This window comes from Eubacterium pyruvativorans, from assembly GCF_900102225.1.
Classification (GTDB): Bacteria; Bacillota; Clostridia; order Peptostreptococcales; family Anaerovoracaceae; genus Aminicella; species Aminicella pyruvativorans.
The window spans coordinates 57672-115342 of sequence record NZ_FNBF01000005.1; the positions used below are offsets into that span (position 1 = coordinate 57672).

The window sequence follows — 57671 nt, forward strand, 5'->3', positions numbered from 1 at the left end:
AGGACCGGTGCACAGATCCACATAATCCTCACCTGTATAGTAGATGGAAATGGTTTCCCCTTCCGGGAGATCCTGAATCAGCTCTGTCTTGAATTTCTGGTCCTTGAAAATCTCCAGTGCTTCTTCTCTGGATACTTCCTTCCGGGTCCAGTCTTCTCTGCGCTTGATGATTTCGCGCATTTTCTCCTCGATTCCCTTGAAATCGCTGTCCTTCACAGTTTCCGGAAGGAGGAAATCATAGTAGAATCCGTCTGCAATCTGCGGTCCGATCGCATACTGTACGTTTTCTTTTCCATAAACTTCGATTACCGCCTTGGCCAGAATGTGGGCCATGGAGTGACGGTATACGTTCAAAAATTCTTCTCTTTCCATACGTATCACCTTATTATATGTATTTTATTCATTGTAACAACTTAAATACTGATTATATAGCACCATATATGAAAAGTAAAGTTATCCGGAGGAATTCGGAAGGAACCGGGGGAGCGGCCTGCGGAAGGACCGGAGAACCAGAATTTGCAGGGCTTTGGAGGAAGAGATTCGTTGACACGAAGTGTGCTTTGTGATACTATACCTATGGTTATTCATTATTGTCTCGTCGAAAGAGTGGGGGTTCCCCACTCTTTCCGTTTTGTATAGGAGGATTCAGATGGCGAAAGCGCAGGAAATCAGACAGTTTACAGAGAATGTTCTGGCTGATTATCTCACGGAGCACGGTCTGGAACTGTACCATGTGGATTTCAGAAAAGAAGGGAAAGACTGGTATCTGAATGTCTTCGTGGATCGGATCCAGAACGACCCGGAAGGGAAGGAACTCTACGTCAGCAGTGATGACTGTGAGATGGTCAGCCGGTATCTGAGCGACCGGCTGGATGAAAGTGATCCGATTCAGCAGGAATACATGCTGATGGTCAGTTCTCCGGGAATGGACCGGACACTGTATGAGCAGAAGCAGTACGACCGCTATGCCGGCCGTCCGGTGGATGTGAAGCTGTACAGCAGTATCAATAAGAAAAAAGAATTTCACGGCGAACTGGTCGGCCTGATCGACGGGGAAGTTGTGATCATAGATGAAGACGACGGTGAAACGAAGAAATTTCCGCTGCAGCAGGTGGTCAGAACCAGCCTGGCAGTAGTATTCTAAGGAGGAAGCAGAATGAACAAGGAATTTATCGAAGCTCTCGAGGAGCTCGAGAAGGACAAGCATGTCTCGAAGGAAGTGATTCTCGATGCAGTGGAGCAGGCATTGGTTTCCGCATACAAGAAGAACTACGGAAATTATCAGAACTGCTCTGTGGCCATCGACAGGGAAACCGGAGAAGTCCGGGTGCTGATGAGCAAGGACGTGGTGGCAGATGAGGATCTGATCGACGATATGCTGGAAGTGTCTTTGACGGAGGCGCAGCAGATTGACCCGCGTTATGAGATCGGCGACGTGATCCGTTTTGCCGTCATCCCGAAGGATTTCGGAAGAATTGCCGCCCAGACGGCGAAGCAGGTGGTGGTTCAGAAGATCCGGGAGGCGGAACGCAGCATGGTCTATGACGAGTTCATCACACGCAAGGAGGAAATCGTAAATGGAACAGTATCCCGGAAGAGCGGCGCCACGCTGTTCGTCAGCCTCGGCAGTGCAGAGGGCATTCTGTCCGCCAATGAACAGGTACCGGGGGAGACCTTCGAGGTAAGAGAACATCTGAAAGTCTACATCATGGATGTGAAGAACACCGCCAAGGGACCGCAGGTATTCCTCTCCCGTTCCCATCCGGGACTGGTGAAGGGTCTGTTCGAACAGGAAGTGCCGGAAATCCAGGACGGCACAGTGGAGATCCGGAGCATCGCCAGAGAGGCGGGTTCCAGAACGAAGATGGCCGTTTCCTCCAATGACGAAAATGTGGATCCGGTGGGTGCCTGCGTGGGTACGAGAGGCAGCCGGGTGCAGACTGTGGTGGATGAACTGAGCGGTGAGAAGATCGACATTATTTTCTGGAGCGATGATCCGGCGGAACTGATTGCCAATGTCCTGAGTCCGGCGGATGTGGAGATGGTCATTATCGAGAATGAGGAAGAGAAGAATGCCACTGCGGTGGTGCCGGACTTCCAGCTTTCCCTGGCCATCGGCAAGCAGGGACAGAATGTTCGTCTGGCGGCAAAGGTCAGCGGGTGGAAGATCGACATCAAGAGTCACTCTCAGTACGAGCAGCTCCGTGCGGAAGGCGCCTATGATGATGCCCGTGACTACGACGAAGAAGAAGATTACGCTGTGCTGGAAAACAGCGGGGAAACGGCGGAAATGCCGGAAGAGGATGTGCTGATTGCGGAAGATCCGGATGGAGATGCGAAGGAGACGCCGGAAGAAGCACCTTCGGAGGAGGCAGCCGGTGAGCAGGAGGAAGAATAAGCAGCATACGCCGCCCATGCGGCGCTGTGCAGGCTGTATGGAATCGCATCCGCAGCAGGAGATGATCCGCATCGTTCTCCGGGACGGCGTTCTGGTGCCGGACCCGGAGCGGAATCTGAACGGCAGAGGCGTTTACCTTTGTCCGAAGGAATCCTGCTGGGAACTGGCGCGCAGGAAACGGGGCTTCAGCCGGGCATTCCGCCAGGGCATACCCGATGAGGCGGTACAGACGCTGATCGAAGAGATCCGCGGAATCCGGGAGGTGAAGTCCGGTGACAGCCAGCAGTAAGATGTTGTCCTATCTGGGATTTGCCCGCAAGTCGGGAAACCTGATGCGGGGATACAACACCTGCCTCTCTCTGGTGGAGAGCGGGAAGGTCCGTCTGCTGATTGTGGCGGAAGACGGCGCAGAAGGAACGAAGAAGCGATTCCGGCAGAAATGTGCAGTATCGGGGACTGCATTCAGAATATATGGAAACAGTGATGAACTTTCGAGAATGACCGGCGGCGGGGGCACGGTATATGCTGTGACAGACGAGAATTTCGCGAATGTGATCATCAGAGAGATAGATCGAACCGGATCGGAAGGAGAGATGTGTAATGACGAAAAAGGTATTTGAACTTGCCCGGGAATTGGGGGTTTCGAGTAAGGAACTGATCTCGAAAGCCGCAGAAGCGGGTATCAAGGTGAAGACGCATATGAGCGTCCTGTCTGACAGCGATATCGAGACAATCGGAAAGGTGATGCACAAGGATACCGGCGCTTCCGAAAAGAAGAGCAGCGGCATCGGCGTTGCGGTTGTGGATGAAGAATACCTGGCAAACAAGCACAAGGGGCCGAAGGAACAGCCGATCGTGGATGAGGCATATTTCGAACGGAAGAAGGAAGAAAAGAAAGAGAGCGAAGAGCTGAAGACCGCGCCGGAGAAACCGGTGACGGAAGGGAAGCCGGAGGCTGCAGCGAAGGAGCAGAAGGCCGAAAAGCAGGAGGCGCCGGAGAAGAAGCAGGAAACCGGGGAAGAGGAGAAACCATCCGCCGGAAAGCCGGCTGCCGTGAAGTCCGAGAAGGCGGAGAAGACCGAGAAGGCAGAAGAGAAGAAGACCGGGAAGCAGGACGAAAAGGCAGAAGAGAAGAAGAAAGAAAAGAAACCGGAGGAGCCGACCATCAAGATGGCGGAGTCCGAGCGGATCAGCATTCCGAAGATCAAGATCATCAGCCGCGGTGCAGACCGGAAGAAGGCTGCGAAGAAGAAGGCTGAAGAAAAGAAGAGTCAGGGACAGAATAACAAGCGGGGAGACCGAAATGAACGGGGTTCCCGGAATGACCGCCGCAGCAGCAATGAGGGCGGAAACCGCAGAAGGCACAGTGGCAGTACCCCGGCTGCGTCTTCCGGCGGAGAGAATGCCGGCGGATCTTCCGGAAACAGCAGAGGAAAGAAATTCAAGTCCTTCCATGACAGACCGCACAACAAGTTCGAGAAGTTCGAGCGGAAGTCCCTGGAGAAGAAGGAACGGAAGAAGTACGTCAGCAAGCAGAAGGAAGTGGAGCCGGAAATCATCGAGGAAGTTCTGCCGGAAGGTACCTTCAAGCTGGATGTGCCAATTACGGTGGCGGGCTTCTGTGAACAGACTGATATGTCCACATCCAATGTCATCATGACGCTGATGAAGATGGGCATCATGGCGAACATCAATCAGGTGCTGGACGAGGATACTGTGCAGCTCCTGGCGGAGGAACTGGGCATCACCGTGGTTGTCGGTGAGGTTGAGCAGGAAGAAGTGGAAGAAGGCATCGAGGACTTCGAAGATGATGAGAAGGATCTGAAGCCGCGTCCGCCGGTCATCACCGTCATGGGTCACGTTGACCACGGTAAGACTTCCATTCTGGATGCCATCCGGAAGACGAATGTCACCGCTAAGGAATACGGCGGCATCACCCAGCACATCGGTGCTTCTGAAGTACAGATCAATGGCAAGAAGATCGTGTTCCTGGATACACCGGGTCACGAAGCGTTCACGGCCATGCGTGCCCGGGGCGCCCAGATCACGGATATTGCGGTTCTGGTGGTGGCGGCAGACGACTCCGTCAAGCCGCAGACCGTGGAATCCATCAGCCACGCGAAGGCGGCCGGCGTTCCGATGATCGTCGCCATCAACAAGATGGATAAGCCGGGTGCGAACCCGGATCGGGTGAAGAAGGATCTGGCTGACCACGGCGTTCTGGTGGAAGACTGGGGCGGCGAGGTCATCAGTGTTCCGGTTTCCGCCAAGACCGGAGAAGGCATCAAGGAACTTCTGGAAATGATTCTGCTGCAGGCGGATATGATGGAGCTGAAGGCGAATCCGGACCGTCTGGCCATGGGATCTGTCATCGAAGCGAGACTGGACAAGGCCAGAGGACCGGTTGCGACCCTGCTGGTAACCAACGGCACCCTGAAGGCCGGACAGAGCATCGTGGCGGGAACCTGCTCCGGCAGGATCCGTCTGATGACAGATTACAAGGGAAAGAAGATCCGCAAGGCAGGACCGGCCACCGCTGTGGAGGTTCTGGGACTGACCGATGTGCCGCAGGCCGGTGATAATTTCAACGCCGTGAAGGACGACAAGACCGCCCGGTCCATCGCCCAGAGAAGATCCGAAAAACTCCGGGAAGAGACGATGACGAGAAATTCCAGCATGTCTCTGGAGAAACTCTTCAGCCAGATCAAGGAAGGCGAAACCAAGGAGCTGAATCTGGTGATAAAAGCAGACGTACAGGGCTCTGTCGGCGCCATGGTCACTTCTCTGGAGAAGCTGAACAACGACGAAGTGAAGGTCAATGTCATCCACTCCGGCGTGGGTACCGTGAACGAATCCGACGTCATGCTGGCGGGCACATCCAATGCGGTCATCATCGGCTTCAACGTCAGACCGAGCAGTGCTGTCAGTTCCATGGCGGATCAGCAGAACGTCGAAATCAGACTTTATACTGTTATCTACGACGCACTGAACGATGTGGAAGCAGCCATGAAGGGTATGCTGGAGCCGGATGTGAAGGAAGAACTGCTGGGTAAGGCGACGATCCGGGATACTTTCAAGGTGCCGGGTGTGGGCATTATCGGCGGTGCATATGTCACCGAAGGAAAGCTGGCCAGAAATGCTCAGATCCGTCTGGTCCGGGACGGCATCCTGATCCACGAAGGAAAGATCTCCTCTCTGAAGAGATTCAAGGACGATGCCAAGGAAGTCAACCAGGGATATGAGTGCGGTATCGGTATTGAAGATTACAACGATATCAAGGTGGATGATACCATCGAGTGTTTCCACATGGTTGAAGTGAAGAAGGAAGATTAATCACATTATGATATTCTGTTTCAGCGGAACCGGGAATTCGCTGCATGCGGCGAAGCGGGTTCAGGAAAAATTCGGCGGAGAGCTGGTGGATATGGCCGCCGCTCTCCGGGGCGGAACGGTGTCGTACGGATTCAAGCCCGGGGAGATGGCGGTGTTCGTCTTCCCGGTGTACTTCGATGCCCTGCCGGTGCCGGTTACTGATTTCATTCAGGCATTCCGCATTTCGGAAGGAGAACCGGACATTGTGGGCATCGCCACCTGCGGGGGCAGCGCCGGGGGAACGGACCGGATATTCCGGAAGCTGATGCGCCGGAAGGGGCTTCGTGTCCAGGCGTTCTACGATGTGAAGATGCCGGACAACTGCATCTTCTGGCTGAAACCGCCGATTCGGGAAGCCGCCCTCATGACACTGAAGCACTCGGATGACAGATTGAGTGATATTCTGGAATCCATGCAGTATAATTACCGCGTGCCGTACCGGTCCTCTGGTGCGGCGGGGGTGGGGAGCGCCCTGGGAAGTGCCGTCTCCGGTGCACTTCTGGGAACCGGGTCCTTCTCTGTGGACGATACCTGCGTGGGCTGCGGACTCTGTGCGAGGATCTGCCCGGCCGGCGTCATCCGGATGGAGGAAAACAGACCGGTGTGGGAGAAGTCCCGGTGCTGGAAATGCGCCGGCTGTATCAACCGGTGCCCACAGGAGGCGATCCAGTACGGCAGAGGTTCCCGGAAGAAATTCCGGTACTGTCATCCCGACCTGAAATAAGTAATAACCCGATGGAGGGGGACAAGAATGGGAAATGCATACAGACAGGGCATGCTGGGTGAGGAAATCAAAAAAATCATCAGCCGCATGCTGCTCCGTCAGCTGAAAGATCCGCGTCTCGACCACATGATCAGTGTGGTGGATGTGGAAGTCACGAAGGACGGAAGTTACGCCACCTGCTGGATCACCGTGCTGGATCTGGCCGGAGACGAGGCGAAGAAAAAAGAACGGGAAGAGGAAGTCATCAGCGGCCTGGAGAGTGCGAAGGGAAAGATCCGGCAGGAGATCGGCCGGGAAATCAAGCTTCGCCGGGTGCCGGATCTGATTTTCAAAATCGATCATTCCGAGGACTACGGCCGTCACATAGACCAGGTGCTCCGGGATATCGGAATGGAGTAGCGAAATATTCATGAAAAACAATACCTTTGAAGAAATCGGCTCTGTACTGGAAAGGGCAGATAACATTCTGATTTTTCCCCATCTGAATATGGACGGAGATGCGATGGGATCTTCCGCAGCGCTGTGCCGCATGCTCCGGAACATGGGGAAAAACTGCTGGATCATGCTGAACGACGGTGATGTGGCGGACAATCTCACGTTTATGGACAAAGGCTACTGTACCTGCGATCCGATGACGGTTCCCGCCCCGGAGCTGGCTGTTACCGTGGACTGCAGCGAACCGAAGCGGTTTCCGGAAGTCGGGTGGAAGTACGAACAGGCGCCGGTGAAGATCAGTATTGATCACCACATGATTCAGGAAACGGCCAGCGACTACAATTATATTGACCCGTCCTCCTGTGCCACGGGAGAACTGATCTGGCTGTTGATCAAGGCCATGGGGCAGCCGGCGGACCGGGAGATTGCAGAGGATATCTTCGCTGCCATCACCACCGACAGTGGTAATTTTCAGTATTCCAATACCACGAAACGGACCCACGAGATCGTTGCGGAACTCTTCGACTGCGGACTGGACTGTAACCGGGTGAGTACGGCGCTCTACGAATGTGTCCGTCCGGAGAAACTCCGGCTGAAGAGCCGGGTTCTCTCGGCGGTGGACCTCTTCGGTGACGGGAAACTGGCCATGGCCCGGGTGAACCAGGCATTGCTGAAGGAGACCGGTGCGGTCATGAGTGATGCGGAAGGCATTGTGGCGGAACTCCGAAGCCTGAAGGGCGTGGAAATCGCCGCATTTCTGAAAGAAGGAGAAGAAGGGGAAGTGTACGTCAGTCTCCGGGCCAAGGGATCTGCGGATGTACAGAAAATCGCCGCATCCTTCGGCGGCGGCGGCCATGTGAAAGCGGCAGGCTGCACGCTTCACGGTGCGAAGCTGAACGAAGTGTATGAACAGGTGAAGCAGGCGGCGCTCCTGGCGCTGGAAGCGCAGGAGGGCAGATCGTAGCATGGCGGGAGAAGGCATTATCAACATCCGTAAACCCGGCGGCATGACATCCCATGATGTGGTGGGCCGGGTTCGGCGGATTGTAGGAAAGAAGCGGGTCGGTCATACCGGCACGCTGGATCCGGAGGCCGAAGGGGTTCTGCCGGTGGCCATCGGATCTGCGGCCCGGGTCATGCAGTTTCTGGATCTTGATTTGAAAACTTATCGCTGTGAACTGACACTGGGAAGGGAGACGGACACCGAGGATATCTGGGGAAAGGAAATCCGCCGTGCGCCGGAGGAGCAGGTCAACCGCATCACACCGGAAGAGGTGCTGCGGGTCATGGACGGCTTCCGGGGCGTCATTGATCAGGTTCCGCCCATGTATTCCGCACTGAAAGTGGACGGGAAGCGGCTCTATGAGTATGCCCGGGAAGGGAAACCGGTGGAGGTGAAATCCCGCCGGATCTGTATCCCGGAAATTCATGTGGAGGAAATGATGCTGGGCCGGGGAACCGACAGCCGGATCCGGTTCGAACTCACCTGTACGAAAGGGACGTACGTGCGCACAGTCTGCCACGATGCCGGCGCTGCACTGGGGGTTTCCGCTGTGATGAGCAGCCTGACCCGGACGGTGAGCGGCGCATTCCGCATCGAGGATGCGGTGACTCTGGAAGAACTGGAGGCGATGAATCCCGAGGAAAGGGACCGGGTGATTCGCCCGCCCCAGGAGGCGATGATTCATTTCGGCGAAGTGGTTTTCGAGCCGGAATATGCAAAAAAACTGGTGAACGGACTGAATGTCATGGAGCGTTACGGCAGGATCACGAAAGCGCCGGAGTATCAGGACCGGGACTTCTGGCTGCCCATGGACGAGGCGTACCGCCGGATGTACCTGGCGTTTGACCCATCCCGGCGGTTCCTGGGGGTCGTCCGGGCGGACCGGGACAAAAAATACGGGCAGGTATTTCGTCCGGTGAAAATATTCCTTCAGGGAGGATATGTCATATGATCATCTACAATAATTGGGAGGATGTGAAAGAAATCGAGAAGTCTGCCGTGGCGCTGGGCAATTTCGACGGGGTACATCTGGGTCACCAGAAACTGATCGGAGAAATGGTGCGGGAGGCAGAGAAACAGGGACTGACTTCTGTGGTGTTCACCTTCTCCAATCACCCGCGGAATCTGATCAAGGGAAAAGGCGGCGTGAAGAACATCCTGTACCAGAATGAAAAAGCGAAGATTATCGAAGGTCTGGGTGCCGAGGTGCTGGTGGATATTCCTTTTACAAAGGAAATCATGCAGCTGGACCCGGTGGCTTTCGTGGATCACCTGCTGCTGGAGAAACTGAACATGAAGGCCGCATTTTGTGGATTCAACTACAGCTTCGGCTACAAGGCCCAGGGAACTCCTGAGATTCTCCGCAATATCGGGCTGGACGAGGGTTTCACGGTTTATGAGATGGATCCGTTCAAGATTAACGGCAATATCGTGAGTTCCACCATGATCCGCACCATGATTGCCGCCGGGCAGGTAGAAAAGTGCCCCACCTACATGGGACGTCACTACGCCATCGGCGGGGAAGTGGTGGTCGGCAACAAACTGGGCCGGAAACTGGGTTTCCCCACTTCCAATCTGATGATCGACGAGTCCATGGTGACGCCGCCGAACGGTGTCTACGTGACCTACTGTGTGTATAACGGGAAGCGTTACAAGAGTGTGACCAATGTGGGGGTGAAACCGACCATCGGATCATACAAGAAAAATGTGGAAACCCATATCTTTGATTTTGACAAGATCCTGTATGGTAAACGCATCGTTGTGGAATTTCTGAAGAAGACCCGGGACGAGGTGAAGTTCGACTGCGTGGAGGACCTGTCGGATCAGATCATGCGGGACTGCCGGGAGGCGCTGCAGATTCATCGGGAGATCGAACTGAAAGCCGCAGCGGGAAATGCAGAAATAGAAAAATAACGGCTTGTGACACGGGGTTCCGCATGCTATACTAAATAAGTTGATTTTTTACCCGCACTGGGTTTTGCGCCGCTCCGGCGGATTCTCAGTCAGGGCGTACAGAACGAGAGGAGAAACAGACATGATTACGAAGGAAAAGAAAGAGGCCATTATCGCAGAATACGCTACGAAGGAAGGGGACACCGGCTCTCCGGAAGTTCAGGTAGCGATCCTGACTGCGAGAATCAATGAGCTGAATGAGCATCTTGCCTCCCATCAGAAGGACTTCCATTCCAGAAGAGGTCTGCTGAAGATGGTTGGTAAGAGAAGAAATCTCCTGAACTACCTGAAGGAGAAGGATATCGAGAGATACAGAACGCTCATCAAGCGTCTTGGTCTGAGAAAGTAGTTTCTGTACAGAATCTGGCGGGGCACTGGTGTCCCGCCGGTTTTTTTAGAATCAACCGCATGCCGGAAAACAGAAATGACGGAAGACTGACTGCGTACTGGCAGGTACCGGACAGTTTGTTATAAGGAAGTTAATTAACAGGAAGGAGTTGTTAATTAGAAATGGCGAGATTTACAGATTACCGCACATTCAAGATGGCACTGGGCGGCAGACTTCTCCAGCTGGAGATCGGCAAGTACGCAGAACAGGCAAACGGTGCAGTGATGGTGAGATACGGCGATTCTGCCGTGCTGGTCACCGCCTGCGCATCCAAGGAGCCGCGGCCGGATGCGGATTTCCTGCCGCTGAGCTGTGATTATGAAGAGAAGATGTATGCTGCCGGAAAGATTCCGGGAGGCTTCATCCGGAGAGAGGGAAGACCGGGGGAGAAGGGAACACTGTCTGCGAGACTGATGGACAGACCGCTTCGTCCGCTGTTCCCGAAGGGATATTATCATGACATTGAAGTGATTGCGACGGTCATGTCCGTGGATCTGGACTGTGAAACCGATATCATGGCGATGATCGGTTCCTCCGTTGCACTGGCGATTTCCGATATTCCGTGGGACGGCCCGACGGGATCCGTCCGTGTGGGCAGAGTAAACGGGGAGTTCGTTCTGAATCCGACACTGGAACAGCGGGAAGCATCGGATCTGAACCTGACTGTTGCGGGTTCTGAGAATGCGATCATGATGGTGGAAGCCGGTGCGGACGAAGTGCCGGAGGACGTGATTCTGGATGCGATTTTCTTCGCCCATGAAGAGATCCGGAAACTGGTTGCCTTCATCAACGAGATCGTTGCGGAAGTGGGCAAGGAAAAGCAGCAGCCGGATCTGGCCACGGTACCGGAAGAGATCGATGCGGCGGTCCGTGCATTTGCAACAGATAAGATGAAGGATGCGATCCGGAACACAGATAAGCTGACCCGGCTGGATGCCATGGACGCTGTGGAAGTGGAGACCCAGGAGCATTTCGCTGAAGAATATCCGGACAACGAGAAGGATATCGCATCGGTTCTGTATGACATCACGAAGGAGAGAGTCAGATCTTTGATCCTGGATGACGGCATCCGCCCGGACGACCGGAAGACAGACGAGATCCGTCCGGTATGGTGTGAAACCGGTGTGCTGCCGAGAGTTCACGGCACCGGCCTGTTCAAGCGGGGACAGACACAGGTGCTGTCTTCTGCCACACTGGCACCGCTCAGCGAGGCGCAGCGGATCGACGGCCTGACCGAGCAGACGGAGAAGCGTTACATGCACCACTATAACTTCCCGGGCTACTGCACCGGAGAAGCGAAGAAGCCGAGAAGCGCCGGCAGAAGAGAAATCGGCCACGGCGCCCTGGCAGAGAGAGCGCTGCTGCCGGTGATTCCGTCTCCGGAAGAATTCCCGTATGCGATTCGTGTCGTGTCGGAGGTACTGTCCTCCAACGGGTCATCCTCCATGGCCTCCACCTGTGGTTCCTGTCTGGCACTGATGGATGCAGGTGTTCCGATCAAGCGTCCGGTTTCCGGTATCGCAATGGGTCTGATCACGAGAACGGAAGAGGACGGATCCACGAAGATGGCGATTCTCAGCGACATCCAGGGCATGGAAGACTTCCTGGGCGATATGGACTTCAAGGTTACAGGAACAACGGAAGGTGTCACAGCGCTGCAGCTGGACACGAAGATCCACGGGCTGTCCAGAGAGGTGCTGTCCCAGGCACTGAAGCAGGCGCATGAGGGAAGAATGCATATCCTGAATATCATGCTGGAGGAAATTCCGGAGCCGCGTCAGGAACTGTCCAAGTGGGCACCGAGATGTATTTCCATGCGCATCGATCCGGATAAGGTTCGGATTGTCATCGGGCCGGGAGGAAAGACGATTAACAAGATCGTGGACGAGACCGGCGTGAAGATCGATATCTCCGAGGATGATCCGGGGCTGGTGACCATTTACAGTGAAAACGGTGATTCCGCAGCGGAAGCCCGCCGCCAGATCGAACTTCTGACGAAGGATGTGGAAGTGGGTGAAGTTTACGAAGGCACCGTGAAGCGGATCATGCCGTTCGGCGCATTCATTGAAATCCTCCCGGGCAAGGAAGGACTGCTGCACATCTCCAAGATGGAGAATTACCGTGTGGAAAAGGTGGAAGATGTGATGAACATCGGTGATACCGTGAAGGTGAAGGTGGTTGAAATCGACAACCAGAACCGCATCAACCTCTCCCGCAAGGAGCTGCTGAAGAAGCACCGTTAGTTCTGCGGGAAAAACAGAAGAATATTCATGACGGAGTGCGGAGCTGTCCGTCCGGGGGAATAAACGCCGGGCGGCCGGCCCCTTTTTTGTGGGCAAAAGTGCGGAATCTTGACACGGAATGTGGGGCGGCGCTATAATGTCAAAGACGATTTTTTGTTCGTCGATGGCAATCAAACCTGGAGGGATACATCAGAACGGACGTCCAGGTGATTTTTTGTCATAAAGCACAGAGAACACTTTTGACAAGAAAGGATCAGTTAAGATGTTTGAGAAACTATCAGACAAGCCTGTTGCCGAGGTACAGAAGGCACAGGTCAAGGAATGGAAAGACAATGATCTGCTGACGGAATGTGCGAAAGCACGGGAAGGCAGACCGGAGTTCATTTTCTTCGAGGGACCGCCGACAGCGAACGGCAAGCCGGGCATTCACCATGTGATGTCCCGTACACTGAAGGATTCCATCAACCGCTATAAGCGGATGAAGGGCTTCAAGGTCACAGCCCGGGCCGGCTGGGATACCCACGGACTTCCGGTGGAGATCCAGGTGGAGAAGGACCTGGGCATGAGCGGAAAGCAGGACATTGAGAAATACGGAATCAAGGAATTCAATCAGAAGTGCCGGGAATCGGTATTCACCTTCACGAATATGTGGAGAGATATGAGTGAACGTTCCGGCTATCTGGCGGACATGGATCACCCGTACATCACCCTGGACAACAATTATATTGAGTCTGTCTGGTGGGTCATCGACCAGTTCTTCCAGAAGGATATGATCTATGAAGGTCACAAGGTCCAGCCGTACTGCCCGCGCTGCGGAACCGGACTTGCTTCCCACGAGGTCGCTCAGGGATATAAGGCAGTGAAGGTCAACACATTGACTGTGAAGTTCAAGAGAGCGGACCGGGATAATGAATATTTCCTGGCATGGACGACGACCGCCTGGACCCTGGCTGCGAACGAAGCCCTGACCGTGGGTCCGGACTACACCTATATCCGGGCGAAGATGCTGGAAGGGGATGAAGCCGGAAACGTCTTCATTCTGGCGAAGGATCTGGCAGACCAGAATCTGGGAGAAGGCAAGTACGAGATCCTGGAAGAAATGAAGGGATCTGAGCTGGAAGGGATCAAGTATGAGAAACTGATGCCTTGGAATGAAGTGGAAGATGACCAGGCGTTCTTCGTCACCTGCATGGACTATGTCAGCGTGGAAGACGGTACGGGAATTGTTCACTCTGCCCCGGCATTCGGTGAAGACGACTATAACTGCGGCATGAAGTACGGCCTGCCGGTTTATGAACCGGTGGACGAGAGAGGCCGCTACACCACGACGCCGTGGAAGGGCCGCTTCATCATGGAAGACGGGCTGGATGTGGAAATCATCAAGTGGCTGTCGAAGGAGAAGAAGCTCTTCAAGAAAGTGAAGATCGAGCATGATTATCCGCATTGCTGGCGCTGCGGCACGCCGCTGGTTTACTATGCGAAGCCGGGCTGGTACATCCGCATGAGTGATCTCCGGGATGAACTGGTTGCCAACAACAAGACCGTGAACTGGTTCCCGCCGTTTGTGGGAGAAGGCCGGTTCGGCAACTGGCTGGCGGATGTGAGAGACTGGAATATTTCCCGTCAGAGATACTGGGGAACGCCGATTCCGATCTGGCGCTGTGAATGCGGTCACCTGGAGTGCGTCGGTTCGAAGAAGGAACTGGCGGAGAAGGCCGTGGAGACGGTGGATCCGGAGACGGTGGAGCTGCACCGTCCGTATGTGGATGACATTCATCTCACTTGCCCGGAGTGCGGCAAGGTTATGACCCGGATTCCGGAAGTCATGGACTGCTGGTTCGATTCCGGTTCCATGCCGTATGCCCAGTGGCACTACCCGTTTGAGAACAAGGAAGCGTTCGAGAAGAACTTCCCGGCCGACTTCATCTGCGAGGGGATCGACCAGACCAGAGGCTGGTTCTATTCCCTGATGGCCATCAGCACCTTCCTGTTCCACAGAGCGCCGTACAAGAACGTGCTGGTAACCGACCTGATTCTGGACAAGAACGGAAAGAAGATGTCCAAGTCCAAGGGGAATACGGTCAATCCGTTCGAAATCTTTGATACATACGGAGCAGACGCAGCCCGCTGGTACATGCTGAGTGTTTCCCCGGCCTGGACGCCGACGAAGTTCGATGAGGACGGACTGAAGGAAACCAACAACAAGTTCTTCGGAACGCTGCGGAACGTATACAACTTCTTCGTGCTCTATGCGAATATGGATCACGTGGATATGGCAGGGATCGAAAGTGATCCGAAGAGCCGTCCGGAGCTGGACCGCTGGATTCTGTCCAAGTACAACCGTCTGGTGAAGGATGTCACGGATTACATGGATCACTATGACCACATGAAGACCGTGAGAGCGGTGCAGGACTTCGTCATTGACGATCTGTCCAACTGGTACATCCGCCGGGCCCGCCGCCGTTTCTACGGAAATGAGATGACGGAGGACAAGAAGGCGGTGTACGCTACCACCTATGAGGTACTGGAAGGTCTGACGAGAATGATCGCACCGATCGCCCCGTTCCTGTCCGACGAAATGTACAAGAAGCTGGTGGATCCGGAGAAGTCGGTTCACACGGCATTCTTCCCGGAGGCAGATGAATCTCTGATCGACGAACACGTGGAAGAGAGAATGGATCTGGTGAAGCAGATCGCCACACTGGGCCGCGGCATCCGTGAAGAGGAAGGTATCAAGGTCCGTCAGCCGCTGTCTGAAATTCTGGTGGACGGCAAGTACAAGGCGCTGATCTCCGATCTGACGCCGCTGATCATGGAAGAGCTGAATGTGAAGAATGTGGTGTTCGCCGAGGATCTGACCACCTACATGAATTACGTTCTGAAGCCGAACTTCCGGGCAGCCGGTCCGGTCCTCGGAAAGAAGATCAAGGCGTTTGGCAAGGCCCTGGCCGCCGAGGATCCGATGACATTCCTGAACGGACTGGAACGGAACGGTTCTGCGAAACTGGTGCTGGAGGGAGAAGAAACCGAGATCACGAAGGAACTGGTGGACGTTCAGATCAATGCCAAGGAAGGATTCTCTGTGGCGATGGAAGGCGGCGTGTTCGCTATTCTGGACACGGAGATCACTCCGGAACTGGAAGTGGAAGGTCTGGCGAGAGAGCTGGTATCCAAGGTACAGCAGATGAGAAAGTCCAATGACTACGAGATGATGGATCATATCCGCATCTTCCTGGACGCAGACCCGGCGGTTCTCCATGCTGTGGAGGAATACAGGGATTATATTCAGACCGAAACACTGGCGGATGCTGTGGAAGAGCAGAAAGATGCCGGCGAAAAGGTCAGTCTGAATGGTCACGAGACCGGTCTGATGATTCAGCGCGTGTAGGCAGAGACAGCCTGCGTCTGAACGAAGGTTTTTTTGAAAGAATATCCGATGAATTATTTGTCCGGCGTCTCCTGCGGGAGGCGCCGGCGGCAATTCGGAAAGCAGCGGTGAGGAAATGACAGAACTCAGAAACCTGACAAGGAAAGAAATGGAAGAATTCGCAAAGGAACTGGGGCAGCCGGCTTTCCGCGGCCGTCAGCTTTTCGGCTGGATCTATAAGGGAAGGACAGACTTCCGGGAGATGACGAACCTCCCGGAAGTTTTCATTCGTTCACTGGAGGAAAACGCCCGGGCAGACTGCCTGAAGACCCTGCGCCGGCAGTGTTCGAAAATGGACGGAACACAGAAGTTTCTGTTCGGTCTTCCCGACGGAAATGCCGTGGAAAGTGTTTTCATGAAATACAAGTACGGCAATTCGGTCTGTGTATCTTCCCAGGCGGGCTGCCGGATGCACTGTTCATTCTGTGCCTCGGGCATCAACGGACTGGTCCGGAATCTGACGGCGGGAGAAATGATCTCCCAGGTGCTGGACATCGTCCGGGAGACAGGAGAGCCGGTGAACCATGTGGTGATCATGGGCACCGGGGAGCCTTTCGACAACTACGAAAATGTGGCGAAGTTCCTCCGTCTTCTGAACGAGAAGGACGGGTTTAATCTGGGAATGCGGAACATCACAGTGTCCACCTGCGGTGTGGTACCGGGAATCCGGCGGTTTGCCGAAGAGTTTCCCCAGGTGAATCTGGCGATTTCGCTGCACGCCCCGAATGATGAACTGCGCAGCCGGCTGATGCCGGTGAATCAGCGCTGGCATATGGACGAACTGCTGGCGGAATGCCAGCGGTATACGGAGAAAACAAGCCGGCGGATTACGTTCGAATATTCCCTGATCCGGGGCGTGAATGACCGGGAGAAGGATGCGGCGGAGCTGGCCGGACGCCTGCGGGGCATGCTTTGTCATGTCAATCTCATTCCGCTGAATGAGGTGACGGAGACCGGATATCTCACCGCCGGAAGGCCCAGGGCTCTGGAATTCATGAAGATGCTGGAAGAACGGGGCATTACCGCCACGGTCCGGCGGCAGCTGGGGGCGGACATCGACGGCGCCTGCGGACAGCTTCGGCTGAATGCGGCCCGGGAACAGCAGAAATAAGAAACAGGGGCGGAAGCCGGTTTACAGCTCCGCTTCACGGGAAAAAATACAAGAGGAATACGTTGAACCCCTTAGGGGCATAGTGTATAATATTCTTAATCTTAGAACAACAGGAGGGATGAAATATGGTTAAAGTATTAGTAGGTCACAAGGGTTCCGGAAAGACGAAGATGATGATCGATTTAGCCAACCAGCAGGTCGAGAAAGCATCTGGCAGCGTGATTTTCATTAACAAGAATTCCAGACTGACGACGGATCTGAACTACAGAATCAGAGTTGTCTGCATGGAAGAGTACGCACAGATCACCGACAGTGACGAATACATCGGCTTTATCTACGGCATCATCAGTTCGGACCACGACATTGAGACCATCTATATCGACAGCATCCTGAAATTCAGCAATTTCTCCCTGGGTGACCTCCCGAAGTTCCTTGAGAGACTGGACGGGATCTCGAAAGTGCACGGCATGGACTTCGTCGTCAGCCTGTCTGCCGATCCGGAAGAAATGATCGGCGTGGACTTCAGCAAGTACGAAGTTCTGAACCAGTAATCCGAGAGGATAGATCATTCATGAGAGGGCTTCTGCGCCCTCTTTTTCTTTTTCCAGGAAGAATGGAGGACTATGAATATCACGAGTGAAGCAGTTCATGTTACTTTCGAGCAGCATACGCCGGAACCGATCGGGGATCACCGGATTTTTGCGGTATTGGTGCCTTTCGTGGAGCGGGGCGGGGAACTGTATCTGCTGTATGAGACAAGGTCCCGGAAGATGAAGACCCAGCCGGGGGAGACCTGTTTCCCCGGCGGTCATGTGGAGCCGGGGGAGGAGCCGGTGGACTGCGCCGTCCGGGAGACCTGTGAGGAGATCGGCATTCATCCGGGGCAGGTTCATGTGGCAGGGCCGGCGGACTATCTGATCGGGAAGGCGGACTTCACCCTCTTTCCTTTCGTTGCCACGGTGGATCCGGATGCGGTGGAGCATATGACGCTGCAGCGGGACGAGGTGGACGAGGTGTTTCTGGTGAAGGTCAGTGATCTGGCGAAGGTGAAACCGGAAGTCTATATCGAACGGATGAAAGCGGTGATTCCAGAAGACTTCCCGTATGAACGGGTGGGGATTTCGGAGAACTACCGCTGGCGGATCGGTCAGAACAAGGTGCTGGTGTACGAGGTGAACGGACGGATCATCTGGGGCATGACGGCCATGATCACGAATCAGGTTCTGGCGGAGATGGGACTGACAGATCGGGTGAAATAAAGCAGGTGAGATGAGATGGGCGTACTGAAAGATCTGGAGCAGGTCATTGGCAGGGCAGGGGCTGAGCGGTCCCTGGTGAAACCGGGGCATTACCGGCGGGTGATGTGCCTGGAGAGTGGTTCCCGGCAGAATGCGTCCCGGCGGGAGGCGCTTCGTCAGGCTGATCTTCCTCCCCAGGATGCATCCGGGCAGGCTGCCGAAGGGGAGATCCGGTTCGAGAATACTCTCTGTCTGGGAGATAATCTGAAGCTGATGAAGGGACTGCTGGAAGGTACGGAGGCTGCCGAAGGAGGCCGGTCCCTTCGGGGGAAAATCCAGATGATCTATATTGACCCGCCGTTTTTTTCGAAATCCGACTATGATGCGGTGCTCTCCGTACAGGGGAAGAACATCCGTCACAAGGCCTATCAAGACCGGTGGAAAGCCGGCATGTACGGCTATCTGCGGCAGCTGACGGCCCGGCTTCTCTGCATGAAGGACCTGCTGGCGGAGGACGGACTGATCTTCCTGCATCTGGACTGGCACGCAGTGCATTATGCGAAGATCATCATGGATGAAATTTTCGGTGAAAAGAATTTCGTCAACGAAATCATCTGGACCTATAAGTCCGGTGGCTCCACGAAGAAGCGGTTCGCCAGAAAGCATGACAATATTCTGGTATACGGGAAGAGCGGAAAATACAAGTTCCGGGCGCTGCAGGAGAAATCCTACAACCGGGGACTGAAGCCCTATCGTTTCAAGGGTGTGGAAGAATTCGAGGACGAAATCGGCTGGTATACGATGGTGAACATGAAGGACGTGTGGGCCATCGACATGGTGGGACGAACCTCCGGGGAGCGGACCGGATACGCTACCCAGAAGCCGGAGCAGCTGATCCGCCGGATCATACAGTGCTCCACAGAGGAAGGGGACCTGGTGGCGGATTTCTTCTGCGGCAGCGGCACCCTCCCCCGGGTGGCTCTGGAAACAGGCCGCCGGTTCATTGCCTGCGATGCGGAGGAGCTGGCCATTGAGAGCACCCTGGGGCGGCTCCATGAAGGAATGGAAGAAATGGGAGAAGATGCGCCGTCCCTTTCGGTTCTTTCGGAGTCGGAGCCGGGATGGGAATCGGAAGGGAAACTTCCTCCTTTCGACTGTGAGGTGGAAGTTACGGAGGGTGAGCGAACCCTGCTGGAGGATCCGCCGATTCAGATCCGTATTCTGTCTGTGAAGGAAAGGCGGCTTCAGTCCCGGATGGATCAGGGGGATGCCGGGTTCATCCGGGAAATGAGCCGGAAGGACCCGTTGGCCCTGGTTCGTTCCTGGAGCATTGACTTTCAGTTTGACGGAACAGTGTTCCGCCCCGGGGTCATGGCGGTCAGGAAGGGCAGCGGACTGGAGACGGTCTTCCGGCTTCGTCATCTCCCGGAAAACAGCCGCATCATGATGCGGGTGACGGATGTACTGGGCCATGTAGTGTACCGGGATCTGACAAAACAAATCCGGCAGGCGACCGGAATGCCGGTAAAAAAAGAACAGATGGATGTATAAATATGCGGTTTTTCGGATTTATTTCGAAAAACCGCTTGTTTTCTTTTCAACGCTGTAGTATGATAAACCCATTGATGAAAGTATATGCGAAATAGTGGAAAATAATTCATAAGGCTGCGGCAGCATGCCGGCGGGAAGGGAGTTCTATCGTGGGATACAAGGTTTTCATAGACGGCGGTCACGGAACCACCGGACTGAAGATTCATGAGAGACTCGATCAGCGGGACGATATCGAGATCCTCCGGATCGATGAGGCACATCGGAAAGATCTGGATGCCAGAATTGAAATGACGAAGCAGGCGGACATTTCGATCCTCTGTCTGCCGGATGCGGCTTCCCAGGAACTTGCCCAGGCGGCGCCTCCGGATGTGCGGCTGATCGACACGTCCACCGCCCACCGTACGAATCCGGACTGGGTGTACGGCATGCCGGAGCTTGCTCCGGGGCAGCGGGAGAAAATCCGAAATGCCGCCCGGGTGGCCAATCCGGGCTGTCATGCCACCGGATTTATCCTGCTGGTCCGTCCGCTGGTGGATGCGGGAATTCTGCCTCCGGATTATCCGCTGGATGCATTCTGTATCACGGGATATTCCGGCGGCGGGAAGAAGATGATTCAGAACCATGAGAAGGCGGACCGGGAAGCATACCTGTCCAGCCCCGGCCAGTACGGTCTGACCCAGAAGCACAAGCATCTGCCGGAGATGGTCATGATGACGGGAATCTCCCGGGCGCCGGCATTCAGCCCGATTGTGGGAGACTTCTACAGCGGCATGGTGATGACCGTGCCTCTTCATACCGGGATGCTCCACGGGAGTCCCGGCCCGGAGGAGATCCGTCAGGTGTACCGGGAGCGGTACGGCGGAGAGAAACTGATCCGGGTCATGGACAAGGATCCGGAGGACGGGTTTATTCACAGTAACGTCATGGCGGGATCCGATGAATTCCAGATTTTCGTCACAGGAAATGACGAGCGGGTGCTCCTTCTGTCCCGGTTCGATAATCTGGGAAAGGGTGCGTCGGGCCAGGCCGTGCAGAACATGAACATTATGCTGGGAATTGAGGAAACGAAAGGGGTATAGAAATGGAAAAAATTCAGACAGTGACCGGCGGCGTAACCGCAGCGAAGGGATTCCGGGCGGCAGGCGGATTCGCCGGGATCGGAAAGAATGCCGGCAAGGGGGACATTGCCCTGATCGTCAGTGATGTGCCGGGCAGTGCGGCGGCAGTTTATACAAAAAATAAAGTGAAGGCGGCCCACATCGCCGTCACGAAGGATCATATTCAGGACGGCATCGGGCAGGCCGTCATCTGCAACAGCGGCAATGCAAATACCTGCACGGCCAACGGGGTGGAAATCGCCGAAAAGGAATGTGCGCTGGCGGGCAAACTGACCGGCATCGATCCGAAGAACGTGTTCCCGGCCGCCACCGGCGTGATCGGCGTTCCGCTCACTTTCGAACCGTTTGAGAAGGCGATTCCTAAGCTGGTGGAGAATCTGTCGGAGGACGGATCTTCTGCAGCCGGAAAGGCGATTCTGACCACAGATACCTACAAGAAGGAATATGCCGTTCAGTTCACCATTGACGGAAAGACCGTGACGCTGGGAGGCATCGCCAAGGGAAGCGGCATGATTCACATTAATATGGGCACCATGCTCTGCTTTCTGACCACCGACCTGGCCATTTCCCATGAGATGCTGCAGAAGGCGCTGTCGGAGGAAATTATCGACAGCTTCAATCAGGTCAGTGTGGACGGCGACACGTCCACCAATGACACCGTCTCCATCATCGCCAATGGCCTGGCGGGAAATCCGGAAATCACAGAAGAAGGTCCGGACTATGACCTGTTCTGCGAGGCACTGCATCAGGTCAGTGTATACATGTCGAAGAAGATCGCCGGGGACGGAGAAGGCTGCACGAAGCTGCTGGAGGCCCATGTCACCGGGGCGCCGGAGAAGGAAACCGCCCGTCTGGTGGCGAAAAGTGTGATCTGCTCCAGCCTCTTCAAGGCAGCGGTCTTCGCCGCCGACGCCAACTGGGGCCGCATCCTCTGTGCGATCGGGTATACCCCGGCAGATTTTGACGCCTCCGACATCACGGTGAGCATTACGTCGAAGAAGGGCACAGTCCTGGTCTGCGAGCATTCCGCAGCGGTGGCCTTCGACGAGGACCTGGCGGCGAATGTCATGGGAGAAGAAGCAGTGACCGTGGAAATCGACCTGCACGACGGAGACCAGGAGGCGTACGGCTGGGGCTGTGACCTCACCTACGACTATGTGAAAATTAACGGATCATACCGTTCATAGGGAGGAGCAGACCAAATGACAGACAGAGAGAAAGATCAGGAAAAAGCACAGATCCTGATCGAGGCGCTCCCGTATATTCAGCGCTTCAACGGAAACACGGTGGTCGTGAAGTACGGCGGCAGCGCAATGAAGGATGAAGATCTGAAAATGCATGTGATCGAGGATGTGGCCCTTCTGAAGCTGGTGGGCATGCGGCCGATCATCGTGCACGGCGGCGGAAAAGAGATCAGCCGCTGGGTGAAAAAATCCGGTATCGTTCCGGAATTTTACAACGGCCTCCGCATCACAGACCGGGAGACACTGGAAGTGGCGGAGATGGTGCTGGGAAAAGTAAATACCGACCTGGTTTCTCTGGTTCAGCAGCTGGGCGTTAACGCCATGGGCATCAGCGGCATGGACGGAGATCTGCTGAAGGTCAGGAAAGTGATGCCGGACGGACAGGACATCGGTTTTGTCGGCGAAGTCACCCGGGTGAATCCGGACATTCTCTGGAAACTTCTGGACGATGACTTCGTTCCGGTGATCTTTCCCATCGGATCTGATAAAGAGGGAAACGCATATAATATCAACGGAGATCATGCAGCGGCGGCCATTGCCCAGGCTATCCATGCAGACAAGCTGATCTACCTCACAGATACCCGGGGGGTTTACCGGGACCCGTCGGATCCGGACACACTGATTTCGGAGCTGGACGAGGACGAGGCGCTGCGCCTGATCGACGAGGGCGTCGTGCAGGGCGGCATGATTCCGAAAATCCGAAACTGCATCGACTCCATCCGAAACGGCGTGCGCCGGGTGCATATCCTGGACGGCAGCGCAGAACATTCGATTCTGCTGGAGATATTCACGGACCGGGGCGTGGGCACCGCCATTATGGAACGGGAGCAGCAGCGCTACTACCGGGGGGCGTAGAAGGACAAAAAGCGAGCAGGAGGGCGTTCCTTCTGCTCTTTTTCTGTTTCCGCCGGGTATTCTCTTGAAAGGGAAAATGTAATGGAATATAATGATAAAGTATGTGAGATCCGCCGGGACCCGCCCGGGGGATTTCGAGAGAATGACTAATGTATCAGAAATGATGAAGGAGATTTTCAGATGAAAGTATTGGTAATCAACTGCGGAAGCTCCTCCCTGAAGTACCAGGTTCTGGATATGGAAGGTGAGCAGCTGCTGGCGAAGGGCCTTGTGGAGAGAATCGGCATGGACGGTTCCGTAATTACACATACGAAGGTCGGCGCTGACGAGAAGTGGAAGAATGTCACACCGATGCCGACACACAAGGAAGCGATCGCCCAGGTTCTGGGTGCCATCGTGGACCCGGAGCACGGTGTACTGAAGAGCATGGACGAGCTGGATGCGGTAGGCCACAGAGTCGTACATGCCGGTGAGCACTACTCCCACTCTGTAGTGATCGATGATGCGGTTCTGAAGGTACTGGACGAATGCTCCGCCCTTGCGCCGCTGCACAACCCACCAAACATTCTGGGAATCAGAGCCTGCCAGGAACTGATGCCGAACACACCGATGGTAGCGGTTTTCGATACAGCGTTCCATCAGACAATGCCGGCAGAATCCTATATTTACGCTCTGCCGTATGACTACTACACGAAGTACGGTGTCAGAAGATACGGCTTCCACGGCACATCCCACAAGTATGTTGCACACAGAGCAGCAGAGATGCTGGGCCTGCCGGAATCCCAGCTGAAGCTGATCACCTGCCACCTGGGCAACGGTGCATCTATTACAGCGATCAAGAACGGCAAGGTTGTGGACACTTCCATGGGCTTCACTCCGCTGGAAGGTCTGGTCATGGGAACCCGCTGCGGCGATATCGACCCGTCCATCATGACGTATGTGGCGGAGAAGGAAGGCCTCTCCAATGAAGAGGTGAACGATGTCATGAACAAGCAGTCCGGTGTACTGGGTATTTCCGGTATTTCCTCCGACTTCAGAGACCTGGAAGCGGCGGCAGAGGACGGCAACGAGAGAGCACAGCTGGCCATGAAGGTATTCGCTCACAAGGTTCGTGCGTTCATCGGTTCCTACATCGCAGAAATGAACGGTGTGGATGCGATCATCTTCACTGCCGGTGTGGGTGAAAATGACATGGGCATGAGAGACATCATCTGCGACAACCTGGACAACCTGGGCATCCACCTGGATCTGATCAGAAACAGAACGAGAGGAAAGGAAGCGGTTATCTCCGCAGACGATTCCAAGGTGAAGATCCTGCTGATCCCGACGAACGAAGAGCTGATGATCGCCAGAGATACTGTCTGGAAGGTCAACGAGCTGAAGAACAGCAAGCACTAATTTCCGGCGGAGTCATTCCGGGCGGAAACGGATATCGGGCGGAACAGTCCGGCCTCCCGCGCCATCGGGTGCGGGGGCCGGACTGTTTTTCGTTTTTTGAGTGCTCTGATGTGGTATAATACTAAAAATGCGTCTCTCCCGCAGTGCCTGCGGGCTCCGGGCGGGAGGCTTCTGATAACAGAAATTACGATAACAGAAAAAGGAGATCGAATGAGTGTAATGACAGCAGTGGCCTGGATCGGCGTCATGTTTCTGGCGGCGATTGTGATCCGGTGGAAGGTGCGTTTTCTCGGCAGCATGCTGGTGCCGTCCTGCCTGATTGCGGGGATCATCGGGTTCATCTTCATGAACACGACGGGACTGGAAGGAACGAAGGCTGCGGATTACGGGCTGATTTCCGGGCAGCTCTACACATTTCTTTTTATCAACCTGGGACTCACCCTGCCGGAGAAGAAGCCCGGACCCGAAAGACTGCCGGGGGCAGGGAACCCGGATGCAGGGAACAGTGCAGGGAAATCCGCTCACGCCGGGGATGCTTATTCTTCCGGCGGGGCTGCATCCGCCGGGGATGCCCAATCTTCCGGAGGACTGCGGAAGCGGATTCGCAGGGGAATGCTCTCCGGGATTCTTGGCATGGGATCCTTCTGGGCCATGGCCTATGCGTTCCAGGCACTGATCGGCTTCGGAATTCTGACCGTCATCGGCGGCATCTGGCATATGGACCGGGCCTACGGACTCATGATTCCGTTCGGATTCGCCCAGGGACCGGGACAGGCTGTCACCTACGGCTCTGTCATCGAGAAGGCAGGCTGGAATGACGCTGTGCAGGTTGCCATGATGTTTGCCGCCGTCGGATTCATCGTGGCATTTCTGCTGGGCGTGCCTTTCGCCCGGAAGGGGATCCGCCGGGGCATTGCGGAGGCTCATGTGGAGCTGAGCGACAGCCTGATTCGCGGCTTCTTCGAACCGGAAAAGCAGGAATCCTACGGAAAAGTCACCTCCTACGGCGGCAATCTGGATGTGATGACCCTGCATATCGCGCTGGTGGGGCTTTCCTGGATCCTGGGCATCCAGATCGGAAAACTCTGGGGACTGATTCCGGGATATTTCGGACAACTGTTCTCCCAGCTGCTGTTTTTCAACGGCATGCTGGCGGCGTATGCCGTCCGCTGGGTGCTGACCCGCATGGGGTTCACGAAGTTCATGGACCGGGGTACCCAGGTCCGCATCACCAACGCATCCACGGATCTGATGGTGGCGGCGACGTTTTTCGCCATCGATCTGAACATTGTGGGAAAGTGGGTGGTGCCGATCCTGATCATCTGTGCTGCTACGGCCTGTGTGACATGGGTCCTGATCCGTTACTTCGGCGCCCGGTTCGGGGGATCCAACGATTTCGAACGCACACTGGGAGAGTGGGGCACAGTCACAGGGACGAACGCCACGGGGCTTTCCCTGGTCCGGATCGCTGACCCGGACAATGAGACCACCACTGCAGCGGAGCTGGGACCGGCGAACATTGTGAATGTGCCGGCATCCTATATCGTTGCTCCTGCCATCTGCGCATTCTGTGCAGGCAGCATGAAAACCGGCGTTCTTCTGGCTTCTCTGCTGGGCGTCATCGGAGGCTATCTGGTATTCATGCGGCTCACCGGCGTCTGGGGCAAGAAGACCTATGATGTGCGTACCGGATGGAAGAGGGGTGCCGGAACGAAAGACACGAAAGAACAACAGGGAGGCGAAACAGAATGAAACTGATTTCCTGGAATGTGAACGGGCTCAGAGCCTGTCTGAAAAAAGGATTCGAAGATACCGTGAAGGGACTGGGCGCAGATTTCGTCTGCATTCAGGAGACGAAGATGCAGCCGGGACAGGCGGAGGTGGATCTTCCGGAATTTCCGCTGCAGTACTTCTGCAGCGCAGAGAAAAAAGGCTATTCCGGCACGGCTGTCTTCACAGCCCGGGAGCCGCTGGACGTGCAGTACAACTTCGGGACGCACACCGATGAGGGAAGAGGAATCTTCCTGGAATATGAGGATTTCTACCTGGTGAATGTCTACGTTCCGAACGCCCAGCCGGGGCTGAAGCGGATCGATTACCGCATGCAGTGGGAGGATGATCTCAGAGCGCACCTGAAAAAATTGGACCGCAAAAAACCGGTAATCCTCTGCGGCGATATGAATGTGGCCCATGAAGAGATCGACCTGAAAAACCCGAAATCCAACCGCGGCAATGCCGGATTTTCCGATCAGGAACGGGGCAAGATGACAGAGCTTCTGGGCGCCGGATTCACGGATACCTTCCGCTATCTGTATCCGGACCTTACCGGCGTCTACAGCTGGTGGTCCTACCGGTTCAACGCCCGGAAAAACAATGCCGGGTGGCGCATCGACTATTTCCTGGTGAGCGACCGGCTGCGGGACCGGATCCGGGAGGCGAAGATTCACACTGATATCATGGGAAGCGACCATTGCCCGGTGGAGCTGGATATTGATCTGTAGCAGTGGGAGCCGCTGCACGAATGACATGTCGTTTCGATGCGGCGGCTTCGTTTGATATCGGGGAATGTGGCGCAGACTGTACAATGCGGATTGCACAGTGCGGTAAATTGTATACAACTCATGATTTCCCATATTAATGCATGGGTACAGGTGGCTTATTGTATACGAACCATGATTGTATATTGATGAAAGGTGCGAATTTGCCCATTTTCCTCGATTCCGCACCTTTTACGTACTTAACTGGGTGCGGAAATAAAAAAAGAACCCGATTAAATAATTACCAGCCTGGACGAGGGTGCGGAATGAGGCAATATGCTTTTTTCGCACCTTTCGGAGGCGGAATTATATGCTGACTATGGAGTAAATATTCAGTAGTGCAGAAAATGTGGACATAGAGTTGCAATCTGGCGGGGGAATGTTCGCAGTAAAGAGAATATTTTTTTATGTTCTTGTATGACCATGCATTAGCAGAAAACTATCTATGATTATTTAATTCCAGCCCGAATTAGCAAGGTGCGAAAAATGAGATTTTCTTTGTTCCGCACCTATGCGTTTTTGACCTGATGATCTGCTGTCTGAAAACGGCGGGAGGCAGGTGCGAAATTCGATTTTTTTCGAAAATCGCACCTGCCCGGCTGCATTTCCGTTGTCCGAACGAACCATCGCACCTGCCCGGCTGCATTTCCGTTGCCCGAACGAACCATCGCACCGCCCAGCTACAGCTGCCCCATGACGTTGATCATCTCAATGGCGCCCAGGGCGCAGTCGTATCCTTTGTTTCCTGCCTTGGTGCCGGCCCGCTCGATGGCCTGTTCGATGGAGTCGGTGGTCAGTACGCCGAACATGACCGGCATCTGATACTTCAGGCTGATCTGGGCGATTCCCTTGGAGGCCTCCGCACAGACGTAGTCGAAATGAGGCGTCTGGCCCCGGATCACGGCGCCCAGGCAGATCACAGCGTCGTAACGGCCGGATGCCGCCATCTTCTCTGCGGCAACCGGGATTTCGAAGGCGCCCGGCACCAGGGCAAGGTCGATGTTCTCCGATTTCACGTCGTGACGGAGCAGACCGTCTTCCGCACCGTCGATGAGGCGCTGAACGATGAAATGATTGAAACGGGCGGCGACAATGCCGATGCGGACATTTTCTTTTGCGACGACTTTTCCTTCAATTCTGTTCATGACGATTTCGTTCCTTTCCTTTCTGATCAAAATAATCAGCTATACTTTGTCTGTAATGATCCAGCTCTATTTAGTCTGTAATGGTCCGGCTGTGTTCCGCCTGCATTGGTTTAGTAATTCAGCAGGTGGCCCATCTTCTCCTGTTTGGTTTTCAGATAAAACAGGTCCACCGGATTCGCCGGCATCTGGATCGGCACCCGCTCCTCAATTTCCAGGCCGTATTCCTTCAGCTCGTACACCTTCTGGGGGTTGTTGGTCAGAAGGCGCATGGTGTGAATCCCCAGATCCTTCAGAATCTGGGCCCCGGTGTAGTATTCCCGGGCATCCCCCGGGAAGCCCAGGGCCAGATTTGCTTCCAGCGTGTCCATGCCCTGGTCCTGGAGGGTGTAGGCTTTCAGCTTGTTTACCAGGCCGATGCCTCTTCCTTCCTGCCGCATGTACAGCAGAACCCCCCGGCCTTCTTTGTCGATCTGCCGGAGAGCGGACTGAAGCTGCTGGCCGCAGTCGCAGCGCAGGGAACCGAAGGCATCTCCGGTCAGGCATTCAGAGTGAACCCGGACCAGAATGTCCTTTCCGTCACCGATTTCTCCCTTGATCAGTGCAATATGGTGCTCCCCCGTGATCTTGTTGATATAAACCGTTGATTTGAAATCTCCGAAACGGGTCGGCAGCTTCGCTGTAGTAACCCGCTCCACTAATTTCTCGTATTTCTTCCGGTATTCCAGCAGCTGCTTGATGGAAATAAACGTCAGATCATATTTCATGGACAGTTCGGCCAGCTCCGGTGTGCGCATCATGGTGCCGTCCTCCCGCATGATTTCGCAGCAGATGCCTACCGGTTCCATCCCCGCCAGCCGGAGCAGATCCACCGTGGCCTCTGTGTGGCCGTTCCGAACGAATACCCCCTGGTCCTTTGCCAGCAGCGGGAACATATGACCCGGCGCCCGGAAATCGCTGCGTTTACTGCTCGGATCCGCCGCCATTCTGGCTGTGTACCCTCTCTCCACCGCCGAAATACCTGTTGTGGTGTCCACGTGGTCGATGCTGACCGTGAAAGCTGTCTCGTGGTTGTCCTCGTTATCGCTGACCATCTGGGGCAGTTTCAGGCGACGCACGGCCTCGATTCCCATCGGCATACAGATCAGTCCCTTGGCGTGACTGGCAATAAAATTAATATTCTCCGTGGTGGCGAACTGACCGGCACAGATCATATCTCCCTCGTTCTCCCGGTCCGGATCGTCGGTACAGATGATAATTTTCCCGTCCTTCAGATCCTGAATAGCCTGCTCCACCGTGCCGAACCGGAACCCCTCCGGCAGCTGCATCTTCTCCTCCGGTTCCTGCTTTCTGTATACTTCTGACATATTTATTTTCATGATTCCTCTCCTTTTCTTTCGGTGACAAAAAATTCCCGCACAGCCGGTCGTCCCCGGCGCTTTCTTATCAGAACCTCATCAGCATCTCCTTCAGTTTCCGGTCTTGTTCCCGGGGATCTGCTCCGGCAGGGGAACCGGTCTCCTCGGACCCTTCTTTCAGAAGGGCACCGCCTTCTCCCATCAGGTGAAAAACATATTTCCCCAGCATGTCGGTTTCCAGATTCACCGGGTCGCCGGGCTCTCGGTCCGCCAGGGCGGTTTCCGCCAGAGTGTGGGGGATGATAGATACGGAAAACGACGCATTTCCCGGTTCCGGCCGGATCTCCGCCACGGTAAGGCTGATGCCGTCGATGGCGATGGATCCCTTCTCGACGATGCCTGCTGCGATTCTGTCCCCGGCGGCGATATTGAACCAGACCGCATTGCCTTCCCGCCGCCGGCTCCGGACGGTTCCGGTGCCGTCGATATGGCCGGAGACAATGTGTCCTCCGAAGCGTCCGTTCGCCGCCATGGCCCGCTCCAGATTCACCCGGCTTCCCGGGGCGAGGCGGTTGAAGGCAGTTCTACGGAGGGTCTCCGGCATCACATCGGCGGTGAAATGATCGTGTTCCAGATCCGTTACCGTGAGGCAGATGCCGTTAACGGCGATGCTGTCCCCCGGCTTCGTGGGCCTTGCGAAGGGATCCGCCGGGTCCGGTATCCTGCCCAGAACAGTGCGGGCCCGGATGCGGAGCTTTGCGAATTCGCCGCCCCGCCGGATCTGATCCACAATCCCGACTTCTTCGATTATTCCTGTAAACATGAACTGCCTCCTGTCCTCGGATATCCCTCCAGAAAAAGGTCATCTCCGATTCGTTCCGTGCGGATGCCGGTGAGCCGGAGGGCCTCCGGCGGAGACGGGAACCCGGCTCCTTCCACCGGCGACCGGGCGTCTGCGCCGCCCAAAAGCAGGGGACCGATGTAAACTTGAACTTTGTCTGCGGCCCTCTCCCGCAGGAAGGACCAGTGGACATTTCCGCCGCCCTCCACATAGAGGCTGTCCATTTTCATGGCGCCGAGCTTTTTCAGCAAAACCGGAACGCTCACCCGTCCGTCTTCATCCGGCGGGAGCGAAAGCACCAGCGCTCCGGCTTTCCGGTAGGGTTCCAGTTTGTTTTTGTCCTTCTCGCAGGTAGCAATCACCGTGCGGGGATACCGCATGCCGTCCCGGGTAGACACCTCCGGCAGTCCGCCCTGCGCCGGGAGGACCGCCGCCGTTTTCACCACCTGAGCGGTGAGGGGGGTTCGGAGGCGGGTGTCCAGAATTACCCGCACCGGATCGATTAGTCCCGGCGTCCGGCAGGTGAGGGCGGGGTCGTCCGCCAGGACAGTGCCCACGCCGACCAGGATGCCCATGGACAGCCCCCGGTCCCGCCGGGCTTTCTCCCGGGAGGCTTCGCTGCTGATCCAGCGGGACTCGCCCGCAGCTGATGCGATCTTTCCGTCCAGGGTCATGGCATATTTCAGCGTCACGTAAGGCTGTTTCCGGGTGATATAATGGAAAAACACCGGATTCAGCCGGTCGCATTCCGCCCGCAGGAAGTCGGTGACGACCTCAACACCCTGTTCCCGGAGAATCCGGACACCCTTGCCGGATACCAGCGGATTGGGATCCCGGGAGCCGATGATCACCCGGCGGACACCGGCGGCCAGAAGGGCATCGGTGCAGGGCGGCTGCTTTCCGTAATGGCAGCAGGGCTCCAGCGTGACGTAGATGTCGGAGCCGGCCGGATCTTCTGTGCAGGCGGCCAGGGCGTTCCGTTCTGCGTGGAGGCCGCCGATTTCCTCGTGATAGCCTGCACCGATGATGCGGCCCGATTTTACAATGACGGCACCCACCAGCGGGTTAGGATTCACATGACCCGCCCCCAGCCGGGCCAGGCGGATCGCCCGGTCCATGTAATATTCATCGGTGCCCCGGGCATAGGGGCTGTCTGCTTCGATGACTTCTCTGACTCTGTTCCGATCCTTCATGGCATCGCTTCTTTCTGTTAAAGTAATAAAAAACCGGGCCTGCACGGGTCCGGGACAAAACAATCTGTTTCCTGCGTCCGCAAGAAAAAAACTCTGAGTGAAACACTCAGAGCATTGCAAACACACGTAAACATACATACGCTACTTCTCTCATCCAGACTCTACTGTCGGCCCCGGAATCTCACCGGATCATGCCTTTCGGCTCGCGGGCTGTACCGCCGGTTGGGAATTTCACCCTGCCCCGAAGTATCCTGTTGTTTGATTTTCTGGTTTCAGTCTATACAGGCACGGGATAATTGTCAAGCAATTCGCAGAATGTACTGTGAGAAAGACAATGCGGCGGGGTCATCATGTCCGGCAGGTTCATAACGTCTGCGGTGTTCACCGTGTCCGCAGGCTCGTCCTCACATCCGGGGGATCCTGGCAGGGTCCGGGAAAAATCTGTCTTTTTCCCGGTGAACAGAAAATACTCTGTAGGATTGACCGCATATTTGGGGAAATGGTACGATGCCCTGTATGAAGTGGAAGAAAATGGCATGCACAATCGGAGGGGCACGGCATGGAGAGAATCGTTGTGAGTATACAGACAGAGGACCGGGGGCTGTCGCTGAGAATTGCTGAAACGATGGCGCTCCGGACCGAACAGATCCGAATGATCCCGGGTGATCCGGGAGAGCGGGGTTCGGACTGGGACTTTATTCTGATAACGGAGGCGGCAGGGGCTGTTCCCGGGGATCTGCTGATCCTTCCCGGGGACGGGATGATTCGCCGGCTTTCGGAGCAGCAGGAGCAGGGGAGAGAGGAGTCTCTTTCCGGAATAAGCCGTGGTTTCATGCCGGGACAGGTGGTAACCGAACATTTTCGGATTACATGGACAGAAGAGGACCCGCTGCCCGCAGCATACCGGGACAGCACGCCGATCCGGTTCCGGATTCCGTCCTGCCGTGCGGATCAGATGGAAAGGGAACTGAGCCTTCTGTACGGAGAACTCACCGGGGCACCGTGTCCCGGTAAGGAGCGAAAGGATCTTCCTTCCCTCGTCGCCTTCTGCGGACTCTCCGGAGGTGCCGGCACCACATTTCTGGCGCTGGCGGCAGGACAGATGCTGGACCGGATCTACGGGACGAAGACTATTTATCTCAGTCTCTGCGCCGGGGACGATTCGGATCTTTTCTGGGGAGAAGGACCAGAGACTGTTTACTCTCTGAATCATGTGATGTACCGCATGGGTGAGGGAAGAGATGTTCCGCTGGGTCCGCTGGTACAGGAGAACCTGTTTCTGCGCCGGTTTGTTTTTCGCCGGACCGGTCGGGATATCGGCGGCATCACGCAGGAACAGCTTCGCCGTTTTCTGCAGGAAACGGCGAAACAGCTCGAACCGGATGTGGTGGTGATGGATCTGGGCCACGGAATATCGGAGGGAACAGGAAGAATTCTGTCTCTGGCGGACTGCATCGTGCCGGTGGGACGGGCCGGAGACTTCCGGCTCGCCCATGTGCGGCGGACGTACCGGGATATTCTGCAGTATTCCCGGGCGGATCATGTGGTGACGGTGAGAAATTTCGAACCGGCAGAACAGGATCCGGATCCGGAGCAGATCTTCCGCCGGAGAACTTTCGAGCGGTGGCGGGAGGAAGAAGCGGAGAATCCGACCGAAAAAGAAGACTGCAGGGAAAATGCCCAGGACGGCGGAGAGTCGGAGGATTTGCCGGATTTCATCGATCACGGCGAAGGGGTACTTTCGGTATCGGATGTCCCGGATGCCTTCATCCGAATGGGCGGAAGAATCCGTATGGATCTGTCGGGTCCGTTCGGCATGGAATGTGCCGCCGTGGCGAAGAAAATCGCAGGGGTGACGCATGTCAGAGAATATTGGCCGGAGGGATAGAGCGAAATATAATCGGCAGCGGATGATCCATCGTCTTCCATATGCCTTCTTCATTCTCGAGCCCCCTTTTATCAAATAACTCACTCACCTTTTTTACATAAATACGATTTTATTACATCACGCCAGGATTCTGAATGATCGATCAGAGCTGATCGTTTTTTGATATTGGACGTGAGGAGAATGTTCTGATACGATAAACATACAGAAAATTCGAATTTTCAAGGGTTCCGTTTGGAGAGAAGTAGAAAGACTATTGAGGAGAATATTCCAATATTTCGTGCCGACGATGCATTTTTTCGGTTGTGGTGGTGATATCATGAAAAAAGTTGAGCGAAAGTGGATGTGGTTTTGGATCATCCTGCTGAGCGTTATTCTGATCATCGTTCTATTCTTCTGGATTGAATACGAAGCGAGCCGCGGGAAGTATCAGTGTGCATTTCAGAAGATGCATGGTGACATCAGAGTGTCCGGTGAATATCCCCTGGATATCGCATGCGTTGTGACCGGGGATTATGATTCTTTCCGAAGAAGCTTAAGCAGGAAAGGAAAAATGGACGTTCAACTTGTAGGGTGCAAGGATTTCCGCATTTCCAAAACACAGATTCAGTTAGCAGGGTGCAGTCGTTTCACAGTACCGGGAAAACGAAAAGGTGTGTTCATATTGACCCTGACACTGAAACCAAATCGAAAGGAAAGTATGGAAACGTTGAAGAAGATCCGGCTGATGGGACAGACATTCCGGATCGGATCCGTCACACTTCTTAACACATCGCGTTATTCCGGAAAATTGCAGGTGAAAAGTGCCAACGTATTGTATGTGGGCTTCGGTGTCGATGAAAATGAGTTTGCTGTCAGGAATGCGGGAAAATCGAACTTGACCATTCAGGATGTGGATTACGGTTCCTTCAATGATCGCATAGAATCGAGACACTACCGCTTACCGGTTCGCATTGCACCGAAAGAAACCATCTCACTGAAGGCAAAATTGAAAATTCACGGCATGGACGCATACTTTGTTACGCCGCTTGTAAAATATCGCAGTGCGGATGGCACCGATTATAATTTGTTTGTGGACACGTGTCGATACGGGGTGATTTCAGACAAGAAATCAGTTTCTCAATTTCTGAAAAATGAGTCGGGGAGGTAATTCCACGATGGGTGAAAGCAAATATGGAAATTACATGAGTTTAGATTCTGTATCATCCTGAAGGGGGCATGAAAAAAAGATGGATTGAGTGATTGAAGGATTGTTAAGGAAAAGAGTATTATGTAATAAAAGGTGATTTCGAATTAAGTAGTAGAATACGAATTTACAGGGGGGCGGTGAGATGAGGCGCTCAAAGAAAATACTTGGTATTTGCTTGTTCATCTCCGCAGTAGGATCACTCTTGTATCTTCTTTATTGCAATCAATTAGAACATTCGGGGAATGTTAATCATTATGGTGAAGTCTATCTTCTGAATATGAGAGTGATGATTTTTGTTGCAAAACCGATCCTTGTTTTCTCTCTTTCAGTATTGATTATCTTCATTGTGAGGAAGTATGTAGAGATTGATCTTTCTGTGCATTTGAGAAATAATTTGCTGCGGACGTTCTGTATAATTTTAGCTGTTTACAGTGTCTGCGTGATTGCGCTGTTCCTACAACCATTTTACATTTCACAGTCTCTGCAGATGGCATTTTTATACTTTGCTAATTCATTAATTCCGTTTTGTATTCTTGGAATCGGTGTGGCTCTTGTTCTATAGGTGTGTAGATTCATCCGACTTTAATAATGCAATTTCGAGGGGCAGACAGCCCCTCGTTTTTATTGGAGCATCGAGGGTGTAAAGTATTAGTGGGAGTATAGAAACTGGAAAAGGAACTGGGAACGGATATTTTCGATCGAAGCGGTCCGGTGATCCGACTGACGCAGGCTGGAGCGAAACTGCTCTATCTGTCTGAACCGATGATGCATCTGAAAGAGGAAATCGAGAAATCGTGTTCCGAGAAAGAAAAATTCCGTCTGATCATTTACTCGATATACTTGCCGATCGCCGCCCAATGCTTTGCGGAATATATTGCAGGGCTCGGGATATCGGACCAGTCTCGGAGCCGGGATTCCGGAAGAGCATTTTCGTCAGCGACCGCCTGTCGGCGAGGACGATTCTCCGGTTAAATCAGGCATACTGCATCGGTGTCGGGAAACGTGCCGGTTTCAGAGGAGTTTCTGGATCTTCTGGCGAAAGAAATGGCAGCTGAATGATAAGACCCGGGGCAGGGGCTGCATGACGCAGCTCCTGTTTTTTTTGTTCCGATCACCGGATTTCCCGAGTGGATTGCCTCCGGTAAGGGGATAATCTTTCTTTTCTCCGAATGGAAAAAAATAGCAGAAATGTATTGAGGCGGTATTTGGGGAAATGGTATGATACCGCTGCGACAGGAACTCAGAAGGCAGTTTATGACGGAGGAACGCCATGGAGGAGCATACAGACCAGCGGTATGAGGCACTGGAGGAAACGGTGAAGGAACGTTTCTCCCGGCACATGAAGGAGAAGGATACGCTGACGGATCAGGAGGCATTGAATATTATTGAGGAAACCGTATTTTCTGATCCAAGTTCCGGTGGATTGCAGGAGTCTGCTGAACTGATTCGTAGGTTGTATCAGAGAATGCGGTGCCGCACCGGAATTCTCGATCCGTACATTCGGGATGAGCGGATCAATGAGATCATGGTGAACGGCCCCGGACATATTTTTGTCGAGATGCGCTCCGGAATCACCGCTGCGCCGGAGCAGTTCGATTCCCGAGAGGAACTGGAAGACATCATCCGAAATATAGCGGCGGACGTACACCGGGAGATCAATGAAATGAATCCGATCCTGGACGCCCGTCTTCCGGACGGGTCCCGGGTGAATGCCGTGTACCACAATGTGGCGGCGGATGGTCCGGTTCTGACGATCCGCAAGTTTTCTCCGGAACGGATCACGATCCGGCAGATGATCACGAAGGGCACGCTGACCCGGGCGTGTGCTGATACGCTGGCTCTGCTGGTGCGATGCGGATATAACATCTTCATCAGCGGCGGGACTTCCTCCGGAAAGACCACCTTTCTGAATGCGCTGACGGATATGATTCCGGAGAATGACCGGGTGATCGTCATCGAAGATTCCCGGGAGCTGATGCTGCCCCACATCCGGGATCTGGTGCAGATGGAATGTCACACGGCGAATACCCTGGGACAGGGGCAGGTCACAATGGATATGCTGATCCGCACCAGTCTCAGGATGCGTCCGGACCGGATTATCGTGGGAGAAGTGAGAGGAAAGGAGGTGGCGGATATGCTGCAGGCACTGAATACCGGGCATGACGGTTCGATGTCCACGGGACACGGCAATTCTGTTCGGGGGATGCTCCGCCGGCTGGAGGCCATGTACCTGATGGCCGCCCGGATTCCCATGGATTCCATCCGGGGGCAGATTGTGGAAGGAATCGATGTGATGGTGCACCTCATCCGGACGGCAGACGGAAAACGGCAGGTCTCCGAAGTGCAGGAGCTGGTGTCAGTTTCGGGAAGTGAATATGTCCTGAATCCGCTTTTTCGTCTGAACGGGGAGATGAAACTGGAACAGACGGGAAACCGGATTCAGCGGCGGGAGAAACTCAGAAGGGCAGGGGATGAGGATGGCGATCGATTATAGGACGTATCGTCTGAACCGGAAGGAATGTGTCCGGCTGGCGGTTGTCCTGACAGCGGGACTTCTGGCACTGGGACTTCTGTTCTATGAGAGCCCGCTGCCGGGCGCAGTTGTCTTCCTACTCTGGAAGCCGGCCCGGAAGTTCCGTGAAAACCAGCTTCGTCGAAAGCGGCTGCAGCAGCTGCGGCTCCAGTTCCGGGATTTCCTGAACACGATCTCCTCCGCTTTTGCCGCAGGGCGTCACTTTCAGGAGGCGCTGGAGGGAGCGGGAAGGGAGATGGGGACGATTTACGGGGAGGATGCCCTGATGACCCGGGAAATTCGTTTCATGCTGGAGCGGATGGATGTGTCGGGAGAATCCGAACTGACCGTGCTGGAAGATTTCGCCCGGCGAACAGGCGTGGAGGAGGTCAGTGATTTCGCCCAGATTTTCCGAGCCTGCCGGGAATCCGGCGGCAATCTGGCCCGGGCCGTGGAGAAAAGTGCCAGGATGCTGAGTGAGAAGATCACCATCGAGGACGGAATCCGGTCCATGGTGTCGCAGAAACGTTTTGAAGGGGAGATCATCACCTTGATGCCGGTGCTGATCGTTCTGTCCCTTCGATTTTTGTCCCCGGGATATCTGGATGTGATGTACGGCACAGCCGCCGGGCGGATCATGATGACGGGATGTCTGGGGCTGGTGGCAGCGGCGTATTACAGCATAGAAAGGATCACAGACATTGCGGTATAGAAAACAACAGAGCGTGAGTCTCCGGTCCAGAGCTGCGTCGGCAGTGCGCCGGCGTACAGAAGGGTTCCGGGGATTTCTGGGGGAAGAGAAGGTGCGCCGCCGGGCTGTGCTGATTCTGGCAGTGTGTGCGCTGCTCACAGCATTTCAGGCGGGCAGGGGGCTGGGAAACGGCAAAAAATACATTGTCAATTCTTCCGGTTCTGTGACAGGTCTGTACCGGGAGAACACGGACCGGTCATCCTCGTTTCCGCTGCAGCTGGAAATCAGAGGGAAGGACGTCCGCTCCCGGAAGGATCTCACCCTGACCATTAACGGAAAACGGACGGAAGGGGAAGTTCGAAAAGAGAATACGGAAGAACAGATATCCCGTGAAGTGTCCCGGGTGATCAGTGGACTGGAGGAAAGCCGGAAGAAGAAAATTCTCCTGCCTTCCTCGCTGGGAAACGGGACGAAGCTGATCTGGCGGATTCACAGGGACCGGAGCGGGCTGCTGTTTCTCCTCGCCGGGCCGTTTCTGATCTGGTTGATGTATTACGATGACCGGAAGAAAGTGCAGAGCCGGGAGAAATCCCATCGGGAAGCGGTCATGCGGGATCTGCCGGGATTCAATGACCAGCTGCTGATGCTTCTTAACTGTGGGATGATCTTCAGTGATGCGCTGCTGCGTATTGCCGAAGGCTATCGTCTGCGGCCGGACCGGGGATATTTCCGGGAATTGATTATCGGCATCGGACAGGAAGCGGGGGCCGGAAATCAGAGTCTGGTGCGGGTGTTCTGCCAGCGGTCTGCTGCAGCCGGCATACGGGAACTCAGCCGGATTGCGGGATTCGTTGCAGACAATCAGTACCGGGGCGTGGATCTGACCGGAAAACTGGAAATGGAGAGTGCGGCGCTGTGGGAGAAACGGAAGATGATGGCGGAAGAGAAAGGAAAAATCGCCGAGACGAAGATGACGCTTCCTCTGGCGATTCTGCTGATTGCGCTGATCGTGATTACAGCGGCACCGGCGATTCTGCAGGTGCAGGGTTATTAGGGTTATTGAAGACTGGAAAGGAGACACGGGATGAAAGCGAAAATCATGAAGGCCGGAAGAGGTGCATGGGGACGGATCGGTCTGGGAAACAAGGCGGGGATGGAGTTTGTCCAAGTGGCGATCCTCATCGCGTTAGCAATTGCTCTCGGCGTTATCTTCAAGAGCGAGATCACGCAGTTTGTAAACGATGTGTTCTCGAAACTGAAGGCATGAAGGTGAGCTGGGGCCGTTTCCCGGGGATCCGATCACTGCACAGCCGCAGAGGCAGTGAGATTGTGGAGGCGGCAGTTGTGATGCCGCTGGTGATTCTGGCCGTGCTCAGCATGATTCTGCTGCAGGTGTTTTTCTATCAGTGTCTGCTGGTACAGGTTCGTCTGCATGAGGATCTCACGGACCGGGCCGTTCATTCCCGCAAACTCTTCTGTGTGGAACGGGCTTCGGCGTCCCGGGGAGAGAACATGCAGGGAATCACACATATTCGGATGACCAGAGAGCACCGGGTGTCATGCTACGCCTTCTGCGGAGCAGATCTGGTCCGTACGGGAGAGGTGACCGGGTTTGGAAAGTAGGAAAACGGGGAAATGCGGATCGGTGACGATCTTTGTGCTGCTGCTGTTTGTGACACTGGTATCCATGGCCATGGTGTTTGTGGAAGAGTCGAAGCAGAAGGCAGTGCAGGGAACAACCCGGGAGATGGGGCTCCTCTGGTGCGAATCGATACTGGGGGAGTACTATCTTCCAATGCAGAAACGGTACGACCTGTTCGGATTCTACGGCATGCCGGAGGATGTGGCGGGAAAGGTGGATTATCTGGCGGATCAGAGCTTCCGGGACCGGGACATCATCCGGTATGAGGGTTCCCGCTGCTATCTCTATGATTACTGTCTGACGGATACGGCGGTGTTTCGTCGTCAGATCGTCCGGACCGGACAGCTGGAGCTGGCGGGAAAATTGATGGGGAAAGAGAAGGCGAGAGAAAAGGAGAAGCCCGCATCCGATGCGGGAAAGCAGGAGGAAATTCCTGGGCGGAGGATCACCGGATCCGGCATACTGGCAGATCTGCCTTCCCGGGGATCTCCTTCGGGCTTTTCCATGGACAGTCTGAAGTCCCTGGCGAAGGGGATCCATTCGCCGGGGGATCTGCTGAAGAAGGGGGGAGATCAGGCGTTTGAGGATGCGTATATCCGATCCCACTTTCGCAATCGGACGGGAAGTCCGGACCGGGAACCACATTACTTCTTCGGGGAAATGGAGTATCTGATTTGCGGAAAACCGTCAGACCAGGAAAATGAGCGAGGGGTCCGGCTGCGCATCACGGCACTCCGGGAACCGGCAAATATGGCCTATCTGATGGGGGATCCGGAAAAGTCCGCCGAGACGATGGCAGCGGCTCAGCTTCTCACACCGGGGCCGGCCGCCGCTGCAACGCAGAAACTGCTGGAGGCAGCCTGGGCTCTGGCCGAAAGCAATAACGATTACAACCTGCTGATCAGCGGGAAGAAGGTTCCTTTCGTGAAAACGAAGGCGTCCTGGGCAGTGGACCTGGATGCCGTCATCACCGGAGGGCTGCCGAAGGGCAGCGTCCCGGGCGGGAAATCTTCCGGAGAGATTGTGAGAGACCGGAAGGAGAAGAATGATTCCGGAACGGAGGCGGAACTGCCGAAACTGAAACCGCTGGAACATTCCTGTATTGATCCGGGCAATACATCCGGGGACACGTACGAGGATTATCTGCGGGGACTTCTGGTTCTGACCGGGGAAGAAGTGAAGCTGCTCCGGATGATGGATCTGATTCAGATCAATATGCAGTTCAGTCATGACGGAGGATTTCTGCTCCGGGACTATTATGCGGGGCTGAAGGTGGTGCTGAAGGTTAATGGAAAGGAATACGACGCAGAGAGAGAATATCAGCCGGCGTGAAGGAAGATGGCTGATGCACGAACGCAGGGGGAGCTATATCGTCGAAGCGGCCATTGTCGTGCCGCTGTTCATTGCCGCGACAGTGCTGCTGATCTGGATTGTTCCGGTGATGGCATCCTGGGAGAATGTGATGTATTCTGCTGCGGACGAAATGCGGCTGGAAATGGTGAAGACGAAGTTCCGGAAATCCGGCGCAGCGCTCCCGGCGGCGGTGATGGTCAGAGCACGACAGAATGCACCGGAACTCACCTTTCTCACCGTCCGGCCCGGCCCTTATCTGCAGCGGGCCGGAGGAATGGAGGATCTGGTGACGATCCGGCTGGAGGCAGTGTTTCATCCGAAATCCGTGCTGGGTGGGCTGGTCCCGGTGCGGTTTCAGGAAACGCTGACGGGGAGAGCATTTACCGGAACCACCGGGCGGGGCGGTTCCCCCCGGTCTGATTTCGAGGAGGATGAACCGAGGGTCTATGTATTTCCGGAAAGCGGCAGAAAGATGCATCGGGCCGGGTGCCGGTATCTGAGATCTGCCTGCCGGATGACCTGGCTTTCCCAGTCGGTTCGGAAGCAGTATCACCCCTGTCCGAACTGCGGGGCATCCGGTGCTGCACTGGGTACACCGGTGTTCATCTTTCAGGGGTATGGTGAAGCCTATCACCTGGGAGGCTGTCATTCTGTCAGTAAGTATTACGTGGAAATGAGCCGGTCGGAAGCGGAAGAGAAGGGGTATTCTGACTGTTCACTCTGTGGAGGCGGCGGAAAATGATGGATCATGTGGAAATGACATATCGGAAGGGTACCGTGGACTGGCTTCTTCGGGATTATCTATTGATGGAAGAGAATGACCTGTGTCTACCTGCAGGCTGTGTTGAGAAGGCGCATGAAATGTGTTTCTATTTCTATATTGAGGGATACCGGGAAATCAGTACGGTGGGCATGGTCCCCGCCAGCCGGATTCTGAAATGGGTGATTAAGCTGATCGGGAAACTGTACAGCGCCCAGCTCTACTATATTCGGCCGGAGCGGATCCGGATTGATCCGGACAGGATCTATGTGGGCGTGATGAAACCGCATAAGGATGATGTCCGCATTCTCTTCGTCCCCGAACCGGAAGGGGAAACCCCTCCGGTTCGGGAAAAACTGGCGGTACTGATAGAGGATCTGATTCCAAACTGTGAAGAGGATGGAAGGGGGTATCTTCGTAAGGCGGCTGAGATCATTCGAAAAGGCCGGTCCGGGCTTCGGATTATGGTTCACCGGCTGGATCTGCTGCGGACTGAGGCCTGCCAGTGCGGGTGCTGAGAAGCGGCGGGCGGATGGTATCTGTAGATCGGAACCGGGAGTGGTCCGAAGACCAGGCCGCTCCCGGTCTATTCCTCAGCGAGACGGAAATCGATGCGGCGCAGGGCAGGATCAGCGGAAAGTACCTGGATTCGCACGATATCACCCAGGGTGAAGGTACGGTGGTTTCGAATGCCCAGAACCCGGATCCGGTCCGGATCGAATTCGTAATAATCGTCATGAAGCGACTCCAGCCGCACCAGGCCTTCCACCGTGTTTGGAAGCCGGACGTAGAAACCGTATTCTGTGACGCCGGAAATTACACCCTCTGCAATTTCGCCCAAGTGACCCAGCATATATTGGGATTTTTTCATTTTCTCCACATCCCGCTCCAGTTCCAGCGCTTCCCGCTCTGTGCGGGAGGAGACTTCTGCGGCCTCCTGGGCAGCCGCTTCCATAGAGCGTGCTGTTCGGTCGTCCAGACCGCCGGACAGAATTACCCGGATGATACGGTGGACCATCAGATCCGGATAACGGCGGATCGGAGAGGTGAAATGACAGTAGTAACGGAAGGCCAGACCGAAGTGACCTTCACATTCGGTACTGTACCGGGCCTTCGACATGGCGTGGAGAATGACGGTGTTCACCACTTCTTCTCCCGGCTTTCCGGCCGCCTGCTCCAGTACCCGGGCCAGTTCGGCAGGGTGGATCTGATCCGGAACACCCGGAAGGGACAGGCCGAAGATCCGGAGCACATGCTTGACTTCAGTGATGCGGGATGGTTCCGGCTGTTCGTGGATCCGGTAGACGAAAGGAACTTCCATCCGGCAGAAGTGCTCCGCCACGGTACGGTTGGCCGCCAGCATGAATTCTTCGATCAGTTTGTTGGCCGTTCGACGCTCCGCCGGCCGGATGTCGGTGGGGATCTCCAGATCGTTCAGCAGGATCTCCGATTCAGTTGTATCGAAATCGATGCTGCCGTGTTTCATCCGGTTCCGGCGGAGCAGGGCGGCCAGTTCTTCCATGAGAAACAACATGGAGGTGATGTTGCGGCCGTTATAATCTCCGTAATGCTCCGACAGGTTCGGGTCATGATTTTCCAGGATTTCGGAGACATCATGGTAGACCATGCGGGCGGAAGACCGGATGATGCTTTCATAGATCTCGTGTCCGGTTTCTTTTCCTTCACTGTCGAAGGTCATTTCGCAGGTCATTGTGAGACGGTCAGCGCCTTCGAATAGACTGCAGGCGCCGTTGGACAGCGTCTTCGGGAGCATGGGAATCACGTGGTTCAGCAGATAGACACTGTTGCCCCGTTTCAGCGCTTCCCGGTCCAGTTTCGAACCGGCCGGGACGTAGTGGCTGACATCGGCGATGTGGACTCCCAGCCGGTAGCCTCCGTCCTCCGTGGCCTCTACTGAAACGGCATCATCCAGATCCTTGGAATCCGCTCCGTCAATTGTAATGATCGTCCGCTCCCGGAGGTCCCGCCGTCTGCTGATTTCCTCGTTCGTCAGCGGCTCTGCAGCTGCCCGGGCCGCCTGGGCGGATACAGCGGAAGGAAAGTCCTTGGACAGGCCGGCACTGCGGATCAGTGCTTTCGTTTCAGCGCCGGCTTCATCGGAACGGGCAATGATTTCTGTGATCCGTCCTTCCGGGGATTCATAGACGGATGCAGGATAACGGGTGATGCGGCAGACAACCCGGTCGCCGCTCTTGGCGTGCCCGGCGTTTTTCTTCTTGATGAAAACGGCATCATCCTTTCTGCCGACTGATTCCACGAAACCATTTCCCTTCTGCCGGCGGTAGGTGCCCACGACTTCGGTGACGTTCCGGTTCAGGATCCGGTCCACCAGGCCTTCCGGGTTCTTGTCCCAGTAGATCGGAGGCAGCAGGTCTACCAGGACTTCGTCTCCGTTCATGGCACCTTTCATGTTGTCTGCATGGATGAAGATGTCATCTCCGTTTTCCTGTTCTACGAATCCGCTGCCGCTTCTGACTTTTTTCAGTGTGCCGCGGATGAGTCCGCTGCCGTTTTGATTACGATTCTTTTTTCCCATACTTCCCTTATCTTCTTTCCCTGCTGCGGTCACCGGCTGCGAGGGCAGGGGGATCCGCAGATGATGAAAAACGGCAGACGCAATGCGCCCGCCGTTTCTGCAATTTCTCTTCTCATGAAAGGAATCCGATTACTCAGCATCTTCCTGTGCTTCTTCATCCTTCTCTTCCGCAGCCTGGTTCTCCGGAACCTGCTTGATGGAAAGGGAGATTCTCTTTCTGTCTGTGTCGATGTCGAGAATCTTCGTCATGACCTTCTGACCTACTGTCAGCTCGTCACCGATGTTGTTCACGTGCTTGTTCGCAACTTCGGAAATGTGAACCAGTCCGTCCAGACCCGGCTCCAGTTCAACGAATGCACCGTACTCCTTCAGCTGTACGACCTTGCCTTCCACGACTTCGCCGACGTGGTAGTTCTCGTCGATAACAGACCAAGGTTCCGGTGTGGTCTGCTTCAGACCCAGGGAAATCTTTCCCTTCTCCCGGTTCATGTTCAGGATCTTGACATGGATCTTCTGACCGATCTCAAGAACCTCTTCCGGATGTCTGAGCTTGCCCCAGGAAATCTCGGAGATGTGCAGCAGTCCGTCGATACCGCCCAGGTCTACGAATGCGCCGTAGTCCGTGAATCTCATCACGGTACCTTCGACGATGTCGTCAACCTTCAGTGTCTGCCAGATGATGTCGAGCTTCTTCTGTCTCTCTTCCTGCAGAACAGCCTTGTGAGAGAAGACGGCTCTCTGTCTCTTCTGGTCAACTCTGGACACCTTGACTGTCAGAACCTGACCAACGAATTCATCTGCGCTCTCAACGTATCTGTTGGACAGCTGAGACAGCGGAATGAATCCCTGAACATCCTTGTAAGCTGCGATCACGCCGCCCTTAACGACTCTGACGACCTTGACCTCGATATTTGCCTTATTTTCAAGCGCTTCATCGATTTCTTTCCAGTGTTCATTGACCTCAAGTCTCTTCTTCGAGAGCATGATGCCGCCGTCATTGTCATCGGTTCTGATGACCTTCGCCTTAACTTCGTCACCTTCCTGGAACAGGTCAGTGAGCTTCTGGCCTTCCTCGAGCGTAACTTCGTTCGCTCTCAGAATTCCGTCTTTCTTGCAGTGCATGTTCACGATGACTTCCTCATCATTGACCTGCTCTACTGTGCCGGTCACGATTTCACCCTGATGAGGCAGTCGGAGAGACTGATCAATCTCCTCCATGAAGTCCGCCATAGAATTAGCTTCTGTAGTAGTTTCCGTAGTGATGTTGTCACTCATGTTAGAAATAACCTCCTTGATAATACGTTCGGGCGTGGAAGCACCCGCCGCAACTCCTATTCTATTACACTTCCGAATCTCTTTCAATGGTAAATCAGCAATATTTTCTACAAAATATGCGTGTTTACAGGCTTTTCGGCAGATTTCGTAGAGCTTTTTCGAGTTGGAGGAATTCTTTCCGCCGATGACCACCATGGCATCTACTTTTCCGGCCAGCTCCGCCGCTGCCTGCTGCCGTTCCCGGGTGGCATTGCAGATGGTATTGCGAACGTCCAGCCGGACACCTTTGTCCTGCAGTGTTTTCACCACATCGTCCAGGGTGGACTGCCGGATAGTGGTCTGACAGACCACGAAAGCTTCGCTCCTGTCGAAGCGGGAAGCCTCTTCGGCACTGCTGCAGATGAATGCACTGCCTTCGCACCATCCGTTGGTACCGACTACCTCCGGGTGGCCCGGGTCTCCGACGATGATCACCGGCTTTCCGGCCTCGTGGGCCTCCCGGACCAGCTGATGGATCCGGGTGACGAAAGGACAGGTGGTGTCTGCCAGCCGAATGCCGCGCCGGGCGGCTTCGTCATAGAATTGTTTCGTTTCGCCGTGGGATCGGACGATGACGGTGGCGCCTTCCGGAACCTCCTCCAGCCGGTCGATGGCTTGGATTCCCCGGGATTCCAGTTCGTCGGTCACGTCCCGGTTGTGGATCAGCTGGCCGTGGGTGAACAGAGGGGACCCCGCCGGATTCTCCTCCAGCTGGCGGAAGGCGGTGTCCACTGCTTTTTTTACGCCGAAGCAAAAACCGCTTCGTTCTGCGCGGATGATTTCCATGATGGTTCTCCTGACAGTATGACACGGCGAAATATCACGAGAGGCCTCCTCATGAAATTCCGCCGCATGGCATTGGCATTAACGGGTGTTGGACGGCATCCAGAAGGAGCGGGAGAATAGGAATATGATCGGATAGATTTCCAGTCTTCCCAGCAGCATCAGGAAGCATGCCCAGAGTTTTCCGGGGGCGGAGAATGCCGCAAAATTCGCTGAGGTCATTCCGCCGAAGAAGGTGCCGGAGTTGGTCAGGCAGGCGACGACGGAGCACATCGTCTTCTCCATGCTCATATCCTCCAGGCCCATGAAGACCATGCCGAGGATCATGACGCCGAAATACAGCAGCACAAACACGGTGACTCCTGCGGCCACCGGTGCGCTGACCGGCTCGTTTTCGATCAGAACCGCCTTGGAACTCTGGGGATGAATCCGCTTGTAGATCCCCCGGAGAATCAGTTTCCAGCATACGGTGGCCCGGCTGACTTTCATACCACTGGCGGTGGAGAAACTGCAGCCTCCGATCAGAATCAGGAGAAGCAGCGTAATCTTCGTGACAGTCGGCCATGTCTCAATGGAGGAGGACACCACGTATCCGGAGGTGGACGCATAGGAAATCGTCTGGGTCAGCGCATTGCCGAAGCAGTCGGACAGACTGTTGTACGTGCCCTGGAGCGTGAGCGCCAGACCGTTGACAACGGAAACCGCCAGGATCAGTCCCAGGTAGATTTTCAGTTCGTAGTTTCTCAGCGCCAGCCGCCACCTTCTGCGGTAAATCTGGTAGTACACCATGAAATTCAGGGACCCCACAACTGTGAAGATGCTGATGATCACCTTGATGTACGGGGAGAAAATATATGCCCCCCGGGTTCCCAGTGCATCCACCATGCCGGCGGAACTGATGGTGGTCAGTGTGTTGACCAGAGCATAGAATGGTGTCATGCCGGAAGGCAGGAGCAGCACGTATTCCGTCACCGTCAGCACCAGATAGATGCGGAATGCCATCACCATGGCATCTTCCAGACGGGCGGACAGTTTGGACGTATCTCCGGCAAAAATATTATTTCCCATGACCCGCTGGTCCTTGATCCGCATGGCCGGGAAGATGGACACACTGAAGATGATCAGCAGCATGCCCCCCAGCCAGTTGTTGATTCCCCGCCAGATGAGGAAACTGTGGCGAATACTTCCTGTATCCCGGGTGGTGGCGCCGGTGGTGGTCCAGCTCGCCACCGATTCGAACACCGCATCCGTCAGCGTGTAGTGCCGGGAGGACAAAAGATACGGGACGGCGCTCATCAGCACCAGGAAGAGAAACAGTCCCAGAATCAGCAGGTAGGCGTCCCGGATTTTCAGGCGTTTCGTATACGAGTACTCCAGTTTCCGAATGGCGATGAATCCGATCAGACCCAGCGCCAGAAACAGCAGTGCCGGATGCAGAAATGCCCGGATATCTTCGGTTTCGTGATAATATAGCGCAGTCAGAACCGGCAGCAGCATTGTGGTGCCGGTCAGCAGCATTGCCATGGTAGCGATTCGCAGTAATCTGCGGCGTGTAATAGTCATCCGATAACTCCGATCAATATCTGTTCGTGTTCCAGTAGTGCGGGGAGAACAGCATAAAGAAGGTGAACAGTTCCAGTCTTCCCGCAATCATCAGCAGCGACAGAACGATCTTCGAGAAAGGTGTGAAGATCGAGAAGTTGCAGACCGGTCCCACTTTTGCGAACCCCGGACCGATGTTTCCCATACATGTCAGCACCGATGAAAAGGTGGTCACGATATCGAATCCGTTCAGGGAAATCAGAAGCATTCCGCCGAACAGAACGAGAATATAGAAGAACAGGAAGTTCGAAATATTCGTGGTCACATCCCGGGAAAGGGGTCTTCCGTTGAACTTGATCACAGAAACCCGGTTCGGGTGGATCATTTTGCCGATGCCATTGCGGATCAGTTTCAGCGCCACAACAATCCGGATCACCTTCGGTCCTCCGCCGGTGGAGGAGGAACTGGCACCGGTCAGGAATACAATCAGCAGAAGCATTTTCGCAAAGGTCGGCCACTGGTCGTAGTCTGTGGTGGCATATCCGGTGGTGGTCATGATGGACACCACATGGAAAGCGGCGTCCGTCAGTCCTTTGAATGGAGAGGCGGTTATGCCCTTTGCCAGCAGATCCGTCAGAATGCCGCCGGTGCAGACCAGGGTGATCAGCCCGTACAGACGGAACTCCTCGTCCCGGAACAGTTCCTTCGGTCCCCGCTTCGCCGCAGCGAAGTACAGATTGAAGTTGGTACCGCACAGGAACATGAAGACGGTGGTAACCCAGATCAGATAGGGACTGGTGAAATGCCCCATACCGTCGTTGTAATTGGCGAAGCCTCCGGTGCCCACGGTACCGAAGGTCAGGATCAGTGCATCCAGCAGCTTCATGCCGCCCAGCACATAGAGCAGCGTCTGGACGCCGGTAAACGCCAGATAGAGGGTATACAGATTCTTCGCTGTATCGGAATAATGGGCCGTCAGCTTGTCCATGGTCGGTCCCGGTGTTTCCGCACTAGCGATGACCTGTCCGCCGATTCCCATACCTGGCATTAGTGCTGTGGTGAAGACGATGATGCCCATTCCGCCGATCCAGTGGGTGAAGGAACGCCAGAACAGCATGGAGTTCGGCAGCGCCTCGATGTTCACCAGAATCGTGGACCCGGTGGTGGAATATCCGGAGCACATCTCGAAGAACGCATCCACGTAGCTTGGAATGGCTCCGGATACCCAGAGGGGAACCGCACTGATCAGAGAAATCAGAATCCAGGTGAGGGAGACGATCAGATATCCTTCCCGTTTCTTCGGCCGGATGCCGGTGGTGGGGAAGAATTTCATGAGCAGCAGTCCCCCCACCAGACAGAACCCCAGGGTACATGAGAATGCTTTCGCTGGAACATACTCATGATACAGCAGGGCAACGATCAGCGAGGGAACGATGCACAGCGCAGTTGTAAACAGGATGATCCCTGTGACACGTAATATGTTGCGAATTCTGGAATACATGAAACGGAATCCTCCGATAAACGATATTTCTAAAGCCGTTTCGGCTTCATCAGTTTCTCCAGGTCACCGATACTGGTGAGGAGACAAAGCATGATAACGTGATCGCCCGGCAGAATTTTCGTGTCGCCGGTCGGTATAATCAGTTCGTTTCCCCGGGTGATTGAGCCGATCAGGATGCTGTCCGGCAGTTTCAGCTGGGAAATCGGCACATTGATCATCCGCATCTTGTTCGAAGCGATGATCTCCATGATTTCTGCCTGTCCCTGGATCAGAACAGAAGAGATGATCCGCTTGGATCCCTGAATGTACCGCAGAATATTGCTGGCGGAAATGTCCAGCGGGTTCAGAACCACATCCACACCCATTTCCTCGATCAGCTCCTTGTAGTTCTCGTGGCTGACCTTGGAAATGACGTCGGTGATGCCCCGGTGCTTGGCAGTCAGCGCCAGCAGCAGGTTCTCTTCATCGTAGCCGGTTGCGGTGATGAAGGCGTCCATTTCATCCAGATTCTCCTCCTCCAGCACGGACAGATCCGTGCCGTTGGCGTGCAGAACCATAACATTGGAGAGGTGGGAGGAAAGGTAATGGCACCGGTTCAGGTTCGATTCCACCAGTTTCACGGCTGTACCGAAATTGGCCAGTTTCTTGGCCAGATAGTAGCCGGTCTTGCCGCCGCCGATGATCATGACCTTGTTCAGGCGGCTGGCCTGGGTCCGGACCCGGACTTTCCGGTTCAGTTCATTGATTTCCTTCGTCTCTCCCATCATATAGATGATGTCTCCCTCTTTCACGGTGTGCTTTCCGTGGGGGATGATGACCTTACCTTTCCGGGAGATGGAGAGAATCAGGAAATCCGGGAAAATCTCCCGGATTTCCGGGATCGATTTCCCGATCAGCTTCGAGATCCGGGCGGCCGGAACCTCCAGAATGGATACCTTGCCGGTGGAGAAAACACCGGTGGAAAGGGTGTACTTCTCTGCCAGATACTTGTAGATTTCACTGGTGATGGCCATGTCCGGATTGACAATAAAATCAATTCCCATGGTTTCCTGGATGAAATCGAACTGGTTCATATGTTCCGGATCTCTGACCCGGGCGATGACATGCTTGCATCCCAGCTTCTTCGCAAAAGATGCAATAACAATGTTGGCTTCATCACTGTTAGTCGCCGAAAGAAGATAGTCGAAGCGGTCGATCCGGATCTGGTTCAGGACAGAGATGCTTCTCGCATCCTCGTTGATGGTCATGACATCCAGTTTCTGCGAAATCTTGTCCAGAAGATCCTGCTTCGTATCAATAATTGTAATGGCGTAGTCCCCGTCCACCAGAGACTCTGCGATCTTGTATCCCAGTTTTCCTGCGCCGACAATCGCAACGTTCATAGTCTGTGCTCCTTCATATCGTTTCGTATCTCATTTCATATGTATATTGAGATGAAATAACACGGATTATTGAGTGCCTGTTACAGGCATCTCACTATTCTACTGCTGAACCTATGAATTATCAAGGCGTTTTGCTATAATAATGGGTACTCATCCGGAGGACCGGGAGGAAGCGGATTTCCGGGATGATTTCTGAGAAGAAAGTAAGGTGAAACAGATGAAAATCAAGAGATTTATGCTGGGACCGATTGCGGAGGACGGCTACGTGATCTATCACCGGCGGGGCGGAGCGTGTCTGATCATTGATCCGGGGTATGAGGCGCCCCGGTATATCGATTTTCTTTCCGACCAGCAGCTGAAGCCGAACGGGGTGATTCTCACCCACCTTCATCACGACCACACCGGGCAGGCAGAGGTTCTCAGCGAGATATACGATGATATTCCGATCATGATGCATGAAATGGACCGCTGCCTGTATGGGGGCAGGGTGGATCGACCGCTTCGGGACGGTGATTTTTTGTCCCTGGAAGAGGAGAAACTGCGGGTGATTCATGTCCCCGGCCATACACCGGGGGGAATTGCACTTCTGTCAGAGAAGTCCCGGGTCTGCTTCACCGGAGACACGCTGTTCGACACGGACATCGGCAGGACGGATCTGGAAGGCGGAAGTGAACAGGATATGAAGGCTTCCCTCCGCCGGCTGGATCAGCTGCTGCCGAATGACATCACGATCTATCCGGGCCATGAGGGGTGCATCAGCATGAAACTGGTCAGAAGATATAACCCGGAATTCCTCCGGGCCCTGGAAGACTGAGAAGAAAAGTATAGAATGGAAGAAGGATTGGTATGACGGAGAACGACAGAAGAACCGACAGAATGAACGACAGGAGCTGCGGTGAGAGTAAGAAAAGAAAAACGGTGCGGATGATTGCGCTGGATCTGGACAACACGACGCTGCGCACAGACAAATCTCTGGCACCCCGGACCCGGGAGGCATTCCGGAAGGCCATGGAGCGGGGCGTGCATGTGGTGATCTCCACCGGACGGGTGTTTTCGGCTCTGCCGGAGAGTCTGACCGGAATAGAGGGGATTGAGTATGCAGTGAATTCCAACGGCGCCTGTATCTACCGGCTGGCAGACCGGAAACTACTGTATACGAATTACCTGGATCCCGCAGCGGCCCGGACGGTTCTGGATATTCTGCGGGAGGAGCCGGTGGTGGTGGAGGGATTCACGGACGGTCACGCATACATCAATGCTTCGGCGTATAATGACCTTCGGGAAAACGGATCTTCTTACCTGGCGGTGGATTATATTCTCTGGTCCCGCCGGCCGGTGCCGGATGTGCTGGCGCTGCTGGACGAACACATCCGGGAGATCGAAAATATCAGTGTCAGTGTGCCGGATCCTGCCGAAAAGGAGAGGGTGCGCCGGCGCCTGGAGAAGGTGAAGGGCATTACCATCACTTCTTCCGTTCCCTACAACATTGAAATCGGCGGCGGCACAACCAGCAAAGCCGAGGCGCTGAGCCATCTCATGATGAAACTGGGGGTCACCCCGGCGGAACTGATGGCCTGCGGCGACAGTCCGAATGACCTGGCCATGATCCGCATGGCGGGCCTGGGGGTTGTGGTGGACAACGCTTCTGACGCCATGAAGAGGGAGGCGGACTTCGTGACGGCGTCCAATGACGAGGACGGGGTGGCGAAGGCTATCGAGCGCTTCGTGCTGGCGGAGTAGGAAGGACAAAAAATAACGGGAAGACGTTCCGGCGCGCCGGGGCGTCTTTTTTCGTCGAATCGATTGACATTTGATGGAAAAATCTGGTAGATTGAACGAACAAAGAACGAGGCAAAGGAGGTGCCGTCATGAAAGACCGGAAACTGCTGGGGGATCTGGGGGAGGAAATGGCTGCCGGAATTCTGTATGCGGAAGGGTATGACATTCTGGAACGGAAGTTCCGGTGCCGGCTGGGGGAGCTGGATCTGATTCTGAGGAAGAATGGGGTCATCTGCTTCTGCGAGGTGAAAACCCGGATGAACGGGGAAGAATCCGGGCCGGAAGAAGCGGTGGACCGGAGGAAGCGGCACCGGATCAGAGGTGCCGCCGCATATTATCTGAAGGAACAGCATCTGGAACACGCTGCGGTGACGTTCCTGGTGATGGGAATACAGATTACGGAGACGGTGGATCCGTTTCTGGATTGAAGCGTGGTTTTCGGGACGGGGAGGCGAACGGATATGCTGTCGAGGGTTCATACAGCGGTGATGCGGGGACTGAATGCTGTTCCGGTGACCGTGGAAACAGATGTGACAGGGGGCATGCCGTGTTTCCGGGTTGTCGGTATGCCGGATCAGGCCGTCATGGAATCCCGGGAGCGGGTGCGGTCCGCACTCCGCAACTGCGGGCTGGATTTCCCTATGCGGCGGATTACCGTGAATATCGCGCCGGCGGACATCCGGAAACGGGGAACGCATCTGGATCTGCCGATTGCCGTGGGCATTTTGCTGTCTTCCGGGCAGCTCCCGCCCGGGGAGGAAATGGAGGCTCTGTGTCTGATGGGGGAATTGTCCCTGGATGGCAGAATCATGCCGGTGCCGGGGGTTCTTCCCATGATCCGGATGCTGAAGCAGAAGGGGTTTTCCCGGGTCATTGTGCCCCGGAAGAATGCAGAGGAAGCGGCTCTGGTTCCGGGAATACGCATCTATGGAGGGGATCATCTGGGACAGGTCGCCGCCCACTACCGGCGGGAGAAGATGATGGAACCTCTGGCGGAAATTACAGAGGAGGAACTGCTGCGCCGGGCTGCCGCACGGACGGAGTCGGACGGGATGCAGCCGGATTTTCGAGATGTGCGGGGACAGGAGGCGGTGAAACGGGCGGCCATGATCGCAGCTGCTGGAGGTCACAGTCTGCTGATGACGGGAAGCCCTGCCACCGGAAAGAGCATGATCGCAGAGCGGATTCCGTCGATTCTTCCGGCCATGAATTACGAGGAAATTCTGGAAACCACCATGATCTGGTCCGGAGCGGGGCTGCTCCGGGAAGACCGGCCGTTGATGCTGCACCGGCCGTTTCGGAAGCCCCATCAGCGGATCAGTGCGGCGGGACTGACCGGCGGCGGGGCAGTGGTTCGGCCGGGGGAGATCACCCTGGCCAGCGGCGGTGTCCTGTTCCTGGATGAAGTGGGAGAATTCCGCAGCGGGGTTCTGGATCAGCTCCGGGTTCCTCTGGAAGAGAAAGTGATCCGTATCACGCGCTGCGGCGAAGTGTTCGTATTTCCTGCCGATTTCCTGCTGGTGGCTGCTTCGAATCCTTGCAAATGCGGGAATTTCGGAAATCCGGAACTGCCATGTACCTGCAGCCCTTCTTCCGTCATGCGGTACCGGGAGAAACTGTCCGGACCGCTTCTGGATCGGATTGATCTTCATGTGAAGATGCTCCGGCCGGAATATGAAGAAATGAAGGAAAGCCGTACGGGTATGAGTTCGGCGGAAATGCGGGAAATGGTGACCCGGGCCCGGGAACTGCAGAACTGCCGGTATGAGGGAACCGGCATCCGGTTGAACAGCCAGCTCACCGGGGGTCAGATTGAAACGTTGGTTCCGATGGATTCCGCCTGCAGCCGCCTTCTGGAAGAGGCATATTATTCTCTCCGGCTGAATCCGAGAACTCTTCACAAGACCCGGCGGATTGCCCGGACGATTGCGGATCTGGAGGAATCTCCGGCGGTCCTGCCGGAACATATTCTGGAAGCGCTGCAGTACCGAATGCGGCGGGAGGAATGGATTCCGGGCGGCCGGTAATGCATGTCGGATGTTTCTTCTATTATATATTGAATGCACATGTCGGGAGGAGAAGACCGGAGGGGACAATGATGATCCTGAAGCGTAATGAGGAATTCTATCCGGAGAAGTTCAGAGAACTGGAAGAAGCGGCGGAGGACCCGTCGGACCGGCTCTGTCCGAACTCGTTTCGGATGCCGAAGCGAATATACTGTGAGGGAGACCTGTCCCTGCTGGACGGACCGGTGATTGCAGTGGTCGGGAGCCGCAAGGCCAGTGCATACGGCATGAAGGTGGCGGCGGGCCTGGGAAAGCGTGCCGCAGCCTATGGCGTCACGGTTATCAGCGGCATGGCCCAGGGAATTGACTCCGCCGCACAGCAGGGAGCACTGGATGCCGGGGGCAGAGTGATTGCGGTGTTTGGTTGCGGGATTGACGTGTGCTACCCCCGGGAAAACCGGAAACTGATGGACCGCATTGCATCCGAAGGGCTTCTGATCAGCGAGTATCCGCCGGGGACTCAGCCGAGACGCTTCTTCTTTCCCCAGCGAAACCGACTGATCAGCGCCCTGTCCGATGCAGTAGTGATTGTGGAGGCGGCGGTGGAAAGCGGCGCACTGATGACCGCATACTATGCACTGGATCAGGGGAAACGGCTCTATGCGGTACCCGGTAATATCACCAGCCGCACCAGTATGGGTACGAACAAGCTGATTCAGGACAGTGTTCAGCCCGTAGTCAGTCTGGACACTCCGTTTGAAGATCTGCCGGTGCGGAAGGCGTGTTATTCGGAGGAGAAAATCAGCGGACTGGGAGAGGATGAACAGCTGGTTTTCCGGGTCCTCCGGGACCGAGGTGAGCTGATGTCAGATCAGATCGGCCTTCTTACAGGACTTTCTCCCATGCGGGTCAGCCAGGTGATTACGCTGCTGGAGATGAAGGGCATTGCGGCAAACTATATGGGCCGGACGATGCTCATGGACGTGAATCAGTAAATTGAGAAATGTTTGACGTGTATGGGTTTTGTGGTATAATACGGCACGTCAGACTTGAAATACACGAAAACCGCAGGGATACAGCGGTTTTCTCAGGAGGAAATCATGACGGCAACAACTGCTGCGAAGAATAGTCCGGCGAAGACAAGCGCCGGAAAGAAGAAGAAAACGTCGAAGGTGACTTCGGCCCGGAAGAAGAAACTGGTGATCGTGGAGTCTCCATCGAAAGCGAAGACCATCGGGAAATTTCTCGGATCTTCCTACAAGGTCATTGCCTCAGTCGGTCACGTCCGTGACCTGCCGAAGAGTAAGCTCGGCATCGATATTGAAGACAATTTCGAGCCGCAGTACATTTCGATCCGGGGTAAGGGCGATATCATTAAGGAATTGAAGAAAGAAGCGAAGAAAGCATCGAAAGTGTATCTCGCCACCGACCCTGACCGGGAAGGAGAAGCGATTTCCTGGCATCTGGCTTACCTGCTGGGGATCGACCCTGCCGAGGAGTGCAGGATTGAATTCAACGAGATCACGAAATCGACAATCCGGGAGGCCATCAAGCATCCCCGGGCCATCGACCAGAATCTGGTGGATGCGCAGCAGGCGAGGCGGGTTCTGGACCGTCTGGTGGGTTATGAAATCAGCCCGATTCTCTGGAGAAAGGTGAAGAGAGGACTGTCTGCCGGGCGGGTGCAGTCCGCCGCACTGAAGATCATCTGTGACCGGGAGAAGGAAATCCGGGCCTTCGTTCCGGAGGAGTACTGGACCGTTACAGCGGATTTCCGGAAACAGAAAGTGTTCCGGGCGAAACTGACGAAGAAAGACGGAAAAGAACTGACGATTCACAATGCGGAGGAGAAGGACCGGGTGATGGGGGAACTGGAGAAGAACCCTTATACCATCACGAAGATCGAGAAGAGTGAACGGCAGTACAGACCGAAGCCCCCTTTCACTACCAGCAGTCTGCAGCAGGACGCATCGAACCGCCTGAATTTCAACACCAGGCGGACCATGCAGATCGCCCAGGCTCTGTATGAGGGCGTCAATGTGAGAGGAAGAGGCACCGTCGGTCTGATCACATACCTGAGAACTGATTCGGTGCGTGTCTCGGCGGAAGCCCGGGCAGCGGCGAAAACGTTCATCCTCGATTCGTTCGGAGAGGAATACTACAGCGATAACAAGTACGGCAACAAGAAAAAGGCGATTCAGGATTCCCACGAGGCGATCCGTCCGGCGGATGTGACGCTGACACCGGAAGAGATCCGGGATTCGCTGACGCCGGAGCAGTTCAAGCTGTACCAGCTGATCTGGCAGCGTTTCATGGCCAGTCAGATGAGTCCTTCCCGTATCCATAATGTACAGGCGGCCATTACGAACGGCGCTTACACCTTCAGTGCATCCGGTTCCCGCATGCTCTTCGACGGTTTTCGGAAAGTATATGCGGACAAGCCGGGAGAGGAGAAGGACAAGATGCTGCCGGAACTGGAAGAAGGGGAACAGCTGACGCCGAAGAAGGTGGATGCGGAGCAGAACTTCTCCAAACCGAAGGCCCGCTACTCGGAAGCGGCGCTGATCAAGGAACTGGAGAGCCGGAACATCGGCAGACCGAGTACTTATGCGCCGATCGTCACGACCCTGACCGGCCGTCATTATGTGAAGCGGGAGAAGAAATCCCTGGTTCCTACAGAGCTGGGGGAAATCGTGGATGATCTGATGGAGCAGTACTTCAAGGATATCGTGGACTCCCGGTTTACGGCGGAGATGGAAGATAAGCTGGATGATATTGAAGCGACAGGCAGTCCGTGGAAGAAGGTCATCAGCGAGTTCTACACACCGTTTGAGAAAGAACTGGAGAAGGCGGAGCATGACATCCCGAAAGTGGAGCTGGAGGACCGTCCGTCCGGCGAGATCTGTGAAGTCTGCGGCAGACCGATGGTTATTAAGTCGGGACGTTTCGGAGACTTCCTGGCCTGCAGCGGATATCCGGAATGCACGAATACCAGACCGCTGGTGAAGAAAACCGGGGTGAAATGTCCGCTCTGCGGCAAAGACATCGTGGAACGCCGCTCCCGGAAGGGGCGCATTTTCTATGGCTGCAGCGGATACCCGGAATGCACCCAGTCTTACTGGAACAAGCCGGTGAACAAGGTTTGTCCGAAGTGCGGTGCACTTCTGGTAGAGAAAAAGTCGAAAGAGGGAACACTGTCGTGTTCCAATCCGGAATGCACATATAAGGAATAGAAAATATACCCCG

Annotated in this window: 49 protein-coding genes and 1 riboswitch (1 of these 50 only partly in view); of the genes, 39 read left to right on the plus strand and 10 right to left on the minus strand. The window is 55.1% G+C overall.

Going from position 1 to position 57671, the window contains the following annotated elements:
- On the minus strand, nt 1-372 hold the 5' portion of the coding sequence (gene thrS / locus BLQ24_RS03055; RefSeq protein ID WP_090162548.1) for a threonine--tRNA ligase. The gene continues 1401 nt to the left of window position 1, outside the view; only the first 372 of its 1773 coding nucleotides appear in the window; the start codon lies at nt 370-372; the stop codon falls past the left edge of the window.
- Between the two features lie 277 nt (nt 373-649).
- On the opposite strand from thrS, the gene BLQ24_RS03060 reads away from it, so the two are divergent.
- The 23 genes from BLQ24_RS03060 (at nt 650) to BLQ24_RS03170 (ending at nt 26959) form a co-directional block, all read left to right on the plus strand.
- Entirely contained in the window at nt 650-1144 is a 495-nt protein-coding gene (locus BLQ24_RS03060) for a ribosome maturation factor RimP (protein ID WP_090162550.1), read from the plus strand.
- A gap of 12 nt (nt 1145-1156) precedes the next feature.
- The gene (gene nusA, locus BLQ24_RS03065; RefSeq protein WP_090162552.1) at nt 1157-2398 is read left to right on the plus strand and encodes a transcription termination factor NusA; all 1242 of its coding nucleotides are present in this window, start codon (nt 1157-1159) and stop codon (nt 2396-2398) included.
- A complete protein-coding gene (locus tag BLQ24_RS03070) occupies nt 2379-2687 on the plus strand; it encodes a YlxR family protein (protein ID WP_163427205.1) in 309 nt (102 codons plus the stop codon). The genes nusA and BLQ24_RS03070 overlap by 20 nt, the downstream gene beginning before the upstream one ends.
- A complete protein-coding gene (locus tag BLQ24_RS03075; protein WP_143004236.1) occupies nt 2671-3018 on the plus strand; it encodes a L7Ae/L30e/S12e/Gadd45 family ribosomal protein in 348 nt (115 codons plus the stop codon). The genes BLQ24_RS03070 and BLQ24_RS03075 overlap by 17 nt, the downstream gene beginning before the upstream one ends.
- A complete protein-coding gene (gene infB / locus BLQ24_RS03080) occupies nt 2999-5731 on the plus strand; it encodes a translation initiation factor IF-2 (protein WP_090162558.1) in 2733 nt (910 codons plus the stop codon). Before BLQ24_RS03075 ends, infB begins: the two co-directional genes overlap by 20 nt.
- Before the next feature lie 7 nt (nt 5732-5738).
- On the plus strand, nt 5739-6494 hold the full coding sequence (locus tag BLQ24_RS03085; RefSeq protein ID WP_090162560.1) for an EFR1 family ferrodoxin: 756 nt from the start codon (nt 5739-5741) through the stop codon (nt 6492-6494).
- A 27-nt stretch (nt 6495-6521) separates the two neighbouring features.
- Nucleotides 6522-6893 carry a 30S ribosome-binding factor RbfA gene (gene rbfA, locus BLQ24_RS03090; protein WP_090162562.1) on the plus strand — a complete coding sequence of 124 codons (372 nt, stop codon included), beginning with the start codon at nt 6522-6524 and terminating at the stop codon, nt 6891-6893.
- 10 nt (nt 6894-6903) lie between these two features.
- Nucleotides 6904-7893 carry a DHH family phosphoesterase gene (locus tag BLQ24_RS03095; RefSeq protein WP_090162564.1) on the plus strand — a complete coding sequence of 330 codons (990 nt, stop codon included), beginning with the start codon at nt 6904-6906 and terminating at the stop codon, nt 7891-7893.
- Nucleotide 7894: 1 nt separating this feature from the next.
- Nucleotides 7895-8884: a tRNA pseudouridine(55) synthase TruB gene (truB, locus tag BLQ24_RS03100; protein ID WP_090162566.1), complete on the plus strand. Its 990-nt coding sequence runs from the start codon at nt 7895-7897 to the stop codon at nt 8882-8884.
- Nucleotides 8881-9846, plus strand: coding sequence for a bifunctional riboflavin kinase/FAD synthetase (locus BLQ24_RS03105; protein ID WP_090162568.1), 966 nt, complete (start codon nt 8881-8883; stop codon nt 9844-9846). The genes truB and BLQ24_RS03105 overlap by 4 nt, the downstream gene beginning before the upstream one ends.
- 121 nt (nt 9847-9967) lie before the next feature.
- The gene (rpsO, locus tag BLQ24_RS03110; protein WP_090162569.1) at nt 9968-10234 is read left to right on the plus strand and encodes a 30S ribosomal protein S15; all 267 of its coding nucleotides are present in this window, start codon (nt 9968-9970) and stop codon (nt 10232-10234) included.
- A 161-nt stretch (nt 10235-10395) separates the two neighbouring features.
- Complete coding sequence (locus tag BLQ24_RS03115; RefSeq protein ID WP_090162571.1) at nt 10396-12516, plus strand: polyribonucleotide nucleotidyltransferase; 2121 nt, start codon at nt 10396-10398, stop codon at nt 12514-12516.
- A gap of 262 nt (nt 12517-12778) precedes the next feature.
- Entirely contained in the window at nt 12779-15904 is a 3126-nt protein-coding gene (gene ileS, locus BLQ24_RS03120) for an isoleucine--tRNA ligase (protein ID WP_090162573.1), read from the plus strand.
- A 115-nt stretch (nt 15905-16019) separates the two neighbouring features.
- Nucleotides 16020-17054, plus strand: coding sequence for a dual-specificity RNA methyltransferase RlmN (gene rlmN / locus BLQ24_RS03125; protein WP_090162576.1), 1035 nt, complete (start codon nt 16020-16022; stop codon nt 17052-17054).
- Nucleotides 17055-17179: 125 nt separating this feature from the next.
- Nucleotides 17180-17605, plus strand: a complete 426-nt coding sequence (locus BLQ24_RS03130; protein ID WP_090162578.1) for a P-loop NTPase family protein — start codon at nt 17180-17182, stop codon at nt 17603-17605.
- Between the two features lie 72 nt (nt 17606-17677).
- Complete coding sequence (locus BLQ24_RS03135) at nt 17678-18313, plus strand: NUDIX hydrolase (protein ID WP_090162581.1); 636 nt, start codon at nt 17678-17680, stop codon at nt 18311-18313.
- 15 nt (nt 18314-18328) lie between these two features.
- Nucleotides 18329-19843, plus strand: coding sequence for a DNA methyltransferase (locus BLQ24_RS03140; RefSeq protein WP_090162582.1), 1515 nt, complete (start codon nt 18329-18331; stop codon nt 19841-19843).
- 149 nt (nt 19844-19992) lie between these two features.
- The gene (gene argC / locus BLQ24_RS03145) at nt 19993-20922 is read left to right on the plus strand and encodes an N-acetyl-gamma-glutamyl-phosphate reductase (protein WP_207644938.1); all 930 of its coding nucleotides are present in this window, start codon (nt 19993-19995) and stop codon (nt 20920-20922) included.
- 2 nt (nt 20923-20924) lie between these two features.
- Nucleotides 20925-22148: a bifunctional glutamate N-acetyltransferase/amino-acid acetyltransferase ArgJ gene (gene argJ, locus BLQ24_RS03150; protein WP_090162585.1), complete on the plus strand. Its 1224-nt coding sequence runs from the start codon at nt 20925-20927 to the stop codon at nt 22146-22148.
- A gap of 15 nt (nt 22149-22163) precedes the next feature.
- Nucleotides 22164-23060, plus strand: coding sequence for an acetylglutamate kinase (gene argB / locus BLQ24_RS03155; protein WP_090162587.1), 897 nt, complete (start codon nt 22164-22166; stop codon nt 23058-23060).
- 180 nt (nt 23061-23240) lie between these two features.
- A complete protein-coding gene (locus BLQ24_RS03160) occupies nt 23241-24458 on the plus strand; it encodes an acetate/propionate family kinase (protein ID WP_090162589.1) in 1218 nt (405 codons plus the stop codon).
- A 210-nt stretch (nt 24459-24668) separates the two neighbouring features.
- On the plus strand, nt 24669-26210 hold the full coding sequence (locus BLQ24_RS03165) for a sodium/glutamate symporter (RefSeq protein WP_143004237.1): 1542 nt from the start codon (nt 24669-24671) through the stop codon (nt 26208-26210).
- Nucleotides 26207-26959: an exodeoxyribonuclease III gene (locus BLQ24_RS03170; protein WP_090162591.1), complete on the plus strand. Its 753-nt coding sequence runs from the start codon at nt 26207-26209 to the stop codon at nt 26957-26959. The genes BLQ24_RS03165 and BLQ24_RS03170 overlap by 4 nt, the downstream gene beginning before the upstream one ends.
- A gap of 716 nt (nt 26960-27675) precedes the next feature.
- On the opposite strand, the gene ribH is transcribed toward BLQ24_RS03170, so the two are convergent.
- The 4 genes from ribH to ribD form a co-directional block, all read right to left on the minus strand.
- Nucleotides 27676-28140, minus strand: a complete 465-nt coding sequence (gene ribH / locus BLQ24_RS03175; RefSeq protein ID WP_090162593.1) for a 6,7-dimethyl-8-ribityllumazine synthase — start codon at nt 28138-28140, stop codon at nt 27676-27678.
- Nucleotides 28141-28250: 110 nt separating this feature from the next.
- Nucleotides 28251-29465, minus strand: a complete 1215-nt coding sequence (locus BLQ24_RS03180) for a bifunctional 3,4-dihydroxy-2-butanone-4-phosphate synthase/GTP cyclohydrolase II (RefSeq protein ID WP_090162657.1) — start codon at nt 29463-29465, stop codon at nt 28251-28253.
- Nucleotides 29466-29583: 118 nt separating this feature from the next.
- Entirely contained in the window at nt 29584-30318 is a 735-nt protein-coding gene (locus tag BLQ24_RS03185; protein WP_090162595.1) for a riboflavin synthase, read from the minus strand.
- The gene (gene ribD, locus BLQ24_RS03190) at nt 30303-31529 is read right to left on the minus strand and encodes a bifunctional diaminohydroxyphosphoribosylaminopyrimidine deaminase/5-amino-6-(5-phosphoribosylamino)uracil reductase RibD (protein WP_090162597.1); all 1227 of its coding nucleotides are present in this window, start codon (nt 31527-31529) and stop codon (nt 30303-30305) included. The genes BLQ24_RS03185 and ribD overlap by 16 nt, the downstream gene beginning before the upstream one ends.
- 138 nt (nt 31530-31667) lie before the next feature.
- A riboswitch (FMN riboswitch) is annotated at nt 31668-31782 on the minus strand.
- Nucleotides 31783-32088: 306 nt separating this feature from the next.
- Between ribD and BLQ24_RS03195 the strand changes: the two genes are divergently transcribed.
- From BLQ24_RS03195 to BLQ24_RS03245, 10 genes are all read left to right on the plus strand, one after another.
- Nucleotides 32089-33417, plus strand: a complete 1329-nt coding sequence (locus BLQ24_RS03195) for a CpaE/TadZ family protein (RefSeq protein WP_090162599.1) — start codon at nt 32089-32091, stop codon at nt 33415-33417.
- A gap of 316 nt (nt 33418-33733) precedes the next feature.
- Entirely contained in the window at nt 33734-34564 is an 831-nt protein-coding gene (locus BLQ24_RS03200) for a hypothetical protein (RefSeq protein ID WP_143004238.1), read from the plus strand.
- A 1309-nt stretch (nt 34565-35873) separates the two neighbouring features.
- Nucleotides 35874-37097 carry a TadA family conjugal transfer-associated ATPase gene (locus tag BLQ24_RS03210; RefSeq protein ID WP_090162605.1) on the plus strand — a complete coding sequence of 408 codons (1224 nt, stop codon included), beginning with the start codon at nt 35874-35876 and terminating at the stop codon, nt 37095-37097.
- Nucleotides 37081-37827 carry a type II secretion system F family protein gene (locus BLQ24_RS03215; RefSeq protein ID WP_176755854.1) on the plus strand — a complete coding sequence of 249 codons (747 nt, stop codon included), beginning with the start codon at nt 37081-37083 and terminating at the stop codon, nt 37825-37827. Before BLQ24_RS03210 ends, BLQ24_RS03215 begins: the two co-directional genes overlap by 17 nt.
- Complete coding sequence (locus tag BLQ24_RS03220) at nt 37817-38860, plus strand: hypothetical protein (protein WP_143004239.1); 1044 nt, start codon at nt 37817-37819, stop codon at nt 38858-38860. Before BLQ24_RS03215 ends, BLQ24_RS03220 begins: the two co-directional genes overlap by 11 nt.
- A gap of 30 nt (nt 38861-38890) precedes the next feature.
- Nucleotides 38891-39073, plus strand: coding sequence for a Flp1 family type IVb pilin (locus BLQ24_RS03225; RefSeq protein ID WP_242869573.1), 183 nt, complete (start codon nt 38891-38893; stop codon nt 39071-39073).
- Nucleotides 39070-39429, plus strand: a complete 360-nt coding sequence (locus tag BLQ24_RS03230) for a TadE/TadG family type IV pilus assembly protein (protein ID WP_090162611.1) — start codon at nt 39070-39072, stop codon at nt 39427-39429. Before BLQ24_RS03225 ends, BLQ24_RS03230 begins: the two co-directional genes overlap by 4 nt.
- A complete protein-coding gene (locus tag BLQ24_RS03235) occupies nt 39419-40780 on the plus strand; it encodes a DUF5702 domain-containing protein (protein WP_143004240.1) in 1362 nt (453 codons plus the stop codon). The genes BLQ24_RS03230 and BLQ24_RS03235 overlap by 11 nt, the downstream gene beginning before the upstream one ends.
- The gene (locus tag BLQ24_RS03240; protein ID WP_143004241.1) at nt 40737-41543 is read left to right on the plus strand and encodes a hypothetical protein; all 807 of its coding nucleotides are present in this window, start codon (nt 40737-40739) and stop codon (nt 41541-41543) included. The genes BLQ24_RS03235 and BLQ24_RS03240 overlap by 44 nt, the downstream gene beginning before the upstream one ends.
- Nucleotides 41540-42079, plus strand: a complete 540-nt coding sequence (locus BLQ24_RS03245) for a hypothetical protein (RefSeq protein WP_090162617.1) — start codon at nt 41540-41542, stop codon at nt 42077-42079. Before BLQ24_RS03240 ends, BLQ24_RS03245 begins: the two co-directional genes overlap by 4 nt.
- A 68-nt stretch (nt 42080-42147) precedes the next feature.
- Here BLQ24_RS03245 and rnr read toward each other — a convergent pair whose 3' ends face one another.
- The 5 genes from rnr to trkA form a co-directional block, all read right to left on the minus strand.
- The gene (rnr, locus tag BLQ24_RS03250) at nt 42148-44118 is read right to left on the minus strand and encodes a ribonuclease R (protein WP_090162619.1); all 1971 of its coding nucleotides are present in this window, start codon (nt 44116-44118) and stop codon (nt 42148-42150) included.
- 129 nt (nt 44119-44247) lie between these two features.
- A complete protein-coding gene (locus BLQ24_RS03255) occupies nt 44248-46218 on the minus strand; it encodes a bifunctional 4-hydroxy-3-methylbut-2-enyl diphosphate reductase/30S ribosomal protein S1 (RefSeq protein WP_090162621.1) in 1971 nt (656 codons plus the stop codon).
- Between the two features lie 78 nt (nt 46219-46296).
- Nucleotides 46297-47778: a TrkH family potassium uptake protein gene (locus BLQ24_RS03260; RefSeq protein ID WP_090162624.1), complete on the minus strand. Its 1482-nt coding sequence runs from the start codon at nt 47776-47778 to the stop codon at nt 46297-46299.
- A 13-nt stretch (nt 47779-47791) separates the two neighbouring features.
- Nucleotides 47792-49258 (minus strand): TrkH family potassium uptake protein, encoded by a 1467-nt coding sequence (locus BLQ24_RS03265; protein WP_090162627.1) that lies wholly within the window; start codon nt 49256-49258, stop codon nt 47792-47794.
- Between the two features lie 29 nt (nt 49259-49287).
- Nucleotides 49288-50640 carry a Trk system potassium transporter TrkA gene (trkA, locus tag BLQ24_RS03270; protein WP_090162629.1) on the minus strand — a complete coding sequence of 451 codons (1353 nt, stop codon included), beginning with the start codon at nt 50638-50640 and terminating at the stop codon, nt 49288-49290.
- A 217-nt stretch (nt 50641-50857) separates the two neighbouring features.
- Here trkA and BLQ24_RS03275 point away from each other — a divergent pair, with 217 nt between their 5' ends.
- The 6 genes from BLQ24_RS03275 to topA all read left to right on the plus strand — a co-directional run bounded on the left by BLQ24_RS03275 (nt 50858) and on the right by topA (nt 57658).
- Nucleotides 50858-51454, plus strand: a complete 597-nt coding sequence (locus tag BLQ24_RS03275) for an MBL fold metallo-hydrolase (RefSeq protein ID WP_143004242.1) — start codon at nt 50858-50860, stop codon at nt 51452-51454.
- 32 nt (nt 51455-51486) lie between these two features.
- Nucleotides 51487-52380, plus strand: a complete 894-nt coding sequence (locus tag BLQ24_RS03280) for an HAD family hydrolase (protein WP_090162633.1) — start codon at nt 51487-51489, stop codon at nt 52378-52380.
- 128 nt (nt 52381-52508) lie between these two features.
- Nucleotides 52509-52847, plus strand: a complete 339-nt coding sequence (locus BLQ24_RS03285) for a YraN family protein (RefSeq protein WP_090162635.1) — start codon at nt 52509-52511, stop codon at nt 52845-52847.
- A 33-nt stretch (nt 52848-52880) separates the two neighbouring features.
- Complete coding sequence (locus BLQ24_RS03290; RefSeq protein ID WP_090162637.1) at nt 52881-54446, plus strand: YifB family Mg chelatase-like AAA ATPase; 1566 nt, start codon at nt 52881-52883, stop codon at nt 54444-54446.
- A 68-nt stretch (nt 54447-54514) separates the two neighbouring features.
- The gene (gene dprA, locus BLQ24_RS03295; RefSeq protein WP_163427321.1) at nt 54515-55420 is read left to right on the plus strand and encodes a DNA-processing protein DprA; all 906 of its coding nucleotides are present in this window, start codon (nt 54515-54517) and stop codon (nt 55418-55420) included.
- Between the two features lie 105 nt (nt 55421-55525).
- On the plus strand, nt 55526-57658 hold the full coding sequence (gene topA / locus BLQ24_RS03300) for a type I DNA topoisomerase (RefSeq protein WP_090162641.1): 2133 nt from the start codon (nt 55526-55528) through the stop codon (nt 57656-57658).
- Nucleotides 57659-57671 lie beyond the last annotated feature (13 nt).

What these genes read in the sequence shown, in the direction of transcription:
- BLQ24_RS03115 (WP_090162571.1), top strand. Translation starts at nt 10,396, where the DNA reads ATGGCGAGATTTACAGATTACCGCACATTCAAGATGGCACTGGGCGGC.
- BLQ24_RS03210 (WP_090162605.1), top strand. Translation starts at nt 35,874, where the DNA reads ATGGAGGAGCATACAGACCAGCGGTATGAGGCACTGGAGGAAACGGTG.
- BLQ24_RS03280 (WP_090162633.1), top strand. Translation starts at nt 51,487, where the DNA reads ATGACGGAGAACGACAGAAGAACCGACAGAATGAACGACAGGAGCTGC.
- trkA (WP_090162629.1), bottom strand. Translation starts at nt 50,640, where the DNA reads ATGAACGTTGCGATTGTCGGCGCAGGAAAACTGGGATACAAGATCGCA.
- BLQ24_RS03185 (WP_090162595.1), bottom strand. Translation starts at nt 30,318, where the DNA reads ATGTTTACAGGAATAATCGAAGAAGTCGGGATTGTGGATCAGATCCGG.
- BLQ24_RS03290 (WP_090162637.1), top strand. Translation starts at nt 52,881, where the DNA reads ATGCTGTCGAGGGTTCATACAGCGGTGATGCGGGGACTGAATGCTGTT.
- BLQ24_RS03130 (WP_090162578.1), top strand. Translation starts at nt 17,180, where the DNA reads ATGGTTAAAGTATTAGTAGGTCACAAGGGTTCCGGAAAGACGAAGATG.
- ribH (WP_090162593.1), bottom strand. Translation starts at nt 28,140, where the DNA reads ATGAACAGAATTGAAGGAAAAGTCGTCGCAAAAGAAAATGTCCGCATC.
- infB (WP_090162558.1), top strand. Translation starts at nt 2,999, where the DNA reads ATGACGAAAAAGGTATTTGAACTTGCCCGGGAATTGGGGGTTTCGAGT.
- BLQ24_RS03255 (WP_090162621.1), bottom strand. Translation starts at nt 46,218, where the DNA reads ATGGAAATCATCCGCGCAGAACGAAGCGGTTTTTGCTTCGGCGTAAAA.
- dprA (WP_163427321.1), top strand. Translation starts at nt 54,515, where the DNA reads ATGATGATCCTGAAGCGTAATGAGGAATTCTATCCGGAGAAGTTCAGA.
- BLQ24_RS03170 (WP_090162591.1), top strand. Translation starts at nt 26,207, where the DNA reads ATGAAACTGATTTCCTGGAATGTGAACGGGCTCAGAGCCTGTCTGAAA.
- BLQ24_RS03140 (WP_090162582.1), top strand. Translation starts at nt 18,329, where the DNA reads ATGGGCGTACTGAAAGATCTGGAGCAGGTCATTGGCAGGGCAGGGGCT.
- BLQ24_RS03180 (WP_090162657.1), bottom strand. Translation starts at nt 29,465, where the DNA reads ATGCAGCTGCCGGAGGGGTTCCGGTTCGGCACGGTGGAGCAGGCTATT.
- BLQ24_RS03230 (WP_090162611.1), top strand. Translation starts at nt 39,070, where the DNA reads ATGAAGGTGAGCTGGGGCCGTTTCCCGGGGATCCGATCACTGCACAGC.
- rlmN (WP_090162576.1), top strand. Translation starts at nt 16,020, where the DNA reads ATGACAGAACTCAGAAACCTGACAAGGAAAGAAATGGAAGAATTCGCA.
- rnr (WP_090162619.1), bottom strand. Translation starts at nt 44,118, where the DNA reads ATGGGAAAAAAGAATCGTAATCAAAACGGCAGCGGACTCATCCGCGGC.
- ileS (WP_090162573.1), top strand. Translation starts at nt 12,779, where the DNA reads ATGTTTGAGAAACTATCAGACAAGCCTGTTGCCGAGGTACAGAAGGCA.
- BLQ24_RS03160 (WP_090162589.1), top strand. Translation starts at nt 23,241, where the DNA reads ATGAAAGTATTGGTAATCAACTGCGGAAGCTCCTCCCTGAAGTACCAG.
- BLQ24_RS03165 (WP_143004237.1), top strand. Translation starts at nt 24,669, where the DNA reads ATGAGTGTAATGACAGCAGTGGCCTGGATCGGCGTCATGTTTCTGGCG.
- BLQ24_RS03240 (WP_143004241.1), top strand. Translation starts at nt 40,737, where the DNA reads ATGGAAAGGAATACGACGCAGAGAGAGAATATCAGCCGGCGTGAAGGA.
- BLQ24_RS03245 (WP_090162617.1), top strand. Translation starts at nt 41,540, where the DNA reads ATGATGGATCATGTGGAAATGACATATCGGAAGGGTACCGTGGACTGG.
- nusA (WP_090162552.1), top strand. Translation starts at nt 1,157, where the DNA reads ATGAACAAGGAATTTATCGAAGCTCTCGAGGAGCTCGAGAAGGACAAG.
- BLQ24_RS03260 (WP_090162624.1), bottom strand. Translation starts at nt 47,778, where the DNA reads ATGACTATTACACGCCGCAGATTACTGCGAATCGCTACCATGGCAATG.
- BLQ24_RS03275 (WP_143004242.1), top strand. Translation starts at nt 50,858, where the DNA reads ATGAAAATCAAGAGATTTATGCTGGGACCGATTGCGGAGGACGGCTAC.
- BLQ24_RS03285 (WP_090162635.1), top strand. Translation starts at nt 52,509, where the DNA reads ATGAAAGACCGGAAACTGCTGGGGGATCTGGGGGAGGAAATGGCTGCC.
- ribD (WP_090162597.1), bottom strand. Translation starts at nt 31,529, where the DNA reads ATGAAGGATCGGAACAGAGTCAGAGAAGTCATCGAAGCAGACAGCCCC.
- argB (WP_090162587.1), top strand. Translation starts at nt 22,164, where the DNA reads ATGACAGACAGAGAGAAAGATCAGGAAAAAGCACAGATCCTGATCGAG.
- BLQ24_RS03105 (WP_090162568.1), top strand. Translation starts at nt 8,881, where the DNA reads ATGATCATCTACAATAATTGGGAGGATGTGAAAGAAATCGAGAAGTCT.
- rbfA (WP_090162562.1), top strand. Translation starts at nt 6,522, where the DNA reads ATGGGAAATGCATACAGACAGGGCATGCTGGGTGAGGAAATCAAAAAA.
- rpsO (WP_090162569.1), top strand. Translation starts at nt 9,968, where the DNA reads ATGATTACGAAGGAAAAGAAAGAGGCCATTATCGCAGAATACGCTACG.
- BLQ24_RS03265 (WP_090162627.1), bottom strand. Translation starts at nt 49,258, where the DNA reads ATGTATTCCAGAATTCGCAACATATTACGTGTCACAGGGATCATCCTG.
- argJ (WP_090162585.1), top strand. Translation starts at nt 20,925, where the DNA reads ATGGAAAAAATTCAGACAGTGACCGGCGGCGTAACCGCAGCGAAGGGA.
- BLQ24_RS03060 (WP_090162550.1), top strand. Translation starts at nt 650, where the DNA reads ATGGCGAAAGCGCAGGAAATCAGACAGTTTACAGAGAATGTTCTGGCT.
- BLQ24_RS03225 (WP_242869573.1), top strand. Translation starts at nt 38,891, where the DNA reads ATGAAAGCGAAAATCATGAAGGCCGGAAGAGGTGCATGGGGACGGATC.
- BLQ24_RS03215 (WP_176755854.1), top strand. Translation starts at nt 37,081, where the DNA reads ATGGCGATCGATTATAGGACGTATCGTCTGAACCGGAAGGAATGTGTC.
- BLQ24_RS03095 (WP_090162564.1), top strand. Translation starts at nt 6,904, where the DNA reads ATGAAAAACAATACCTTTGAAGAAATCGGCTCTGTACTGGAAAGGGCA.
- BLQ24_RS03135 (WP_090162581.1), top strand. Translation starts at nt 17,678, where the DNA reads ATGAATATCACGAGTGAAGCAGTTCATGTTACTTTCGAGCAGCATACG.
- BLQ24_RS03200 (WP_143004238.1), top strand. Translation starts at nt 33,734, where the DNA reads ATGAAAAAAGTTGAGCGAAAGTGGATGTGGTTTTGGATCATCCTGCTG.
- truB (WP_090162566.1), top strand. Translation starts at nt 7,895, where the DNA reads ATGGCGGGAGAAGGCATTATCAACATCCGTAAACCCGGCGGCATGACA.
- BLQ24_RS03195 (WP_090162599.1), top strand. Translation starts at nt 32,089, where the DNA reads ATGGAGAGAATCGTTGTGAGTATACAGACAGAGGACCGGGGGCTGTCG.
- topA (WP_090162641.1), top strand. Translation starts at nt 55,526, where the DNA reads ATGACGGCAACAACTGCTGCGAAGAATAGTCCGGCGAAGACAAGCGCC.
- BLQ24_RS03085 (WP_090162560.1), top strand. Translation starts at nt 5,739, where the DNA reads ATGATATTCTGTTTCAGCGGAACCGGGAATTCGCTGCATGCGGCGAAG.